Genomic DNA, 55,779 nt, shown 5'->3' on the forward strand with positions numbered 1-55,779 from the left:
AAGTCAGGCGACTCGCGCTGGCCATCTGCCCGCCGCGGCCACCAGGCCGGTCAACTGCCCGCCGGGGCCGAGGCTGGTCGATGGGGCGCCGGGCGAGCAGGCGCGGGGCCGCCGGGGCTGGTCGAGCCGGGCGAGCGGGCGCCACCGCCGGGGCTGGTCGCGCGTGAGCGCTCAGTCCAGGTCGTCGTGGCGCATGAGCTGGCGGGCCGCCTCGGTGATCGTGCCCGTCATGGACGGGTACACCGAGAACGAGCCCGCGAGGTCACCCACCGTGAGCTGGTTCCGCACCGCCACCGAGACCGGCAGGATCAGCTCGGAGGCCGTGGGCGCCACGACCACACCGCCGATCACCACGCCGGACGCCGGGCGGCAGAAGAGCTTGACGAAACCGCGGCGCAGGCTGCGCATCTTGGCGCGCGGGTTGCCGGCCAGCGGCATCACCTCGACGCGGGCCGGGACCTCGCCGCTCTCGATCTGCGCGTGCGAGATGCCGACCGTGGCGATCTCCGGGCGGGTGAACACGGCCGAGGCGACGGTCCGCAGCTTGATGGGGTTCACGCCCTCACCGAGCGCGTGGTACATCGCGATGCGCCCCTGCATGGCGGCCACCGAGGCCAGCGGGAACAGATCCGTGCAGTCGCCACCGGCGTAGATGCCCGGCGCGGTGGTGCGCGAGACGCGGTCGACCTTGATGTGGCCACTGGGCTGCAGCTCGACGCCGGCGTTCTCCAGGCCCAGGCCCTCGGTGTTGGGTACCGAACCCACGCAGATGAGGGCGTGCGAGCCCTTCACCGTGCGGCCGTCGCCGAGGCGCACGATGATGCCGTCCTCGAAATGCTCGACCGCGTCGGCACGCGCGTGCTTGACCAGCGACACGCCACGCTCGCTCAACGCCTCCTCCAGCACCAGGGCGGCGTCGGCGTCCTCGTGCGGCAGCACGCGGTCGCGGCTGGAGACCATGGTGACCTTGACGCCCATCTCGGTGAACGCCGAGACGAACTCAGCGCCCGTGACACCGGAACCGATGACGACCAGGTGGGTGGGCAGCTCGGTGAGGTCGTAGAGCTGACGCCAGTTGAGGATCCGCTCACCGTCGGGCTCGGCGCCCCGCAGCACCCGCGGGCTGGAGCCGGTGGCCATGAGCACCACGTCGGCGTCGAAGATCTTCTCCTGGCCGTTCTCGAAGGTCACGGCCACCCGGTGCGAGGCCATACCCGGCTGCGAATCGTGCAGGCGGGCCCACCCGGACAGCAGCCGCACGCCCTCGCGCTGCAGCTGCGCGCGGATGTCCGCCGACTGGGCACGAGCCAGCGACTTGACCCGCCCGTTGACCTGCCCCAGCTTGTACGCGGTGGGATCGAAGTGCGCCTGGACACCCATCTCCTCGGCGCGACGCATATCCGTCCGCACGCCCGTGGTGGCGATGAACGTCTTGGACGGCACACAGTCGCTGAGCACACAGTTGCCCCCGATGCCGTCCGAGTCGACGATCGTGACGTCCGCACCGTACTGGGCGGCGACCAGCGCCGCCTCGTAGCCGGCGGGTCCGCCGCCGATGATGATGATGCGTTGCGTCACATGTCCTCCACGGCTCACAGGGGTAAGGGCCGGGCGCCCCGGCCCGCTGTGGCGGACCGCGTCACGTCCGTCGTACACGGTAGTCGACCGGCCCGGTCGGGGCCGAGGACGTCGGGCCCGACACCGCCCCCAGGGACTAGGGTTGTGGCCGTGCCTCTCTATGCCGCGTACGGGACCAACATGCATCCCGATCAGATGAACACCCGCGCGCCGCACTCCCCCTTCGCCGGGACCGGGTGGGTGGACGGTTGGCGCCTGACCTTCGCCGGGGACGACCCCACCTGGGAGGGCGCCGTCGCCACGGTCGTGCCGGACCAGGGGTCGAGGGTGTTCGTGGTGCTCTACGACGTCCCCGAGGAGGACGTGCGCGCCCTGGACCGCTGGGAGGGCACCGACGAGATGCCCGCCCGCAAGATCCGGGTCCGCGTGACCCGCCGGCCCACCGTGCCCGACGGGCCCCCGGTGGACGCCCAGGAGTCCGAGTTCGCCGTGGACACCACCCCCACCGGCACCGACGACACCGTGCTGGCCTGGCTGTACGTCATGGACGCCTTCGAGGGCGGCCTGCCGTCGGCCCGGTACCTCGGCCTGCTCGCCGACGCGGCCGAGTGCGCGGGGGCCCCCGACCAGTACGTCCACGAGTTGCGGACCCGCGAATCGCGCAACGTCGGCCCGGGCGCCTGACCCGCCCATGGCCCCCCTGCTCTCCCCCACCCCCGACGCCCGCGACGCCGCCGCCCGGATCGCCGAGGCCAGCGGCCGCGACCACCACGACATCGCCCTCGTGCTGGGCTCGGGTTGGTCCGAGGTCGTCACCGGGCTCGCCGACCCGGGCACGGCGGTGACCCTGGCGGCCGCGGACCTGCCGGGTTTCGTCACCCCCACCGCCGCCGGCCACCGCGGGACCGTGACCAGCTGCCTGGTCGACGGTGTGCCGCTGCTGTCCGTCGCCGGCCGCACCCACCTCTACGAGGGGACGGCCCCCGACCCGGTCGTGCACCCCGCCCACGTCGCGGCCGCCACCGGGGCACGCGCCCTGGTGCTCACCAACGCCGCCGGCGGTCTGCGCGACGACATGGCCGTCGGGGACCTCGTGCTCCTCCGCGACCACCTCAACCTCACCGGGCGCTCACCCCTGACCGGGCCCCTGTTCGTGGACCTGGTGGACGCCTACTCCCCGCGCCTGCGCGCCGCGGCCGCCGACGCGGTCGCCGCCGCCGACGCGCGCCCCGCCGAGGGCGTCTACGCCGCCATGCCCGGCCCCCAGTACGAGACCCCCGCCGAGATCCACATGCTGCGCACCCTCGGCGCCGACCTCGTGGGCATGTCGACGGTGCCCGAGACCATCGCCGCCCGCGCCCTGGGGCTGGACGTGGTGGCCGTGTCCCTGGTGACCAACCTCGCCGCCGGCGTCACCGGCCAGCCGCTCGACCACGCCGAGGTCCTGGCCGCCGGCGCCGCCGGGTCCGCCCGCCTCACCGGGGCCCTGCGCACACTCGTGCCCGCCGTCGCCCGGTCCTGACCACCGCGCCCGGAGGCCCGGACGCCACCCACGAGAACAGCACGGGAGCACCGACGTGACCCTGACCTTCGGCACCGCCGGCGTCCGCGCGCCCCTCGGCCCCGGGCCCGACGAGATGAACGACCGGACCGTCGCCCTCGTCGCCACCGCCGTCGCCCGCCACCTGCGGGAACGTGAACCATCCCGGTCGCTGGTCATCGTGGGCGGGGACGCCCGGCACGGATCGGCCCGATTCGTCGACGTCGCGGCTGCGGTGCTGGCGGCGCACGACCTTGTCGTCGTCGTCCCCGGAGCCCCCGTGCCCACCCCGGTCATCGCCGCGGCGGTCCGCGCCCGCGACGCCGCCGCCGGGCTCATGGTCACCGCCTCCCACAACCCGGCGGGCGACAACGGCATCAAGGTCTACGGCCGCGGCGGCGCGCAGATCGTCCCGCCCACCGACACCGACATCGAGCGACACCTGCGCGCCGCGGCGCGCGACGGGGTCGACGCGTCCACGGCGGCCGGCGGCGAGGTGACGGTGGACCCCCGACTCGTCGACGACTACGTGGCCTCCGTCGTCGCGGCCCTGCCCCGGCCCGCCCGGCCGCCCCGCGTGGCCCTGACCCCCGTCCACGGGGTCGGCGGCGATCTCTGCGTCCGCGTCCTGGCCGGGATCGGCGTGACCGAGGTGACGATGGTCGCCGACCAGGCCGCCCCCGACCCCGACTTCCCCACCGTCGCCTCGCCGAACCCGGAGAAACCCGGGACCACCGCGCGCCTGCGGCACCTCGCGGCGCGGATCGACGCCGACGTGGCGATCGCCCTGGACCCCGACGCCGACCGCTGCGCCGTGGGCTGTGCGGACGCCGACGGGCGGTGGCGCATGCTCGACGGCGACGAGACCGGCGCGGTACTGGCCGAGCACCTGCTGCGCGACCCCCTCCCCGGCGCGCGCGGCGGCACGGGAGCGGAGGCCCCGCTCGTGGCGTCGACGATCGTGTCCTCGCGGCTGCCGTCCCTGCTCGTCCCCGCGCGCGGCGGTCGCCACGTGGAGACCCTCACCGGGTTCAAGTGGCTCGTCCGCGCCGGCGCCCCACTGCGCTACGCCTACGAGGAGGCCATCGGGCACTGTGTGCTGCCGGACGTCGTGGCCGACAAGGACGGGATCGCCGCGGCCGCCGCGTGGTGCGCGATGGTCGGCTCCGGCGGCGCCCCCGTCCCCGCGCGGCTCGACGCGCTCGCCGAGGAGTTCGGGGCGCACGTCCGCCGCAACGTCCCCCTGCCCCTGGCCGGCGGCACGGACCCGGCGGCCCTGCTGGACCGGGCGGCCTCGCTGCTCGCGCCGGTCGGAGAGGTCCGCGCGCTCGACGGCACCGCGGGCGTGCGCGTGGACGTCGACGGCGCCCGCGCGATCATCCGGCCGTCCGGCACCGAGCCCCTGCTCAAGACCTACACGGAGGCGTGGACCGGGCCCCGGCCCTCACCGGCCGACCGGCACGACGCCGACACCCGGCTCAGCGCGCTGGGCGAGGCGGTCGCCGACGCCGTCGCCCGGGCCGCGACCGACCCGTAGGGCGCGGTCAGCGAGGGCCGAAGAGGCGGTCGCCCGCGTCGCCCAGGCCGGGGACGATGAAGGCGTTCTCGTCCAGCCGCTCGTCGATCGTCGCGGTGACCAGCGTCGCCGCCAGGCCCGACTCGCGGACGGCCTCGATCCCCTCCGGCGCGCACAGGACGCACACCACGGTCAGGCCGGTCGCGCCGCGAGCCGTGAGCGTCTCCAGCGTCGAGACCAGGGACCCGCCGGTGGCGAGCATCGGGTCGAGCACCACGACGTGGCGTCCGGCGAGATCCTCGGGCAGCGAGCACAGGTACGACACCGGCTCGTGGCTCTCCTCGTCGCGGGCCAGGCCGATGAACCCGACCTGCGCCCCGGGCAGCAGCCGTGTGGCCGGGTCCAGCAGCCCCAGGCCCGCACGCAGGACCGGCACGATCAGCGGCACCCCGTCCACGGCCACGCCCGTCGTCTCGACGATGGGGGTGGTCACCGGGACCTGCGTCGTCGGGATCGAGCGGAACGCCTCGTAACAGAGCATGGTCCCGAGCGCGTCCATCGCGGCCCTGAACCCGGCCGTGTCGGTGGCGGAGTCACGAAGGGTCCGGAGTCGGTCCCCGACGAGCGGGTGGTCCACGACGATGATGTCCATGCCCGTCAGGATTCCACACCGGACAAATCGCGGATCGGGTGGAACCGGATCGCCTCCCCTGCGCGTCGAACCCTGTGACGGGACAGAAGTGAGGGATGAAGGGGGCGATGTCATGACGGACGGGGCGATCGACGTCGATGTCGACGGTCTGCGGGAGCTGGGCGCGGGTCTGACGACCCTCGCCGACACGCTGGGCGGCGCGCTGGAGGCGGTGGACGCGGTGCCGATCGACGCGGTCGCTCCCGTTGTGGGGCCGGTCGGCGCCGACTTCATGTCCGCACTGCTCGCCGCCACCTCGCGGCATCGCGAGGTCCTGGCCGGCCTCGTCCGGGTGACCGACGCCGCCGGCGAACTGGTGCTCTCCACCGGTCGACTGTTCGAGGGGGCCGACGCCGCGGGGGCGGACGCGATCGGCGCCGCGGGCTCCGGTGTGGCGGACGCGATCGGCGCCGCGGGCTCCGGCGGTGTGGCGGCGGCCCGGTCCGCGGGGCCCGACATGACCGAGAGGCGGGTGTGATCCGGTGATCGCCGACGCGTTGGCCTACGTGGGCCCCATCAGGCAGATCCTCGACCTGCTCTCGGCCGAGGAGTTCGTCCCCGACGAGGCCCGCGACCTCATGCGCCCGGTCAGCGACGGGCTGGAGGTGGCCCAGCAGATGGGCCCGCCCCTCGAGCGGCTGCTGTCGGAGTCGTGGAACTCGCTCGCCTCGCTCGGTGCTGCCCACTCGATCGCCGAGGTGGGGCGGACCATGGGCGCGCTGGGCGAGTCCGCCGCCGACATCGCCCGGGTCACGGCGGTCGCGGCGGACATCGTGGTCCGCGGCACCGTCGAGGTGATCGGCATCGTCCAGCAGTTCCTCGCGCGCGCCGCCGCCCTCGGGCCGGCGCTGGTGACCCCGGCCGGCCAGGCCGCCCTGCTCGGCCTGGCCGTGGAGCACCTCGGCCGCGGCATCCAGGTGGCCGAGCGGGTACAGAACGAACTCCGGGTGCCGACGGCCGAGATGCGGGCGATCGCCGCCGGGATCCCGCCGGCCCCGCGCATGCCCGGCGGCCTCACCGCCGACAGCAGTACCGGAGGGGCTGTCAGCGCCACGCCCATCGCGTACACGGGCGCCGGGCCGGCTGCGGGCGGCGCGGGCGGCGCGGGCGGCGCGGGCGGTGCCGGCGCGGTCGCCGCGTCGTACGGCGGGGGCGCCAGTGCCGGCGCGGTCGCCGCGTCGTACGGCGGGGGCGGTGACGCGGTCAGCGCGTCGTACGACGGCGGGTCGTCGGTGGCGTTCGGCGACGCGGGCTCCGGCGTGATCGGCGGCGGGACCGAGGTCACGCTCCCCGACGGCTCCGTGGTCACCGCGCCCAACGAGCACGCGGCCGGGGCGGTGCGCAACGCGCTCAGCCAGCAGGGCGTGCCGTACGTGTGGGGCGGCACCACCCCGGGCCAGGGCCTCGACTGCAGCGGTCTCACGCAGTGGGCCTATCGGGACGCCGGGGTGGAGATCCCCCGACTCGCCCAGGAGCAGGGGGTCGGCGTCCAGGTGTCGGCGCAGGACCTCATGCCCGGAGACCTGCTCGTGTGGGACGGCCACGTCGCCATGTACATCGGCAACGGCCAGATCGTGGAGGCCGGGGACCCCGTGGCGGTATCGGGCCTGCGCACCGACAATATGGGCATGTCCTTCCACGGTTTCTACCGCCCGACCGGCGGATGACCCGGATGCCCCGCGAGACCTGCCGTCGCACCGACCCCGGGACCGGAGTGGTCGCGGAGGTCGGCACCGACGGCGTGCCGGTGGGCCTCGCGCTGCCGACCGACCTTCTCGACCGCCCGTCCGCGGAGGTCGCGCGGGCGGTCCTGCGCGCCCTCACCGCCGCCGCGGGCGACGCGCGGGAACTGCTCGAACGCCTCGCCGACGAGGACGGGGACGGCACGGTCGGCGAGGACGCCGCGGGGGATCGGGAGTGGGACGACGACGAGGTGAGGGAGGGAGTCCGGTGAGCGCCGGCGGGCTGGACGTGGAGGCGTTCCTCGACCGGCTCCGCGGCATCGCGGCCGAATGGGAGTCCGCGCACGATCAGCTGGAGACGCTGCGTGTGGTCGCCACCAGCGGGGACCGGCTCGCCACCGCCACCGCGGACTCCGGGGGCGCCGTCGTGGACCTCGTCCTCGCGCCCGGCCTTCGCCGACACGGTTCGGACACCGTCTCGGCGTCGATCCTCGAGGCCACCGCGGGAGCCGTCGAGCAGGCCAACGCGCGCCGCGCGGAACTCGTCTCGGGCTCGGTGGCACTGGCGGTGAGCGGCCGCCGACGCGCCGCCGAGGAGGCGTCCCGCGCGCACCCTGACGCCACCGCGGCGGGCCGTGGCACCGGCTGACCGGGCGTGGATATGCTGACCAGCATGGCCAAGGACATCGTCCCGATCGAGCTCGGTCTCCCGGAGGGAGACGTCACGACCCTCTGGGCACCCAGTTGGCGGGAGGACAACGACGACTGGGAGGCGTTCCTCGGACTGGGCGAGGACCTCTACGCGTTCGACTCGACGGCCGAACTCCTGGCCCTGGTGCGCAGCGGCGCCGAACACGACCTGCAGGACCACCCGTCGTGGGACCGGTTCGAGAAGTCCGACGTCCTGGACTTCCGCGCCGCGGACGAGAACTGCTACGACCTGGTGGGCGTCCTCGAACTGCTCGGCGAGAACCCCACCGAGGCGTCGGTCGACGAGATCGACCAGTCCTTCGCGATCGCCCGCTCGATCGGCGAGGTGTGCGAGCTCGAGACCGTCACCAAGTTCTTCAACGGCAACCCGGTGCTGGCCTCCGTCACGCACGGGATGGACGAGTTCTACGGCCGCGACGGGCTCAAGCTGTGGAAGTCCATCCGTAAGACCGTCGCCAAGGGCTGGGACGACGTCCTCGACGCCATCCAGGACGTGATCGCCACGCCCGCGCTCGACCGTGACGAGGTCGAGCGGGCCCGCCGCGACCTCGAGACCGCCGAGGCCGCGCTGCCCGAGCCGGAACCCGAGCCCGAGCCCGCACCCACCGGCTACCCCGAGGGCTCGCTGTGGGAGAGCGTCGGCATCGACCCCATCAAGATCGTGTTCGCCGACCAGGAATTCCTCAGCCTGCGCTGCTACCTCGGTGACCGGCCGGTGTTCCTCGGCGACGGCGACCAGGTGTACGTGTTCACCAGCGCCCGGGGCCTGGGCCGCTTCCTCGCGGACAACGACGACGCCACGCTCAGCCGGGTCGCGACCTACGAGCGGGTCAAGATCGCCGCCACCGACGGCAGTCTGGACGTCCACGTCACCGACGACAACGCCTACGTGCTCGCGGGGCTCGACCGCGACATCGAGGTGGGCCCCGACATGGTCGACGCCGACCAGCTCGGCCTGGCCGTGGAGCTGGTCACCGATCTCGCCAACTACGTGGGCGACGCCGATCTCGAGGCGTCGGTCACGGGCCGCGGTTCGTCGCTCCGCCGCTTCCTGCACTACGTGCTCAACCCGGACGACACGAAGCTGCTCGAGCCCACCGCGCCGTTCGACGACGAGGCGACCGAATGGCGCGACCTCGTCGACGACGTCGAGAAGCTCGTCACCACGCCCGACCTCGCCTGACCGCGGCGCCGGGGCGGGGCGGCGCGGGGACGACGCGTGGGCGGCGCGGGGGCGGCCGCTCAGTCCGCGAGCCGCTCGAGCACGGCGCCCGCCGGGCCACGGCCCGTGACCGCCGGGCCGACCTCCAGCGCCGCCGCCAGCGTGGCGACCGCGCCGGGCAGTCGCCGCTCGTCGCCGGCGTGGACGGTGGCCACCACGTCTCCGGCGCGGACCTGCTCCCCCTCGACGCAACGGAGCAGTACTCCGGCCGCCGGATCGACCGCCTCGCCGGGGCGGGTGCGCCCCGCCCCGGACAGCCAGGACGCGCGACCCACCCCGAGCGCGTCCCACCGGAGCCGGCCCGACGCCGGGGCCCGCAGCTCCTCGACGTGGGCGGCGCGCGGCAGCGGGGCGGCCGGATCGCCGCCCTGCGCGGTGATCATCGCGCGGTACGCGTCCATCGCCCGGCCGTCCGACAGCCGGGCCCGCGGAACCGCGTCGACGATCCCGACGGCGGCCAGCGCCTCGCGCGCCAGCTCGCAGGTCAGGTCGATCATGTCCCCGGGGCCGCCGCCGGCGAGGATCTCCAGACACTCGGCCACCTCGAGGGCGTTGCCCACGGCGCGGCCGAGCGGGGTGTGGTTCGCGGTGATCAGCGCCCTCGTCCGCACTCCCGCCGCGGTCCCGATCCCCACCATCACCCGCGCCAGCTCGCGGGCGTCCGCCGGGTCCGGCAGGAACGCCCCCGACCCGTACTTGACGTCGAGCACCAGCGCGCTCGTGCCCTCGGCGATCTTCTTGCTCATGATCGACGCCGCGATCATGGGGATCGACGCCACGGTCCCGGTGACGTCGCGCAGGGCGTAGAGCGCGCGGTCGGCGGGCGCGAGGTCCGCTCCGGCGGCGCAGATCACGGCCCCCGTGCGGCCCAGGGTCTCCCGCATGGCGGCGGTGTCGAGGTCGGCCCGCCACCCGGGGATCGACTCGAGCTTGTCGAGGGTGCCGCCGGTGTGGCCGAGGCCGCGGCCGGACAGCTGCGGCACGGCGACGTCGAAGGTGGCGAGCAGCGGCGTGAGCACGAGGGTGATCGCGTCGCCGACCCCGCCGGTGGAGTGTTTGTCGACGGTCGGCACCACCGTGTCGCCGCGGGTCACGGTGGCCAGGTCCAGCCGGGACCCCGAGCGCACCATGGCGGAGGTCCAGCGGGAGATCTCGCGCTCTGTCATGCCGCGGAAGTAGATCGCCATCGCCAACGCGGACATCTGCTCCGGCGCCACGACCCCGCGGGTGAACCCGTCGACGACCCAGTCGATCTCGTCGTCGTCGAGCTCCCTCCCGTCCCTCTTGGCCTCGATGATCCGCACGGCGTCCACCCCCGCGCTCACGCCAGGTCCCCCGGGCCGAAGGCGTCGGGCAGGAGGTCGCCGAGCGGCACCGCGCCGCGCGCGGTGTGGACGACCAGGTCGGGGCCGCCGTGTTCGTGGAGGAGTTGTCGGCAGCGCCCGCACGGGGCGAGGGGGTCTCCCGTGTGGGTGACGACGACGAGCTCGAGCAGTCGCCCGCCCCCGGTTCGGTGGAGGTCGGAGACGAGCGAGCACTCGGCGCAGAGGGTCAGTCCGTAGGAGGCGTTCTCCACGTTGCACCCGACGACGACCCGGACCCGCCCGTCCGGGTGGCCGGCGGGTGCGCTGACCTCCTGCTCCGGGGTCCCGCTGCCGGCCCGCCGACCGTCCGGGGGCCCGGCCAGGGCGGCGGCCCCCACCCCCAGCCCGGAGTAGGGCCGGTAGGCACCCCGGGCGGCCGCCAGTGCCGCCTCGGTGAGGGTGTCGACAAGTGCGCGGCGTTGTGCTGCGGTTTCGTCATCCGTCACGTCGATCTACCCTTCGGTAACTTCGTTTAGGGTCCCCTAACTGGGAGAACCCGCCCGGACCACGGTACCCACCCTGGTTTTCGTCAGGCAGATCTCAGGTCTAAAGTCCTAGTAGGCGCCCGCTGTGCTCTCGGGCCGGAACGCGCGCCGATGGCATCAGGCCCAGACGATTCGGAGGCACGACAAGCCCATGAGTACTGCGCAGGCGCCGGCGCGTCCGGCCCCCTCAAAGAAGCTCAACCTCTACAAGGGTGACCCGGGGATGTGGTCATGGGTCGCCCACCGGATCTCCGGCGTCGCGATCTTCTTCTTCCTCTTCGTGCACGTCCTCGACACCGCGCTCGTGACGGTGAGCCCGGAGAGCTACAACGCGGTCATCGACACGTACAAGACGCCGATCGTCGGGCTGATGGAGATCGGCCTCGTGGCGCTCGTGCTGTTCCACGCGCTCAACGGCCTGCGCATCGTCCTGGTGGACTTCTGGTCGAAGGGCGCGAAGTACCAGCGCCAGATGCTGTGGACGATCCTCGCGATCTGGGTCGTGGTCTTCGCCGCCGCGACGGCCCGCCTCCTCTTCCTCCTCTTCGAGCACCTCTAAGGAGAACGATCACCATGGCAGACGCACCTGTTCTCCAGACGTCCTACGACCGGCCCGCCTCGCTGGCACAGCCCCGCTCGCCCCGCGTGCGCTCGCGGTTCAACTTCGAGCGCAGCGCGTGGATCTTCATGCGCTTCTCCGGTGTGGCGCTGGTCTTCCTCACGCTCGGCCACCTCACGGTCGGCCTCATGATCGACGAGGGTGTCCACCGCATCGACTGGGCCTACGTGGCCGATCGCTGGCAGAGCCCGTTCTGGGCCATCTGGGACATCCTCATGCTCTGGCTGGCGATGCTCCACGGTGCCAACGGTGTCCGCACCGTGATCGCCGACTACTCGCGCAAGGACTCGACCCGGTTCTGGCTCAACTCGATCCTCCTCGCCGCGACCGTCCTCACCCTGGTCCTGGGCACCTACGCCATCTTCGGCCTCGCCTACGACATCTGATCGCCGGCTGCGGACTCCCCATTCTTCGAAAGCGAGCACTGAGTAACCCATGACCGATCGTCAGGTCCACCAGCACCAGTACGACGTAGTGATCGTCGGGGCCGGCGGCGCAGGTATGCGCGCGGCCATCGAGGCGGGCCCGCGCACCCGTACCGCGGTCCTCACCAAGCTCTACCCCACCCGCTCCCACACCGGTGCCGCCCAGGGCGGCATGTGCGCCGCCCTCGCGAACGTCGAGGAGGACAACTGGGAGTGGCACACCTTCGACACGGTCAAGGGCGGCGACTACCTCGTCGACCAGGACGCCGCGGAGATCATGGCCAAGGAGGCCATCACCGCCGTCATCGACCTGGAGAACATGGGCCTGCCGTTCAACCGCACGCCCGAGGGCAAGATCGACCAGCGCCGCTTCGGTGGCCACACCCGTGACCACGGCAAGGCGCCCGTGCGCCGGGCCTGCTACGCGGCCGACCGCACCGGTCACATGATCCTGCAGACGCTCTACCAGAACTGCGTCAAGCACAAGGTCGAGTTCTTCAACGAGTTCTACGTCCTCGACCTGTGCCTCACGGAGACCCCGCAGGGCCCCGTCGCCACCGGCTGCGTCGCCTACGAGCTGGCGTCCGGCGACCTGCACGTCTTCCACTCCAAGGCCACCGTCTTCGCGACGGGCGGCTCGGGCCGCATGTACAAGACCACCTCCAACGCCCACACCCTCACCGGTGACGGCATGGCCGTGGTCTTCCGCAAGGGCCTGCCCCTGGAGGACATGGAGTTCCACCAATTCCACCCGACCGGCCTCGCCGGCCTGGGCATCCTCATCTCCGAGGCCGTCCGCGGTGAGGGCGGCATCCTGCGCAACGCCGACGGCGAGCGGTTCATGGAGCGCTACGCCCCCACCATCAAGGACCTCGCGCCCCGCGACATCGTGGCCCGCTCGATGGTCCTCGAGGTCCGCGAGGGTCGCGGCGCCGGCCCGGACAAGGACTACGTCTACATCGACGTGACCCACCTCGGTGAGGACGTCCTCGAGGAGAAGCTCCCCGACATCACCGAGTTCTCCCGCACCTACCTCGGTGTGGACCCGGTGACCGAGCTCGTGCCCGTGTTCCCGACGTGCCACTACGTCATGGGCGGCATCCCGACCAACGTCAAGGGCGAGGTGCTGCGCAACAACGACGACGTGGTCCCCGGCCTGTACGCCGCCGGCGAGTGCGCCTGCGTGTCGGTCCACGGCTCCAACCGCCTGGGCACCAACTCGCTGCTGGACATCAACGTCTTCGGCCGCCGCGCCGGCATCGCCGCCGCGGAGTACGCTGCAACCCATGACTTCGTCGAGCTCCCCGGGGAGCCGGAGAAGATGGTCAGCGAGTGGATGGAGCGCATGCTCGCCCCGCACGGCACCGAGAACGCGGCCGACATCCGCAGCGAGATGCAGGCGATGATGGACGACAAGGCGTCGGTGTTCCGCAACGAGCAGTCCCTCACCGAGGCCCGCGACGAGCTGCGGGCCCTGAAGAAGCGCTACGCCGACGTCACCGTGAGCGACAAGGGCAAGCGCTTCAACACCGAGCTCCTGGAGGCCGTCGAGCTCGGCTTCCTCCTCGAGCTCGCGGAGGTCACCGTCGTGGGTGCCCTCAACCGCAAGGAGTCCCGCGGCGGCCATTCCCGCGAGGACTTCCCCGAGCGCGACGACGCCGAGTACATGAAGCACACGATGGCCTACAAGGAGGACGGTCTCGACCTCCTCTCGGAGATCCGGCTGGACTGGAAGCCGGTTGTGCAGACCCGCTACGAGCCGATGGAGCGTAAGTACTGATGACCACCGCAGTCGACACCACCAGAGCCACGGACGGCAAGGATCCCGAGCGTCCGGTGCCGCCGGGCTCGACCATGGTCACGCTGAAGATCGCCCGGTTCAACCCGGAGGATCCGGACTCGGCGGGCTGGAAGGAGTACGAGGTCCCGGCCCTGCCGTCGGACCGTCTGCTCAACCTGCTGATGTACGTCAAGAACTACATCGACGGGTCGCTGGCCTTCCGCCGGTCGTGCGCGCACGGCATCTGCGGCTCCGACGCCATGCTCATCAACGGCGTCAACCGCCTGGCGTGCAAGGTCCTCATGAAGGACATGCTCCCCAAGGACGGCAAGTCCATCACCATCACGGTCGCCCCGCTGCGCGGGCTGCCGGTGGAGAAGGATCTGTACGTCGACATGGAGCCGTTCTTCAAGTCGTACCGCGACGTCATGCCGTACCTCATCACGTCCGGCAACCAGCCGACCGCCGAGCGCATCCAGTCGCAGACCGACCGCGCCCGCTTCGACGACACCACCAAGTGCATCCTCTGCGCCTGCTGCACGACCTCCTGCCCGGTGTTCTGGGCCGACGGGTCGTACTTCGGGCCGGCGGCGATCGTCAACGCGCACCGGTTCATCTTCGACTCCCGTGACGAGGGCGCCGCCGAGCGTCTGGAGATCCTCAACGACGCCGAGGGCGTGTGGCGCTGCCGCACCACCTTCAACTGCACCGACGCGTGCCCCCGCGGCATCCAGGTCACGCAGGCGATCCAGGAGGTCAAGCGCGCGCTGCTGTTCGCCCGCTGACCATCTCCACGCGGGGCGTCCCAGACGCCGCCGGGTGCCGGGGCCGCATCCTCCACGTCGGAGGGTGCGGCCCCACCGCTTTTCCGGTTGGCCCGCCCGCGGCTGAACCGCCCGCGGCTGGCCCTGCCTCCCGCGCCGCTGCGCAGCTGCCCCCGCCCGCGGCTGGCCCTGCCTCCCACGCCGCTGCCCCCGCCCGCGGCTGGCCCTGCCTCCCACAGCCGCCTCTGGCGATGGCGTCCGGCGCGTACCGCTGCGCGCGCGAGACGCCATGGCGAGAGGCGGCTGTCGCACGCTCGCGAGCGAGACGCCATCCCCGGGGGCGGCTGCGGGGCAGGTGCGTCCGCCTCACCGGCCCAGGGGCCCGACCCTCGGCGGGTCCGGCGCCCGGCCCTCGGCGGGTCCGGCGCCCGGCCCTCGGCGGGTCCGGCGCCCGGCCCTCGGCGGGTCCGGCGCCCGAACGTCCCGGCCGGTCATAGAATCCGGACCCGTGACCAGCACCCGACGACGGCCCGCGCACCGCGCCGCCGGCCTCGCGATCGCCGCCCTCGTCGCGCTGACGCCCCTCACCACCGCCGGTGCCGCGACAGCCGTCGAGCCCGAGCCGGACCTCCCGCTCACGGAGGCGCCGCCGGCGGCCGTGTTGCCGTCGACCACGTCGTCGTCGTACTTCGACACCCCACGCGACATCACCGGCTGCCCCCACCGCACCACCCCACCCGCACCGGTCGACGAGTCCGAGGTCCCGCTACCCGGGCAGACCGTGCCCGCCCCTCCCCCGGTTCCCGAGACCCCGCCCGGCGGGGACGCGCTCGCCGGCTGCGACGTGGTGGCCCCCGACGACTTCGCGACGCCCCGCGACATCACCGCGAGCGCGTGGATGATCTCCGACCTCGACACCGGCGAGATCGTGGCCGCCCGCGACCCACACGGCCGCTATCGCCCCGCCAGCCTCATCAAGACGCTGCTCGCGACCGTCGCGATCGACACGCTCGACCCGGATCGGATCGTCCACGTCACGGACGCGGACCTGCAGGGTGCCGAGGGCAGCCTCGTGGGCGTCGGCCCGGGCGGCGCGTACTCCGTCACACGACTGCTCAGCGGGCTGCTCATGTCGTCGGGCAACGACGCGGCCGTGGTGCTCGCGCACCAGATGGGCGGGATCGAGGCCACACTCGAGGCGATGAACACCCACGCCGCCCGGATCGGGGCGCGCAGCACCTACGCGGCCACCGTGAACGGACTCGACGGGCCCGGCATGATGTCGAGCGCCTACGACATGTCGCTGATCTTCCGCGACGCGATGACGCGGCCGGCCTTCGCCGACATCGTCGCCACGCAGTCCACCGGCTTCCCTGGTTACCCCGCGGGCGAGGGCGCGGGGCCGCCCGATCCCGCCGATGCGCCGCCGAACACCGGCCCGGTCATCCGCCCGGACGGGGTCACCGTCAACCCCGGGTTCGTGGTGGGCAACGACAACCTGCTCCTCTACAACTACCCGGGTGCCATCGGCGGCAAGACGGGGTTCACCGACGACGCCCGCCACACGTACATCGGCGCGGCCGAGCGGGACGGGCGGCGCCTGGCGGTGGTGCTCCTCGACGGCACCCGCGTGCCCGCGGCCCCGTGGCAGCAAGCGGCCGCACTGCTCGACGCGGCGTTCGCGACCGACGGGTCGGTGGGGGCGCTGGAATCCGGCGACCAGGACGCGGGTGACGACGCGACCGCCCGGCTCGCCGCAGGGCCGCTGGGTTCGGCCGACCGTCCGGACACCGGCGCCGTGGGCGGGTCGGTGCTCGGGCGCCACGGGCCGTGGCTGGCGCTCGGTGCGGCCGGCCTCGTGGTGCTGGCCGGAGCGGTCCTGGCGCGTCGATCGCGAGGCTGAGCGGTCGGCCCCGGCCGTGGTCGCTCGGGAGGTGCTCGGGACGTGCTCGGATCGGTCGTGATGACGCGGGAGGTGCTCGGGGCGGGCCCGGTCAGGAGACGGTAGCCCCGGCGAGGATGAGCCGCAGCCGCCGCGTGCACTCGTCGAGCGCGGTGCGTGCCGTGGTGCCGACGGAGACCTCCACGAGGAGTCGGAGGAGGACGACGACGACAAGGTCGGCCGCGACGTCCACCGCGGCGCCGTCCGCTCCGACGAGCGTCTCGAGCCTGCCCAGAGTGATCCCCAGCCGACGGCGGGCGGAATCGACGGCCGCCGTGAGAACGCGGTGATCGGGGTGGGCGGTGTCGACCAGACCGCGGGCGACCATCCCCCAGGTCTGCGGGTCCCGCGTCGCGACCTCGACCGCGAGCTCCGGCCAGTCGGTCGCCGGGTCCCCGGTCGGCGCCGCGACGAGGGCGTCGACGAACGCCCCGAGGGCGTCGGCCGCACCCGCGGCGAGCTCGGAGGCCAGGTCGTCGACGGACTCGAAGTGCCGGTAGAACGCGGTGGGGACGATGCCCGCCTCGCGGGCGAGTTCGCGGACCACCAGCCCGGTGAAGCCGCGGGACGCCACCGCGCGTCGACCCGCCTCGACGATGAGTGCACGGGTGTGCCGCTTCTGTTCCGCTCGTGTCCGTGGGGTCGTCACGGCCTCGATCCTATCGCCCGTCTGGGGCGATTGCGTCCCGGGCGCCGTTGACACCGCGTGGCTCGGGCCACACGGGCGGGGGCTTTTCATTTCGGAGAACGTCTGTACACTCAAATTCGTCCGGTGGTCGAACCGGGCGGACGCGCCCCCTGGACGCGACCGCACCCCACGAGGGCGCGAGGCGCGGGTACCGCACAGGGGCGGGCGCGCCCGACGGCGCACGACCACACCGACCCGCACCCTTGACGGAGGTCCCATGACCGCCCCGCCCATCCGCCGACTCTTCTCCCGGCGCCTCACCCGAACTCTGCTCACCCCGCACCCGGTCGAGCACTACGCCCGCTCGCTGGGCGTGGCCTGGTCCGATGACCCCACCGGCGCCACCGTGGTGGACGTCCACCGGCCCGTGGACGACGTCACCGTCCTCACCCTGCGGTTGCCCGCCGGTATCCCGAGGCCGGCCCCGGGTGCCGCGCTACAGATCGGAGTGGTGATCGACGGCGTCGTCCACCGCCGGCACTACTCCCCCGTCGACCCGGCGACCCGTGCCGACGGGCTTGCGACCATCGCCGTCCGCCGCCACCCCGGCGGTGCGGTCTCCGAGTACCTCTGGACCGAGGCCACCGCGGGGATGCGGCTGCTGCTCGGCGACCCCGCCGGCGAGATGGCGTTGCCCGAGGCCAGGCCGGCCGACGTGCTCCTGGTCAGCGGCGGCAGCGGCATCACGCCGATGCTGGCGATCGCCTCGACACTCGCCGCGGAGGGCCACTGCGGCGCTGGTGACAGCCCCGGCCGGGTGGCGTGGCTGCACTACGCCCGCCGCGTGCAGGACGTCCCCTTCCGCGACCGGCTCCGCGAGCTGTCCCGCGCGGGCGTCGAGGTCCGCGTGATCCCCACCGCCGGGGGCTCGAGGCCCGACGGGCTGGCCGGGCACCTCACCCACGAGCACCTCGAGGCCGCCGCCCCGTGGCACCGGGACGCGACCGTGTTCCTCTGCGGCCCCGACGCCCTGGCCACCGGCCTCGAGGACACGCTCGGAGCCGACCGGTTCCCCACCGTCCTGCGCGAGCGGTTCACCGCCTCGACGGGACCCGTACCCGACGGCGACGGCGGCACCGTCACCCACGTCCGCAGCGGCGTCACCGCCCGGAACGAGGGCACCACCCTCCTGGAGGGCGCCGAGGCCGCGGGGCTCAGCCCCCAGCACGGGTGCCGTATGGGCATCTGCCACACCTGCACCGCGGTGCGCCTCTCGGGAGCCACCCGTGACCTGCGCACCGGCGAGGTCGACGCCACGCCCGACTGCCACGTCCAGATCTGCGTCAACGCCCCCGTCGGCGACGTCGAGATCGACCTGTAGACATCACCGAGCCGGACCCGACACCGGAAAGGACCCACATCATGGCACTCCTGCAGCTGCCCACTCTGCGACCCAAGAAGGTCGCAGCGCCCGAGAAGGCCACGAACCCGAAGAAGGCCACCGACGAGGCCGCCGCTCCCGCGCCGGAGCCGATCGTCCTGTCCGCCGAGTCGGTCGAGATCATCGGCCGCGAGCTCGACGCGATCCGTGACCGGGTCGTCGCCGACCTCGGCACCGCCGACCGCGACTACATCCTGCGCGTGGTCCGTACACAGCGTCGGCTCGAGCTGGCGGGCCGCGGCCTGATGTTCCTGGGCTTCCTGCCCCCCGCGTGGCTGGCCGGGGTCGCGGCGCTGAGCGCGTCCAAGATCCTCGACAACATGGAGATCGGCCACAACGTCATGCACGGCCAGTACGACTGGATGCGTGACGACATGCTCCACTCGTCCAGCTTCGAGTGGGACAACGTGTGCCCGTCCGACCAGTGGCGCCACTCGCACAACTACATGCACCACACCTACACCAACATCCTCGACCTGGATCGTGACATCGGCTACGGCCTGCTGCGGATGGAGTACGAGCAGAAGTGGAACCCGCTGCGCCTGGGCAACCCGGTGTACGCGTTCGCGCTGATGATGCTGTTCGAGTGGGGCGTGATGCTCCACGACCTGGAGTACGACAACGTGCTCAAGGGCAAGCGGAAGTGGTCGGACGTCAAGGGCCTCGTCGCGGGGTGGTGGCGCAAGATGCGCGGCCAGGTCGCCAAGGACTACCTCGTGCACCCGGCGCTCACCGGCCCGCTGTTCCCGCTGACGTTCGCGGGCAACCTCACGGCCAACCTGGTGCGCAACGTGTGGGCGTTCTCGGTGATCTTCTGCGGGCACTTCCCGTCCGGGGCACAGGTGTTCACGCAGGAGGAGACCGCCGAGGAGACGCGCGGCGAGTGGTACGTCCGCCAGATGCTGGGCTCGGCCAACATCTCCGGCAGCGCCTTCATGCACCTGGCCACGGGCAACCTGTCGCACCAGATCGAGCACCACCTGTTCCCCGACCTGCCTGCGCACCGCTACCCGGAGATCGCGGACGAGGTCCGCAGGATCTGCACGGAGCACGGCCTGCCGTACACGACGGGACCACTGTGGAAGCAGGTCGCGTCGGTGTGGGGGAAGATGTTCCGGCTGGCGCTGCCGCTGCCGCCGAAGCCCGAGGACGCCCCCGCCGTGATCATCGAGCGCAGGAAAGTTCCCGCCGCCGCCTGAACCGCGGGTACCGTCTGAAGGTCAGCACTGACGAAGGGAGCGGCCCGTGAGCGACTTCGAACGCAACAAGGACCAGGTCCAGGCGGGCGTGCAGGCCGGGGCGTCGCTGGTGGGTCGGATCGCCGTCATCATCACCGACGCGATCGGGGCGATCGCCAAGGAGGTCGGCGACTTCGTCACCGAGGGCATCGAGATGCGCGAGGCGGCCCGGATCTCCCGGCGCGAGGAGCGGCAGCGGGCCGCGGATGAGCCGATGATCGATCTGGACGGCATCGAGGACGGCGACCTGCAGGGCTGACCGCCGGCCGGTCGCCCCTCGGCCGCCCGCGGCTCACACGGGGTCCGGTCGCCCCGCGTCGCTCTGCCGTGGCCGGTGCGATGTGGCGCCGGCCACGGTGGCAGGATCCCTTGTCGTGACGATCATCGCCGCCGCGGACGGCTCCGCTCTCGGGAACCCCGGCCCCGCCGGCTGGGCCTGGTACATCGACGACTCGACCTGGCGCTGCGGCGGCTGGGCGCGCGGCACCAACAACCAGGGCGAACTCACCGCCGTCCTGGACCTGCTGCGCCAGACCGCGCACTCGGACGAGCCGCTGCACATCCTGTGCGACTCGCAGTACGTCATCAACTCGGTCACCAAGTGGATGAAGGGCTGGAAGCGCAAGGGCTGGAAGAAGGCCGACGGCAAGCCCGTGCTCAACGTCGAGGTGATGAAGGCCCTCGACGAGGCCATGCAGGGCCGCGAGGTGACGTTCGAATGGGTCAAGGGCCATGCCGGCCACGAGCTCAACGAGAAGGCCGACGCCCTGGCCAACGGCGCCGCGAAGGCGCACTCCTCCCGCCGGGAGCCCGAGCCGGGGCCCGGGTTCCCGGGTGCGCGGGACGTCGGAGCGGGTGAGGACCCGGCCGCGCCCCCCGCCGCGGGTGGCACCGCCCGGCGGTCGGGGTCCGCGGGAGGATCGGGGACGAGCGGGGCGACGACGACGAGGCGTGCCGACGAGTCCGAGCCCGACCTGTTCTCGCTCGACGCGAACACCTCCGCAGGTTCCGCCGACCCGGCAGGGGGGTCGTCGTCCGCCGGCCCCGCGGTCGAGGACCTCGTCGTCGACCTCGAACGCTCACTCCTCACCGATGCCGTCCGCCGGGATCGCCGGAAGCTGACGCGCCTGCTCGACGTGCGGTGGCGGCAGGTCGACGCCGCGGGCCGCACCCGGACCCGACGCCAACTGGGGGACGCGGACGAGTCCGTGGAGGGAGTGGACCTCGAGGTGACCGAGACCCGTCGTCTCGGGGACGACGTGGTCCTGGTGCTGTGGCGCGCGACCACCGGCAGCGGGACGACGCTGGGCAGCTCGGTCTGGCAGCGGTCCGGTGACGACTGGAAGCAGGTCTACCAGCAGGCCACCCGCGAGGCCTGACGCGACGGCGGCGCGCGCGTCGGCCGCACCCGGACGCCGCGGCGCCCCTCACCGCGTCCGGTGAGGGGCGCCGCCGCATGACGGTGGTGCGGTGGTCAGAGGCCACCCAGCAGCAGATGGAGGAGATCGCCGACGATTCCGATGAGACCGGCAACTAGACCCATGATGTGACTCCTTCTCAGGTGGTGTTCTCGAACCGACCCGCCGGGCCTCTATTCCCCGACGAGCTGGAGCCGACTCTATGGACGTAGTGTGTCACCGGTGTTTCGGTTGCCGATCGACGCCGTGAACTCCCGCGGCGCGCGGCCCTCGCCCCTTCAGCCCCGCCGCGGCGCCGTGAACCCGACCGCCTGGTACACCTGCGAGAGTACCGGCCCGGCGACCGCGCGGGCCTTCTCGGCGCCGTCCGCGAGGATCCGCTCGAGCTCGGCGCGGTCGGCCATGAACTCGTCGAACCGGTCCCGCAGCGGCGTCACGAACGCCTCGAGGGCGTCGGCCGTGTCGGTCTTGAGCGCACCGTAGCCCGCGCCCGCCGCCTGGTAGTCGGCGACGATGTCGGCGATCGGTCGCCCGGTGAAGGCGGACTGGATCGCCAGCAGGTTGGCCACGCCGGGCTTCATCTCGCGGTCGAAGCGGATGTCACCGTCGGAGTCGGTCACCGCGCTGCGGATGCGCTTGGCCGAGACCTTGGGGTCGTCGAGCAGGTTGACGATGCCCTTGGGGTTGTCGCCGGACTTGCTCATCTTGGCCGTGGGGTCCTGCAGGTCGTAGATCTTGGCGGAGCCCTCGAGGATCTTGCCCTCCGGCACCACGAAGGTCTTCTTGTAGCGGGAGTTGAACCGCATCGCCAGGTCACGCGTGAGTTCGAGGTGCTGGCGCTGGTCCTCCCCCACCGGCACCAGGTGCGGGCGGTAGAGCAGGATGTCGGCGGCCATGAGCACGGGGTAGGTGAACAGACCCACGGTGGTGCCGTCGGTGCCCTGCTTGGCGGCCTTGTCCTTGAACTGCGTCATCCGGGCGGCCTCGCCGTAGCCGGTGATACAGCTGAGGACCCACGAGAGCTCGGCGTGCTCGGGCACGTGGGACTGGACGAACAGCACCGACCGCTCGGGATCGATCCCCAGCGCGAGCAGCTGCGCGCAGCCGCGGAAGACGCGCTCGCGCAGCTCCTTGGGATCCTGGCGGACCGTGATCGCGTGCAGGTCCGGGATGAAGTAGAAGGCGTCGTAGTCGTCCTGCAGGTCCACCCACTGCCGCACCGCACCCAGGTAGTTGCCGAGGTGGTACGAGTCGGCGGTGGGCTGGATGCCGGACAGGACGCGCTGGCGCTTGGCGGGAGCTGCGGAGGAGGACGGCTCAGACATGGCCATCATCATCCCACGCTGCCCCGATCAGCCTTCCGCGGGCGGTGCCATCTCCGGCGGGAAGCCGCCGGTCGCGATGGGACCCCAGTCGTCGATCGTCACCCGGATGAGGCACTTGCCCTGGCGCACCATCGCGGCGCGGTACTCGTCCCAGTCGTCGTGCTCGCCGGCGACGCTCCGGAAGTAGTCGACCAGCGGCTCCACCGCCTCGGGGAGGTCGATGACCTCCCCGCGGCCGTCGAGGTGGACGTACGGGCCGTTGAACTCGTCGGAGAGCACGCAGACGCTCACCGCGGGGTCGCGGCGGATGTTGGCCACCTTCGCCCGCTGCGGATAGGTGGCCACGGTGAGCCGCCCCTCGGCGTCCACGCCGCACGTCACCGGCGAGGACTGCAGGCCCCCCGACGACCTGCGGGTGATGAGGACGGCGCGGTGCCGCGGGCGCAGGAACTCCTCGAGTCCGGCCCGATCAGGGTGCTCGGCGGTCGCATATTTGGGCATGGTGCCGAGGCTACGTACCGGCCCGACGCGCGGCATCCGCGACCGCGAGTCGGACCGGTGCGGACGCCCTCGTCGTCGTCGTCATCCCCGTCGCCCCGGCGCCGTCACTCGTAGACGACGGTCACCGGCGCATGGTCGGACCACCGCATGTCGTAGGCCTCGGCGCGATCCACCCAGTCCTTCACCGCGCGGTCCACGAGGCCGTCGGAGACCACCTGGTAGTCGATGCGCCAGCCCGCGTCGTTGTCGAAGGCCTTGCCGCGCTGGCTCCACCAGGAGTACGGCCCGATCTCGTCGGGACGGCGGTGGCGCACGATGTCCGTCCAGCCGCTGCCGTCCGCGAAGACGTCAGACATCCACTCCCGCTCGTGCGGCAGGAAGCCCGAGCTCTTGTGGTTGCCCTTGTGGTTCTTCAGGTCCTCCTCGCGGTGGGCGATGTTCCAGTCGCCGCAGATGATCATCTCGTGCCCGTCGCGGCTCTTCAGCTCGGCGGCGCGCTCGGCGAGGAACTCGCGGAAGGTCTTCAGGAACCGGTCCTTCTCGTCCTGCTTGGGCGTGTTGGCCGAGCCCGAGGGCAGGTACAGGCTGGCCACGGTGACGGTCTCCCCGTCGACCGCGCCGGGGTAGACGGCCTCGATGTAGCGGCCGGACTCGGCGAACTCCGGATCGCCGTAGCCGACGCACACCTCCGTCGGCTCCTGACGCGACAGCAGCGCGACCCCGGCCCGGCCCTTCATCGACGACGCCGATCCGATGAGGTGCCACCCCGCCTCGAGCGCGGGGGCGAGCGCCTTGCGGGTCTGGTCCTCGTCCGCGCGCACCTCCTGCAGGGCGACGACGTCCGCCCCGCTGCTCTCCAACCAGGGCAGGAACCCGAGGTTGGTCTCCGAGCGCTGCTTGACGGCGGCGCGGATGCCGTTGACGTTGACGGTAGACACGGTGAGACTCACGGCCGCCATCGTAGCGATCCCGTCCGACATCCCGTCCCCGCCGCGAGGCGTGCACTGAGCACGCACGGGCGGTCGTGGTCCGGTGCTCAGGCCCACGACGGCGCGGTGTGGGCCTACGCCCCTCCGGATACCAACGGAAGGCCTCTCCTCGCAGGCCCGCCGTCAGTGGGGCCCGGGCCCCGGCCCGAAGGCCCTCCGGTTGGCCTGGCAACAGTGAGTAGCTGCCCAAAGGTCAGAGTGTTGATGTCCTCGGGCGACAAGCCGGTGGCGGCAGAGAGTTCCGACACTATCGACGGACCCAAGATCTCCCGGGCCGCGTCGAAGACCCTTGATCGCGGCCATGGCACCGACGAGTCCGGCTCCGACCTCCGGTAGCCCCGCGCAGAAAGCTGGCGGAACATCGAGGTCGCCGAGGCCTCCCCCACCACCCCGGCCCGCCGGAGACCCGAGACGTACGCCATCGCGGAGACGCCCCACCTGCGCTTGCCATCGATGATCGTGTCCAGTCCGGCTGCGATCGCCCCCTCACTTCTCAGCGTCGCCGCCGGGAGGAGGAATTCGGACGCGAACGCATCGGCCTGCTGCTCGGACTCGACCGTCGGATACGGCTCATGGGGGTGGAGAACGAGGTGACCGAGCTCGTGAGCGAGATCGAAACGTGACCGTTCTGGTGTCTTGAGACGCGAGAGGAAGACATACGGGAGTCCGTCTCGCCACAGGCTGAAGGCGTCCACGTCTGATAACCGCCCCTCCAGGCCCATCACCCGCACCCCGTGCGCCTCCGCGAGCTGGACGAGGTTCGGAAGCGGCCCCGGCCCCAGCGTCCATGCCGACCGAAGAATCCGCGCGGCCTCTTGGGGCTCGACCGCGGCGGAACGCGTCGGAAGGTCGACCGATGGTAGAGCCAGCCTCGCTGCGAGAGCGCGATAGAACTCGATTCCCACCGTCCCGTCGCCTGCCGCAGCTGCCCGCGAGGATGCCGACGCCGTCCGTCGCGACCGGAAGTGGACCTCGGCCTGATCGACCGCGTCCGGCACATCCCGTTCGAGGAACATCCGCGACACCCCTGTAGCGGCCGCGAGGGCGTCCAACCGCCACACCGGGACGTCTCCTGCCTCCCACGTCCGAACCGTCGAGGCCGCGACACCCACCGCATCCGCCAGTTCTCGCCGGGTCAGTCCTGCTCGCACCCGCGCGAGGGCCAGCCTGGATCCCTCAGCCTTCTCCTGCGGCACGGATCTCGAACTCGACGCCGTCGAACGCAGAGACATCGGTCGTCCTTCCTGCCTCAGCCGGGAACAGCTCGGGGATCTCGATGATGGCACGCTCGCCCCACTGGGTCACCTTCCACCCGCGATCTCCAGCGGGAGGGACACTTCTGCGAAACTCGCCTGCTCCGCGACGTCATGCCGGTACAGCAGAACCCACGTCTGGCAGTCTCCGGTCGCCTTCCGGTTGGAGTCCACGTCGATGTCGAAGGCGAGTTGGATCTGCTGCCCTCGACCGGGCGTGTTGGACCGGACGTGTTCCCCCACCGCACGGCCCTTGGGGTTGGACGTGGAGGGAGTCGACGCGAGTTGACCGGTACCCGAGTCGCCACTCGCCACGATCAGGCGCACCCGCCCGTTCGGAGACATGATGGTGGGCAGATTCTGCTTGTCCGCCTGCGTCCACCCATTGGAAGCCAAGCTGGACCGGAGCGACGCGACCGTCCCGGTCCACGCGTAGAAAACTGGGGCGATCTTCGGCGCGGCCGCATCGAGGCGGAGCCCCTCGGTGAGTCCGTCTCTCACTGCGTCGACCACATCGCGTTCCGAGATCCCCAGGGTGGCGAGAATGCCATCCGTCGATTCCCGCTTCGGCGCGGTATCGGTCGGATTCTCCATGGTCAGCCTCCCCAAGAAGTGACGGAAGCCGATCTCCTCCGCCGGGTGGCCACACCTTGTCAGACGACTACGACATCTCAGGGCGCCGCGGTCTCTCCCTTGCGCACCGACCGCACCGCCGCCACCAGGATCGCCAGGCCGATCGCGGCCAGGGCGGCACCGGCGAGGGCGGGCGAGGTGTAGCCCCACCCGAACGCGATCACCACCCCGCCGAGCCAGGCGCCGAGCGCGTTGGCGGCGTTGAGCGCCGAGTGGTTGAGCGCGGCGGCCAGCGTCTGCCCGCGTCCGGCGTGCCGCATGAGCCGCGACTGCAGCCCCGGCACGAGCGCCGACCCGGTGGTGCCCACGAGGAACAGGCCGATCACCGCGGTCACCGGGTGGTGTGCGGCGAGCGAGAACCCGGCCAGTACCACGGTCATCACGGCGGCGATGCCGACCAGACCGCGGTCGAGATCGCGGTCGGCGACGATCCCGCCGACGATGTTGCCGGCGACCATGCCGAGCCCGTAGACGGCGAGGACGGCGGGCATCCACGCACGGTCGATCCCGGCGACGTCGACCATCGTCCACTGGATGTACGTGTAGACCGCGAACATCCCACCGAAACCCACGCAGCCCACGGCGAGCGTGGCGAGGATCTGCGGCCTCGCCAGGGCGGCGAGCTCCTCGCGTGCGCGCACGACGACCGTGCCGGTGGGTTCGGGGACGACGACGAGGATGGCCGCCACGGTCAGCGCGCCGATCACCCCGACCGCGAGGAAGGCGGACTGCCACCCGATCGACTCCCCCAGCCAGGTCGCCGCGGGGACACCGATCACGTTCGCGACCGACAGACCCAGCAGCACCTGGGACACCGCCCGCGCCTGCCTGCCCGGGCCGGCGAGCGACGCGGCGACCAGCGAGGCGACACCGAAGTACGCGCCGTGCGGGATGCCGGCGACGAAGCGGGCGCCCACGAGGGTCTCGGCCGTCGGCGCGAAGGCCGCGGCCACGTTGCCCACGGTGAACAGCGCCATGAGCGCCAGCAGCAGGGTCCGTCGGCGCCACCGGGACGTCCACACGGTGAGCAGGGGCGCGCCCACGACCACGCCGAGCGCGTACGCGGTGATGACGTTGCCGGCCTGCGGCTCGGTGAGCCCGAACCCGTCCGCGATCGAGCGCAGCAGGCCCATCGCGGCGAACTCGGTGACGCCGATGCCGAACCCGCCCAGCGCGAGCGCGAGGATCGCCGCCGCCACCCGTCGGCGGGTCGGCGCCGGGGACGACGGGGCTGGCACGGGTTCGGGGGTCGTGGTCACCGGAGCAGGTTACGCCCGGCCGCGGCGCTCGCCCGTCGCCCCACCGATCCGGGGGCCGTGATCCGCGTGCGGGGCGGTGACCCGCCTCCGTTCAGGGCGCGGTGCGCATGAGTCGCCGGCCGCCGTAGACGATGACGAACGAGGTGACGTACATGACGATGCTGTAGACCGCGGCGGCGAGACCGACCTCTTCGTCACCGATCACGGTGAAGGCGATGAGCATCGTCAGCGTGGTGTTCTTGATGCCGAACTCGACCGCGATCGCGATCTGCTCCGCCCGCCTCAGCCTGCACACCCAGGCGAGCAGCCCGCCGAGGACGATGAACGCGATGTTGAGGACGATCACCGCCGGGCCGACGGTAGCCACCAACTGGACGATCCGGTCGCGCTCCCCCAGCACGATCCCCACGATGAGGACCACCAGCACCACCAGGCCCACCACGCCGACGAAACGCTCGATACGCGCGGCCAGCGACGGCGTCCTGGCCCGCAGCACCATGCCGAGCGCCACCGGGATGAGGATCACGCCCAGCAACAGGCCGAAGGTCTGGCCCAGGGGGACGCTGACCTCCGAGCCCGCCGCGCCCGGGATGATCCGGACGCCCAGATCGAACCACAGGGGCAGCGTGAGGATGACCGCCACGGACGTGATCGCCGTGAGGATCACCGACAGGGCGACGTTCCCGCGCGCCAGATAGGTGATGAGGTTGGATGTCGCGCCACCCGGGGTGGCCGCCACCAGCACCACTCCGAGCGCGAGCATCGGCGACAGACCGAAGAGCAGCGCGACCCCGACGCCCACGAGGGGCACCAGGACGAGCTGACCGACGAGGCCGACGATCGTGGCCCACGGTGACCGGGCCTGGACCGCGAAGTCATCCCGGGTCAGACTCAGACCGATGCCGACCATGATGACGGCGAGGGCGACGGGGAGCCCGATGTCGATCAGGGGACTCTGGTCCACGGGAGCTCCTGGGGCGGTCGGGCGAGGCGGCCACACCTGTGATGTGGACCACTGACCTGAACAACCTAGCCCATCCCTCTCACGGCGGCGGCCCCCGTGCCGCCTCCGGCGCGGGGGCCACGTACCGCGACTCTGGTCAGAACCCGAAGTTCGCCGAACCCGTCGCGTAGCCGTTGACGACGAGCGCGGGGATCCGCAGGATCCCGTCGATGACAGGGTTGTTCTGGTAGAAGCCGGCGACGGCCTCCACGAGCTGGGCGGTCACGCCGGACAGCGGGCCGGAGACGGGGCCGTGGTAGATCGGGAACTGCATGGGACGTACCTCCTGTCAGCCCCGGACGGCGGGGCTCCCGGGGCGCGGGTGACCGCGGCCCGGTCAGACCCTAACGGGACGGCGCACGGCGGAGGGGCACCTCCGTGCGGGCCCGCCGCAGGCCCACCTCCGGGTGGCCCCGTCGCGAGCCCGCCCCCCCCCTCACGCCCCGGCGCGGGCCCGCTCGAGATTGCTTTTCAGCGCCGCGAGGAAGTCCTCGGTCGTGAGGTGCTCCTGATCGTCGCCCACGAGGAGGGCGAGGTCCTTCGTCATATGACCGTTCTCGACGGTGTTGATGACGACGTCCTCCAGCTGGTGGGCGAACTCGATCACCTCGGGCGTGTCGTCCAGCTTGCCCCGGTGCTCGAGCCCGCGGGTCCACGCGAAGATCGAGGCGATCGGGTTGGTGGAGGTGGGTTCGCCCTGCTGGTGCCGCCGGAAGTGGCGGGTGACGGTGCCGTGGGCCGCCTCCGCCTCGCAGGTCTTCCCGTCCGGGGTGAGCAGGACCGAGGTCATCAGGCCGAGCGAGCCGAAGCCCTGCGCGACGGTGTCGGACTGGACGTCGCCGTCGTAGTTCTTACATGCCCACACGTACCCGCCCTCCCACTTGAGCGCGGAGGCCACCATGTCGTCGATCAGGCGGTGCTCGTAGGTCAGGCCGGCCTCGTCGAACCGGTCCTTGAACTCGCGGTCGAAGACGTCCTGGAAGATGTCCTTGAAGGCGCCGTCGTATGCCTTGAGGATGGTGTTCTTTGTCGACAGGTAGACCGGGTAGCCGCGATCCAGACCGTAGTTGAACGACGCGCGGGCGAAGTCCTCGATCGACTTGGTGAAGTTGTACATCCCCATCACCACGCCGCCCTCCTCCGGCAGGCGCACGACCTCGTGCTCGATCGGTTCGGACCCGTCCTCCGGCGTGAAGGTCAGGGTGACGGTGCCGGCGCCCGGGACCTTGAAATCGGTGGCGCGGTACTGGTCCCCGAAGGCGTGGCGTCCCACGATGATCGGTTTGGTCCAGCCCGGGACGAGGCGCGGGACGTTGGAGATGATGATCGGGGCACGGAAGATCGTGCCGCCGAGGATGTTGCGGATCGTCCCGTTCGGGGAGCGGTACATGCGCTTGAGGCCGAACTCCTCCATGCGCGCCTCGTCCGGGGTGATGGTCGCGCACTTGACCCCGACGCCGTGCTTCTTGATGGCGTTCGCCGCGTCGACCGTGATCTGGTCGTCGGTCGCGTCACGGCTCTCGATTCCGAGGTCGTAGTACTCGAGGTCCACGTCGAGGTAGGGATGGATGAGCTCGTCCTTGATGAACTTCCAGATGATGCGCGTCATCTCGTCGCCGTCGAGTTCGACGACCGTCCCCTCGACCCTGATCTTCGACATCGGATTCTCTTTCCCCGCGCGGACCTCGTGAGTCCGGCGTTGTCGGTGGACATCGTGACGTACGTCTCATGCTACTGACCCGGGGTCGTGCGGGGCCACGGAGACGAGGTGCCCCTCCGTTGCAGCCACTGAACGGCTTAGGCTAGCCTGACCCCAGGTCATGAGTTCCAGCGGAAAGCCCCGGCTCGCTGGACGGCAACCCTCCACCGCGGTGGGGTGCCCCGGGAGACGACCTGGCCACCACCCGACCGGGTGACAAGGCAAGCGCGGGTCCGCTGTCTCGAGAAGCGGCCGGACCCTTCTGAGGAAAGGAGGGGCTCCGCCCCTATGACCTACGACAACAGCAACCCCGACTGGGCGTTCGAGACCCGCCAGATCCACGCCGGGCAGCCCGTCGACTCCGACACCGGTGCGCGGAACCTGCCGATCTACCAGACGACCTCGTACGTCTTCGCCGACGCCAAGCAGGCGGCCGACCGGTTCGCGCTCGCGGAGATGGGCCCCATCTACACCCGTATCACCAACCCGACGGTGGCGGCGGTCGAGGACCGCATCGCCTCGCTCGAGGGCGGCGTGGCGGGCCTGCTGTTCGCGTCGGGTCAGGCCGCCGAGACGGCCGCGATCCAGGCGATCGCCCAGGCCGGCGGGCACGTCGTGTCCTCGCCGCGCCTCTACGGTGGCACGGACACCCTGCTGCGCCACACGCTTCCCAAGTACGGCATCGAGACCACCTTCGTCGAGAACCCGGACGACCCGGCCTCGTGGCAGGCGGCAGTCCGCCCCAACACCAAGCTGTTCTTCGCGGAGTCCATCTCCAACCCGCTCAACGACATCCTCGACATCCCGGCGATCGCCGAGGTGGCGCACAACAACCAGGTGCCGCTCGTCATCGACAACACGGTGGCCACCCCGTACCTCATCCGCCCCCTCGAGTTGGGCGCCGACGTCGTGGTGGCCTCGGCGACCAAGTACCTCGGTGGCCACGGTTCGTCGCTGGGCGGCGTCCTCGTGGACGGCGGCAAGTTCGACTGGCGTGTGCAGCGCGACGGCGAGGACGTCTTCCCGGCGTTCACCAATCCCGACCCGGCGTACCACGGCCTGGTCTACGCCGATCTCGGTGCACCCGCGCTCGCGCTCAAGGCGCGCGTCACTCTCCTCCGCGACACCGGTGCGGCGGCGTCCCCGTTCAACGCGTGGACCCTCGCCCAGGGCATCGACACGCTGAGCCTGCGGATCGAGCGCCACGTGTCAAACGCCCAGCGGATCGCCGAGTGGCTCGAGGCACGTGAGGACGTCGCCAAGGTGCAGTACGCCGGCCTCGCCTCCTCGCCGTACAACGAGCTGCAGAAGAAGATCTCGCCGAAGGGCGCGGGCGCGATCGTCACGTTCGACATCGCCGTTCCCGAGGGCACGTCCGACGAGGACACCAAGCAGCGGGCGTGGAAGTTCATCGACGCTCTCAAGCTGCACTCGTGCCTCGTGAACATCGGTGACGTGCGGTCCCTCGTGTCCCACCCCGCCACCACGACCCATTCGCAGGGCACCCCCGAGGCCAACGCGATCGCGGGCGTCACGTGGGCGACCGTCCGCCTCTCGGTGGGCATCGAGGCCGTCGAGGACCTCATCGCCGACCTCGAACTCGGTTTCGCCGCGATCTCCTGATCGATCCCATGGTCCGCTCCTCCGATCCGCTCGCACTGCTGCCCCCGGGCGACGGCACCCTCGGCCACGTCGCCATCGGCGACATCACGCTGGTCACCGGTGTCGTCCTCCCGGGAGTGACGCTCGCCGTCCAGCGGTGGGGGCGGATCGCGGAGGACCGGTCGAACGTCGTGCTGGTCGAGCACGCGCTCACCGGTGACTCGCACGTCGTGGGGCCGGTCGACTCCCTGCACCCCACCCCGGGGTGGTGGAACGGGCTCGTCGGGCCCGGTCTGCCGCTGGACACCGATCGCTACTGCGTGCTGTCGGTCAACGTCCTGGGCGGCTGCCGGGGGTCGACCGGCCCCAGTTCTCTGCATCCCGACGGCCATTACTGGGGTGCCCGGTTCCCCGCCATCTCGGTTCGCGACATGGTCGAGTCCGAGCGGGTCCTCGCCGACCTGCTGGGAATCGCACGCTGGGCCGCCGTCATCGGCGGATCGATGGGCGGTGCCCGCACCCTGGAATGGATGGTCTCGTATCCGGACCGCGTCCGCGCGGCGTGCGTTCTCGCGGTCGGCGCCCGGGCGTCGGCGGACCAGATCGGTATCCAGACCGCACAGATCATGGCCGTGACCTCGGATCCCCACTGGCAGCAGGGCGGATACCACGGCACCGGCCGCACCCCCGTGACCGGCCTGGGCATCGCCCGCCGCATCGCCCACCTGTCCTACCGGGGCGAGGTGGAGCTGGACGAGCGTTTCGCCAACCGTCCCCAGCCCGGGGAGGACCCCCGCGGCGAGGATCTGTCCATGTCGGGCCGCTTCGCCGTCCAGTCGTACCTCGATCACCAGGCCGGCAAGCTCGTCTCCCGGTTCGACGCCTGTACCTACGTGTTGCTCACCGATGCGCTGAACCGTCACGACGTGGGCCTCGACCGCGGCGGCGTGGAGGCTGCGCTGCGCTCGTGTCCGGTGCCGTGCGTCATCGGCGGTGTCACCACCGACCGCCTGTACCCGCTGCGTCAGCAGGAGGAACTCGCGGCACTGCTGCCCGGGGCGGACCCGCTCGTCGTGATCGACAGCCCCGCCGGTCACGACGGCTTCCTCACCGAGGCGGACGTGGTCGGGCCGATGCTGGAGCGCACCATGGCGCTCTCCGAACAGGACACCACCGAGCGCACCAGAGGTCTGGCGTGACGATGCCCGAGTTCCCTCAGGACGACACCGCCCGCCCCGTTCCGGATCGCACTCCCCGTCCCGCCGCGATGCTGCTGACCGGGCTGGCGGCCGCCCTCGGGATCATCGGCGTGGCCATCGGGTTCGCCACCGTGCTCGGCCTGGCCGCCACCGCGAGCGGGGGCGGCGGCACCGCCGGATTCGGGCCCCTGGTCGTCTCGGCCGTCTCCTCGCTGGTCCTGGGGCTGTTGCTCCTCGTCGGCGCGGTCCTGTTGTGGCGGGCGCACCGCGCGTCGCTCGTGGTGATCAGCGCGGGGGTGGGCCTGCTGACGCTCAGCTCGCTCGTCCGGACGGTGCTGGACAGTCTCACGTTCATCTCGGTCGTCGGCACGGTGTTCTCGTTGCTGGCCCTGGTCGCGATGGGATATCTCATCGCGTCGGACGGGGTGCGCGAACACGTTCGCGAGGGCGTCCCGCTCCGGCTCCGTTGACCGACTCCCCCGCATCGACGTGCCGTCGTGCGAGATCGTCCATCCGTGACCTGCGCGCGGCACGATGGGTGCTGCTCAGCCCGGGAAACTCAGCGCGCGTACTCGTCCGTCCGCAGCCCCGGCGTTCTCCACAGGCGGGCCGCTCAAAGCGGTGGTCAACCGATCTCCCACGGGCCCGGCCCAGATCACCGGGCCCATGAACACACCAGATGACCTGATCACCCTGCTGGTCACCTCCGATCAGCTACTCGCCGGTTCGATAGGTGTCGCCGACGTCAGCGGGCGGCCGAGCGCCTTCGGCAGGCGCGGCTACCCGGCCGGGACCGGCACCCCCGCCGTGCACTACCCAGGAGATTCAGCCGGTCCCGAGCGAGTCGACGGACGTCGCCAGCCACAGGATGACCGCCCCGATCCCGACGTAGAACGACACGTCGAAGCCCTTGCTGCGCACCCCGAGGAGCCGCGCCCGCTCGTCCGGCACCACGACCCTCAGGCCCGCCGCGGCGAACGCGGCCAGCCCCAGGAGGAACGCGCCGCGTCGCCACCGCTCGAGGACCACGAACCCCAGGGCCACCACGACCCCCGCGAGCACCAGCGCGAGGGGCCACTGCGCCCGCACCTGCGCCCACGTCAGGCGCGCGGGGCGGGTCCGGCGGGGCCGGGCGTCGGCGGCCCGGTGCCGGGGGCGGTCGGGGGCGGGGTGGGTCATCGCGTCCGTCAGTTGCCGGCGTCGAGCCGCTCGCAGCGCTCGACCACGTTGCTCAGCAGGAACGCGCGGGTGAGCGGGCCGACGCCGCCCGGGTTCGGCGAGATCGCGCCCGCGACCTCCCACACGTCCGGGTGCACGTCGCCGGCGAGCTTGCCGTCCAGCCGGGACACGCCGACGTCCAGCACGGCGGCTCCGGGCTTGACCATGTCCGGGGTGAGCATGTGGGCCACGCCCGCGGCGGCGACGATGACGTCGGCGCGCCGGGTCTCCGCCGCGAGGTCGCGGGTGCCGGTGTGGCACAGGGTCACGGTGGAGTTCTCGCTGCGGCGCGTGAGCATGAGGCCGATCGGGCGGCCGACGGTCACGCCGCGGCCGATCACCACGACGTGCGCACCGTCGAGTTCCACGTCGAACCGTCGCAGCAGGTGGATGCACCCGTTGGGGGTGCAGGGCAGCGGCGCGGGCTCGTTGAGCACGAGCTTGCCGAGGTTGACCGGGTGCAGGCCGTCCGCGTCCTTGGCCGGGTCGATGCGCTCGAGGATCGCGTTCTCGTCGAGGTGGCGCGGCAACGGCAACTGGACGATGTACCCGGTGCAGGCGGGGTCGTCGTTGAGCTCGTCGATCACGGCCTCGAGCTCGGCCTGGGAGGTGTCGGCCGGCAGATCGCGGCGGATGGAGGCGATGCCGACCTGCTCGCAATCACGGTGCTTCATCTTGACGTAGGAGTGGCTGCCGGGGTCGTCCCCCACCAGGACCGTGCCGAGCCCCGGGGTGATGCCCCGTTCGCGCAGCGCGGCCACGCGCCGTGTGAGGTCGGCGACGATCTCGTCGCGGGTGAGTTTGCCGTCCAGCTTGATCGCGGTCACGCGGACCAGTATCCCACTCCGGGGCGCGCCCGTCGTCGTCGCGCTGCGAGAATGGCCCCCATGACCGGTGTGGGTGTGCGTGTGTTGTTCGACCGTCCGTGTATCCCGCCCAACACCGGCAACGCGATCAGGATGTCCGCGGGTGCGGGCTGCGAACTGCACCTGGCGGGCCCCCTCGGCTTCGATCTGTCGGAGCCGCACCTGCGCCGGGCGGGACTGGATTATCACGACCTCGCGCACGTCGAGGTACACGAGAACCTCGAGGCGGCGTACGCGCGTCTCCTGCCGGCGCGGGTGTGGGCGTTCACCGCCCGGGCCGATCTCGCGCTCCCGCAGGTCCGGTTCGAACCCGGGGACGTGCTGCTCTTCGGCCCGGAACCCACCGGGTTGGCCGACGACGTCCTGGCCGACCACCGGGTAACCGGCCGGGTGCGGATCCCGATGTTGCCCGGGCGCCGGTCGATGAACCTGTCGAACGCGGCCGCGGTCGCGGTCTACGAGGCCTGGCGGCAGCGGGGATACACGGGCGGTATGGAATTTCCCGCCGAATGATTTAAAGTTTCGGTATGCCGAAACTTCAGGCGACGGCCTACCGTCACCGTCGTGTCCCGGGCGGGCGAACTCCCGCCCCGGGAGCCAGGCGTGCCGCCGCGCCGCTCGCCGCGGCTCTCGTGGCCGCGCTCGCACTGACGTCCGGGTGCTCTGTCGGCCCGGCGGGCACGAGGGACCTCGACGACCGGCCCGGCGCCGGGCAGGCGGAGGACCAGCTCGTCGTGGCCACGACGTTCACGATCCTGGCGGACATGGTCGCCCGCGTCGGCGGCGACCGTGTTCGGGTCGAGTCCGTCACCACGCCCGGGGCCGACGTCCACCAGTACGAACCGACGGTGGAGGACCTCAAGCGGGTCGCGGACGCCGACCTCGTGGTGAGCAACGGCCTCGGGATGGACGACTGGCTGCTGCGGTTCATCGACGGCACTGACGCCGCCCACCTCGTCACCTCGGACGGGATCGAGCCCCTGCCCATCCGGGCCGGCAACTACACCGGCAGGCCCAACCCCCACGCGTGGATGTCGCCGGTCGAGGGTGCCCGCTACGTCCGCTCGATCGCCTCCGCGCTCACCGAGCTCGACCCGGACGGAGCGGCGGGGTACACGGCCCGTGCCGATGAGTACGTCGCCGACCTCCGGGACATGGCGACGCGCGCGCGGGAAGCCGTGGCCACCGTGCCCGCGGACCGCCGGGTGCTCGTCACCTGCGAGGGTGCCTTCTCCTATCTCGCGCGCGACCTCGGGCTCGAGGAGCTGTACCTGTGGCCGGTCAACAGCGAGAACCAGGGCCTGCCGCGCCAGGTCACCGCGTTGATCGACCGGATCCGCGAGCGGGAGATCCCCGCCGTCTTCTGCGAGTCGACGGTCTCCGACGCCGCCATGGGACAGGTCGCCGCCGAGACCGGCACCCGCCTGGCGGGCCTGCTGTACGTCGACTCGCTCTCCGGTCCCACGGGGCCGGTGCCCACTTACCTCGACCTGCTCGACCACGATCTCGAGACCATCACCCGGGAGCTGACCTCATGACGGACCGGCCACTGCCCTTCTCCCCGGACGCCGGCCCGCCCGCCGTCGTCGTCTCCGACCTCACGGTCGACCGGGGCCAGAACCGTGCGCTCGACGCGGTGTCCCTCTCCGTGCCGAGCGGGGAGGTCACGGTCCTGCTCGGCCCCAACGGGTCCGGGAAGTCCACGCTCCTGCAGGCGCTGCTCGGCCTGGTCACGCCCACCGCCGGAACGGTCCGGGTGCTCGGCACCTCCGTCCGCGAGGCCCTGCGCGGCGGCCGCGTGGCCGCGGTGCCCCAGGCCGACGGTGTCGACGAACTCTTCCCCGTCACCGCCGCGGAGGTCGTCATGCAGGGCCGCCGCCACTTCACCGGCCTGTGGCGGCGCCCGTCGGCCACGGACAGGGCCGCCGTCGCCGAGGCCCTCGACAGGGTGGGCCTGTCCGGGCTGGCGTCGCGCCGCATCGGGGAGCTCTCGGGCGGCCAGCGCCGCCGGGTCATGCTGGCGCGGTGCCTCGCCCAGGAGGCCGACCTGCTCCTGCTCGACGAGCCGTTCAACGGGATGGACGCCGGCAGCGAGGAGGTCTACATCGACGTGCTGCGGGAACTCACCGCCGGCGGGCGCACCGCGCTGATCTCGACCCACCATCTGGGCACCCTCGAGCGCCTCGCCGACTCGGTGGCGCTGCTCAACGGTCGCCTCGTGGCCCACGGCCCGGTGGCCGAGACCACGACGCCCGACATCCTGTCCACCCTGCTCGGCGCCCGACTGCCCGGGGCGACCGACACCATCCGGACCGCCGACGCGCTGTCCGCCGCCGAGAGGGCCATGTCGTGATCGAGCTGCTCACCGAACCGATGTCCTACGAGTTCATGCGCCGGGCGCTGCTCGTGGTGACCGCCTCCGGGGTCGCCGGCGCGTTGCTGAGCTGCTGGCTGGTCCACATGGGCTGGTCGCTCATGGGCGACGCCGTGTCGCACGCCGTGCTGCCCGGGGTGGTGATCGCGGCGCTGACCGGCATCCCCTTCGCCGTCGGTGCACTCCTGGCCGCGCTCGTGGCCGTGTGGTTGATCGGGGCGGTCCGCGAGAGCGGGACCGTGCGGCCGGACGCCGCGATGGGCATCGTGTTCACGGCCCTGTTCTCGTTCGGCCTGGTGCTCATCGCCCGGTTCCCCACCCAGCAGGACCTGCACTCGATCCTCTTCGGGTCGGTGCTCGGCGTCCGGGACTCCGATCTCGTCCAGGTGCTGGTGGTCTCGGCGTTCACGGTGATCGTGCTGCTGACGTTCCGGCGGGACCTGATCCTGCTGGCGTTCGACCGGCTCCACGCCCACACGCTGGGGCTGCGCACCCGGGCACTCACGGCCCTGCTGCTCGCGACCCTGGCCACGGCCACCGTCGCCGGCGTGCAGTCCGTGGGGGTGATCCTGGTCGTGGCGACGCTCATCATCCCGGGTGCGACCGCCCAGTTGGTGGCGGACACCATGCGGGGGACGATGATCCTCGCCGTCGTCGTCGCCCTGATCGGCGGTGTCACCGGCCTGTACCTCGGCTACTACGCTGACCTGCCCCCGGGCCCGGTCGTCGTCCTCACCCAGGCCGTGATCTTCGTGGTGGCGCAGTTGTTCGCGCCCCGGCGCGGGGTGATCCCGCGGGCGGCGGCGGGCGCCCGGGCACGACGATCGGGGATGATGGCCACATGACCGTCGACCCGCCGAGAGCCCTCGCCGACCTCACCCCGACGATCCAGGCCTACCTCATGGCCGTGCACGCGCTCGGCGCCGGCGGCGACCCGGTGTCCTCGAGCGCGTTGGCGGAGCGTCTCGGCGCGTCCCCGTCGTCGGTGAGCGAGGGTGTCCGCAAGCTCGTGACGATGGGGCTGGCCGAGCACCGGCCGTACGCGCCGGTGGTGCTCACGGAGGCGGGCCGGTCGTTCGCGGTGGCGATGGTGCGGCGGCACCGGATCATCGAGACGTTCCTCGCCCGGTGTCTGGACTACCCGTGGGATGCGGTGCACGCGGAGGCCGACGCGCTGGAGCACGTGGTCTCGGACCGGTTCGTCGACGCGCTCGACGTGTTCCTCGACCATCCGCGCCGCGATCCCCACGGTGACCCGATCCCCACCCGGGACGGTCACCTCGACCCGCTCGGCGACACCCCGCTGGACCACGTCGAGGAGGGGTCCACGGGTGTCGTGACCCGGGTGTCGGACCGCGACAACGCCGTCCTGCGGCACCTCGCCGAGATCGGCCTGCGCCCCGATTCGCCCGTCGAGGTGGTCTCGCGCCAGGTCGAGCTGGGCATCATCTCCGTGTCGCTGGGGGGCCGGGTGGTGCAGGTCGGCACGCCGGTGGCGGCGGCGGTGCGGGTCCGCGTCGACGGCTGACGCCCGCGCCCGGGGTCGACGACGACGAGGTCCGCTCCCACCGCGCTCCCCCGCGGTCGCTCAGGCGGCGTGGGGGACGGTGGCCGGTGTGCGGACCCCCGTCGGGCCCGCGGCCTCCGCGCGATCAGGTCGGGCCGCCCGCGCGGCCGGCCACCGCAGGCCGAGGGCGATCAGGGTCGCCACGGCGATCGCCCCGTCGACCGCGGCCGCGGCGGGGGCTCCCGTCACGTCGTGACGCAGCAGGAGCACGGCGGTCATGGTCATGGACGCCTTGTGGAAGATCACGACCAGCCACAGCACGGCCGCGCCCGGTGGGGTCGCGCCGAGGTAGGCGGACAGGGCCGCGAACACGAGGAGCCCGTAGGCGCGCCAGTAGCCGGTGAGCTGGTGTTCGGGCGTGATGGTGGGCGCGTCGAGACCGGCGGCGACGCCGAGCCCGAGCGCGACCGCCGCGGTTCCGAGCAGCAGGGACCGGTAGAGCAGCAGGCTGAGTCGGTCGGTGGCCATGACAGGGATGGTCGTCGGCCGGGCGCGGTCGCGCATCGGGGAGATCCCCGGGATCGGGCCTGATTCGGGCTCGGGGGCCGCTACCCCGGGGTCGCGGGGCCCCGGTGGCCGGCAGCCGACTGCCGGCTGCCGGCTGCCGGCGCTAGAGCATGGTGCCGGGGTTGAGGATCCCCTGCGGGTCGAGCGCGTTCTTGATGCGCCGGGTGAGGTCCATGACGTCGTCCCCCAGCTGGGCGGGCAGCCACGGCGCCTTGAGCCGGCCGACGCCGTGCTCGCCCGTGATGGTGCCGCCCATGCCGATCGCCAGGTCCATCACCTCGCCGAACGCGAGGCGGGCCCGTTCGGCGCGGCCCGGGTCGTCGTCGGTGAGGACGATGATGGGGTGGGTGTTGCCGTCTCCGGCGTGGGCGACGAGGGCGATCGGGACGTCCCGGCGCGCGGAGATCTCCTCGATCCCCGCGACGAGCCGGGGCAGCGAGGGCAGTGGTACGCCGACGTCCTCGAGCAGCAGCGTGCCGACCTTACCGAGGCTCGTGAACGCGGCGCGCCGCGCCATGGTGAACTGTTCGCCCTCGTCGGGGTCGTCGGTGGCGAAGACCTCGGTCGCCCCGTGGGTGCGGAAGGCCTCGGCCATGAACTCGGTCTCGGCCGCGCGGTCCGGTCCGGTGAGGTCGGACTGGGCGATCAGCATGGCCCCGGCGGTGGTGTCCAGGCCCATCCGCAGGTCGGCCTCGACCGCGCGGATGCTGACGGTGTCCATGAACTCGAGCATCGCCGGGCGGATCCGGCGGGTGATCGCCAGGACGGCCTCGCTGCACGCCACGACGTCGGGGAAGATCCCCACCACCGTCGACCGTGGCGGCTGGGCGGGGATGAGCCGCAGGACGATCTCGGTGACGATGCCGAGGGTCCCCTCGCTGCCCACGAACAGTTTCGTCAGGCTCAGGCCTGCGGTGTCCTTGAGTCGCGGTCCGCCGAGGCGGACGGTGGTGCCGTCGGCCAGCACGACCGTCATGCCGAGGACGTAGTCGGTAGTGACGCCGTATTTCACGCAGCACAGGCCGCCGGCGTTGGTGGCGATGTTGCCGCCGATCGAGCAGATCTCGTACGAGGACGGGTCCGGCGGGTACCAGAGGCCGTGTGCTGCGACGGCCTGTTTGAGCTCGGCGTTGTACAGGCCGGGTTGGACGGTGGCCGTGCGGGTGACGGGGTCGACGTCGATGTCCCGCATGAGTTCGGTGGACAGCACGATCCCGCCGTCGACGGCGGTGGCCCCGCCGGACAGTCCCGACCCGGCGCCGCGCGGGACGACGGGCACGGCGTGGGCGTTAGCCCAGCGCATCGTCTCGCTGACGTCCTCGGTGGTGCGTGCGCGGACCACGGCGAGCGGCATCCCGGGGTCGGGCGCCTTGGCCCAGTCCTGCCGGTAGCCCTGCAGGACGTCGGGGTCGGTGAGCAGGCGCGCGGGGTCGAGGCGTGCACGGAGGTCGTCGAGTGCGGCGGCGGAGGGGACGCTCATGCACCCGAAGGTACGGCCTCGTCGGGCCCGCCGCCGGGGTATGCGGGCATGGTCCGCGGCCCGCCCCCGGGTGCCCGGGCCGGGGTGCGCCGGGGGCATAGTGTCCTGGTGACCACCACCCCCGGAGCAGGACACGGTCCTGCCGCGCCCGCCGTTCCCGGCCCGGGGCCCGCGTGGTTCGGCGCGGTGATGGGCACCGGCGGTCTGGCGACGTTGCTGCAGATCCACTCGGTGCGGGTCCCCGGTTTCGCGCCGGCCGCCGTGGTGATGCTCGTCCTGGGCTGGATCCTGTTGGTGGGGCTGGGCGCGGGTTTCGCCCGGTCGGTGGCGCGTGATCCGGACACGTGGACCTCCACCGTGCGGGACGCGGCGATGCTGCCGTTGTGGGGCATGGTCTCGATGGGCCTGCTGGCGGTGGGCTCGGCCACGTTCGTCGTGGTGGAGGCGCACGCGCCACCGTTGGCGGGGATGGCGTTCGGGGTGGACGTGGCGTTGTGGGGCGCGGGCACGGTGCTCGGGTTGGCCACGGCGGTGGGGTTCGCCGTGTGGCTGGTGTCCACGCGACCCGACCATCCTCTTCCCACGTGGGCGTTGCCGATGGTGCCGCCGATGGTCTCGGCGACGGCCGGTGGTCTGATCTCCCGGCAGTTCGAGTCGGAGGTGGCGAGGGGCGCGCTGTGGGCGGCGTGCGTGTTCTGCTTCGTGCTGGCGTTGATCCTGGGCGGCGTGGTGATCGTGATGGCCTATCACCACGCGTGGTTCCGCACGCCCGTGCCGGTGGCGTTGTCGACCTCGACGTGGATCCCGCTGGGGATCGTGGGGCAGTCCACGGCGGCCGCGCAGGTGCTCGCGGGTCCGGCGCTGGCGGGTCTCGCCCGGGTGTACGGGGCGACCGTGTTGGTCGCGGGCGCGGGTCTGGGCGCGTTCGCGGTGGCGACGACGCTGCGGGGGTTCCTGGCGCGGATGCCGTTCTCCCCGGGGTGGTGGGCCATGACCTATCCGTTGTCTACGTGCGGCCTCGGGGCCCACTATCTCGGGTGGGACGCGGCGAGTGTGCTGACGGTGGCGGTGCTGATCGTCATCTGGGTGCTGTGCGCGGTCGCGAGCGTCCGCGCGATCGGGGCGGTGCGGTCCGGCTGAGCGCGACGCGGTGGCCGTGGTCATCGGAAGTCCCGGCTGCGGCCGATGGCCATGCCCAGGTGGAGCCGTTCGATCTTGTCCGCCACCACGCTGACCGCGCCCGAGCGGTTCTCCACCGTGCCGCGGACGAGGAGCGCGGGGGCGGAGGAGACGATCGGCCGGTAGCGGGCCCACAGTCCGACCGAGCAGACGATGTTGGTCATGCCGGTCTCGTCCTCGAGGCTGAGGAAGGTCACGCCCTCCGCGGTGGCGGGCCGTTGTCGGTGGGTGACCGCCCCCGCGACCTGGATGCGACTGCCGTCGGGGACGTGCGCGAGCCCGGCGGTGGTACACACCCCGCGTGAGTCGAGCCAGGGCCGGGCGTGGACGGTCGGGTACTCCTCCGGGCTGATGCCGGTGGCGGCGAGGTCCGCGGAGGTGAGTTCGAGGACGCTCATCCCGGGCAGGGCCGGCGCCTCGACCTGGCTGAGCCCGGGCAGCATTCCGGGCTTCTCCCGGGCCGCGGTGGCCGCCGACCACAGGGCGGCGCGACGCCCTCCCGCGCCGAGCGAGTCGAGGGCCCCGGCGGTGGCGAGTGCCTCCATCTGCCGGACGGACAGCCCGGTTCGTCCGGCGAGGTCGGCCGCCGAGGTGTAGGGACCGTGGGTGTCGCGCTCGTCGGCGATCGCGGTGGCCAGGTCCTCGCCGATCGCCCGCACGGACTCCAGGCCGAGGCGGACCTCGGTGCCCTCGTTCTCACACGTGGCGCCGCCGAGTGAACGGTTGACGCAGGGCCGGTGCACGGTGACGCCGTGCCTGCGGGCGTCTGCGACCAGCGATTGCGGGGAGTAGAAGCCCATGGGTTGGCTGCGCAGCAGGGCGGCGCAGAAGATCGCCGGGTGGTGACACTTGAACCACGCGGAGTAGTAGACGATCGCGGCGAAGGACTGGGAGTGACTCTCGGGGAATCCGTAGTTGGCGAAGGCGCACATCTTCTCCCAGATCCGCTCCCCCACCTCCGGTCCGGTGTACGGGGTCCCCGGCGGGCTGGTCCCGATGCCGTGCAGCTCGCGCATGCCGGCGAAGAACCGTTCCTTCAACCGCGCCATCCGCTCGGGTGAGCGCTTGGCCCCCATGGCGCGTCGCAGTTGGTCCGCCTCCGCGCCGGTGAAACCGGCGATGACCGTGGCGATCTGCATGAGCTGCTCCTGGAACAGGGGGATCCCCAGCGTCCGCCCGAGGACGGATTCGAGCGCCGGGTGGTCGAACACCACCTTCTCCAGGCCGTTGCGCCGCCGGATGTAGGGGTGCACGGAGCCGCCCTGGATGGGGCCGGGACGGATGAGGGCGACCTCCACGACGAGGTCGTAGAACGTCCGCGGTCGCAGCCGGGGCAGCGTGGCCATCTGGGCGCGGGACTCCACCTGGAACACGCCCACGGAGTCGCCGCGGCACAGCATCTCGTAGACCTGCGGATCCGCGAGGTCGAGCTGGGCCAGGTCCACCTCGAGGTCCTTGTGCTCGGCGGCCAGGTCGATGGCGTGGTGCAGGGCGGTGAGCATGCCCAGGCCCAGCATGTCGAACTTCACCAGGCCGACCGCCGCGCAGTCGTCCTTGTCCCACTGCAGCACCGTCCGCCCCGGCATCCGCGCCCATTCCACGGGCACCACGTCGGCCACCGGGCGGTCGCAGATCACCATGCCGCCGGAGTGGATGCCCAGGTGTCGGGGCAGGCCGACGAGTTGCCGTGCCAGGGCGAGCACGTCGGGCGGGACGGTGTGCTCGGTGGCCTCCCGCTCGTGGTTCTTCAGCCCTGACCACCGGTCGACGCTCTTGGACCAGGCGTCCTGCTGGCCCACGGAGTAGCCGAGCGCCCGGGCCACGTCCCGCACCGCCGAGCGGCCGCGGTAGGTGATGACGTTGGCCACCTGGGCGGCGTAGTCCCGGCCGTACCGCGAGTAGACGTACTGGATGGCCTCCTCCCTCCGACCGGACTCGATGTCCACGTCGATGTCGGGCGGGCCGTCACGTTCCGGTGCCAGGAACCGCTCGAACAGGAGTTGCGCGCGCACCGGGTCGACGTTGGTGATGCCCAGGGAGTAGCAGACCGCGGAGTTGGCGGCCGAGCCCCGGCCCTGGCAGAGGATGCCCTCCCGGCGGCAGAACTCGACGATGTCGTGGACCACGAGGAAGTAGCCGGGGAACCCCAGCTCGGCGATCACCGTCAGCTCGCGGTCGATCTGCGCGTACGCCTCCGGCGCCTCCTCGCGGCTGCCGTAGCGTCGGGCGGCGCCGGCGTAGGCGAGTTCGGCGAGCATCGTGTTCTCGGTGTGGCCCTCGGGGACGTCGAACGGCGGCAACTGCGGCGCGATGAGCCGCAGGTCGAACGCGCACTCCCGCCCGAGCCTGTCGGCCCCGGCGACGGCGTCGGGCCAGCGGTCGAACAGCTCGGCCATCTCTTCGCCCGAGCGCAGGTGGGCTCCGCCCGCCGCGGGCAGGTGTGCGGCGTGGGTCTCGAGCGGGTCGCGCGCGCCGAGGGCCGCCATGACCGAGGCCAGGCGTGCGTCCTCGGGCCCGGCGCAGTGGGCGGCGGTCGTGGCGACGACGGGCAGGCCCGCCCCGGCCGCGAGCCCGGCCAGGGCATCGCACCGCTCGGTGTCCTCGGGCACGCCGTGGCAGGTGAGTTCCACGACCACCCGGTCGCGCCCGAACAGCTCGACCAGCTGGTCCAGAGCCGTGCGGGCGGCGGCGATGTCGAAATCCGGGGCGCCGGCGCCGCGTTCCAGGGCGCGGCGGACCCGACCGCGTCGGCAGCCGGTGAGGACGTACCAGTGCCCCCCGGCCGCCTCCGCGAGTTCGGTGATCTCGTACCGCGGCTCCCCCTTGGCCCCGCCCCGCAGGTGGGCGCGGGCGATCGCCCGCGACAGTCGGCGGTAGCCCTCCTGCCCCCGGGCCAGGACCAGCAGGTGCTCCCCACCCGGCAGGGACAGCTCCGCCCCGAACACCGTGGCCAGCCCCAGCTCCGAGGCCGCCTCGGCGAAACGCACGACTCCGTACAGGCCGTCGTGGTCGGTGATCGCGAGGGCCGTGAGCCCCAGATCCGCCGCGGCCTCCGCCATGGCCTCGGGCGAGGAGGCGCCGTCGAGGAAGCTGAACGCGGTGTGGGCGTGCAGTTCCGCGTACGGCACCCGCCCCTGCACTCGCGGCCGCTGCGGGGCCGTGTACTCGCCCCGGGTGCGCGACCACGCGGGGGCGTCGCTGCCGTCACCGGGGTGCGGGTTCTCGGGACCGCGCGGGTTCGGTCGCCCGGACAGGACCCGTTCGAGCTCTCCCCAGTTCCGGGGCCCGTGATACCAGTTCACCGGGGCTCACCCGCCCCGCGCCGCAGTGGACGGTCAGAGTCGGGTGAGCGACTCCACGACCCACGCGGAGGCCTTGCCCGGTGGCTTGCGGCAGCTCTGCGCGCGGGGCGGGAGCGGCCGGGTGCCGGTCCGGATGCGCCAGGCGCGACCGTCGGTGTGCTGGACGACGGCCACATGTGGGTCGTCCGGGTCGATGTCGACGACGAGGTCGTCGATCCCCGCCTCCACCCCGGAGTCACGCACCGCCACCTCCGCGACCTGCCCGGCCGGCGGCCAGGTACTGCGTCCCCGCAGGTGTTCGGTGACGACCCGACCGTCCAGTTCGGTCTCGACGATGCGGACCGCCAGGTCCGGCTCCGCGGGCCCGTAGGTGTACCCGGATCCGGGTAGCAGCAGGACGGGGGCGAAGCGGTGTCCGCCGGTGTGGGAGCACTCCCACACCGCGGCGTCCGGATCGAGCGCGGACAGCCTCGCCCCGAGCCGGGACTCGAGAGCGGCCGCGACCGGGCGGCCCCGGACTGCGCAGCACTGGTCGCGCTTGGCGTGGGTGCACACGAGCGGCACCGGCCCCCTGACCTCGCGGGTGCCGTCCACGTGCGCCCCGGGCGAGAGATCGAGGTCGAGCATGTCCGCGGGACGGTCGACCCGGCCGACCCTGATGCTCCGCCGTCCGGGCCGCGTGTCACAGAGGTAGAAACGGTGGCGGTCGAGGACCTGTCCCTCGCGGCCGGGCCGACGGATGAACAGCATGCGGGATCCGCAGGCGGATACGTGCTCCTTGAGGCGTTCGGAGAGTTCGTCGCCCAGCGCCTCGCCGTCGAAGATGTCGCGGCCCCAGCGAGCGGGGACCTCGAGCAGCACCCACGACTCCTCGTGGGCGGCGGTGCCGGCCGGTGGTTCGTCGGCCGACTGGAGCGAACACCAGGCGGGGACTGGGGCGGGATCGTTGACTGACACGCCACCATGGTGCCCCACCTCGCGAAGTGGTGTAACTGTAGCCACCTTGTGGGACAAAAGTGATTAGAGGGATTTAGGGTGGGGCCATGCGTACCGGACATCGCCGCTTCGCCGCGGCCACCGCCCTGACCGCCGCCGTGTCTCTGGCCCTGGTGGGATGTGGGAGCGACACCTCGACCGAGGCCCCCGCCTCGAGTCAGACGACCACCGCCGGCTCCTCCCCGGCCGCTCTGGCGCAGACACTCTCGCCCGAGGAGACCGAGGCCGCCGACCCGACGGCCGGCCGGGCGGACTCCGCGCCCAAGCGCGAGACCCCGGCGACCACCTCCGAGCGGCCCGAACTGGTCGTGTCCGAGATCCGGATGGGGGACTACCAGGGCAAGGACCGCGTCGTGTTCGAACTCGACGGCCGGGGCGTGCCGAGCTACTCGGTGGACTACGTGGACGCCCCCGCCCAGCAGGGCAGCGGTTTCCCGGTGGAGGTCCCGGGCGACTCGTTCCTGCAGGTGATGATCGGTGGTCAGGTCCTGCCCACCGAGACGGACATGCAGGAGGTCCCCGTGGGCACGGTCAACGGTGACGAGGCCACGGGTGTGGCCGGGGTGGCGTTCGCCGGCCAGTTCGAGGGCCAGGCGCAGGCCGTGATCGGCCTGGAGGGCGCCGACCGGGCCTTCTCCGCCTTCCTGCTGCAGAACCCGACCCGCCTGGTGGTGGACATCGAGCGCTGATCGCGGTCCGGCCCCGGACACCGGCGATCGGCGTGTGAGCAACCGGATCATTCGTAGACCCCCTCGACCGTCCAGTTCCCGGCACCGTCCCCGAGCACCCCGCAGAGCAACAACGCGGCCGCGCGCTCGGGGACGACCTGCATGCGGGCCCTGGGCCGACGGGGCCGCCCGTCGGGCGTGGGCTCCCACCACGCCTCGTCGATCGGCCACGGCCGCGACCACCCGAGCAGCGCGCAGCGGCGGCCACCCAGTTCGATGGCGGCGGGCCGTGCGCTGAGCAGGCCGCGCGGGGTCACCCCGACAGCCGCCCCCTCCGCGCTGCGCAACACGACTCCCCCGGCGAGCGGGACCCGCGCCGCGACGGCCGCCCCCGGGTCCCCGTTCTCGCGGATCTCCAACCGGTAGCCCGGCCCGGGCCACACCACCGACGGCGAGGGCGCGGGGAGCGCACCCGGCCACGGGCCGCGGGCCGCGGGTTCGGCCGGGGCGTCCCCGTACGGCAGGGAACGCACCCGGTCGGCCGGACCGCGGCCGCCCACCTCCACCGGCACCCGGACGGACTCGGGCCCGAGCAGTCCCTGGACGCGCACGAGCGCCCGGTGTACGCGGGCTTCCGCGAGCCCGGCCTCACCCCACAGGCCCTCCTGGACGCGGCCGGCGGGGACGACCTCCACCGGCTCCAGGACGAGCGCGGTGACCGCTCCCCCGGCCCCGCCGGCGATCGCGGTGCCGGTGAGCCAGCCCTCGAGCTGCCACCGCAGCCGGTCGGCGGTGCCCTCCGGGGTGAGCGGCGACGAGCACCGCCACACCCGGTTGACCTCCGCACCGCCCTCGACCCGGGCGGTGATGGACAGCCGCAGACACGAGACCCCGGCCGCGGCGAGCACGGCGTGCAGCTCCCCCGCGAGCCGCCGACCGAGGAACGCGGCCTCGTCGACCCGCTCCAGGGGCGGGTCGCACCGGTGCTCGACCGCCGACCCCGTGGGCACGGCGGTCACCGACGGCGGGCGCCACGGGACGGCCCGGGCGATCCGGTGCGCCACCGACCCGGCCTCACCGAAACGGGTGGCGACATCCCGCGGCGGGAGCGCGGCGAAGTCGCCCAACGTCCGCACGCCGAGACGGTGCAGGAGACCGACCAGCTCCGAGAGCACCTCGGGATCCCCCAGCGCGGGCTCCACCACGAGGGCGTCCACGGGCAACCCCGCCAGGTAGCCGGCGTCCCCGCCCGGTTCCAGCAGCGCCGAACCACGAGCACCGAGCACGGCCGTGGGCAGTTCGTCGGCGAGCCCCACCTGACACTCCACCCCGGCCGCGGCCACCGCGTCGACCACACGCGTGACGACCTGCTCGACCCCGCCGTGGAAACGCAACGCCCCGGCCGCGGAGAACACGAACAGACCGGGCCGGAGCACCTCGATCCCCGGCACGACGGCGTCGAGCGCCTGCACCACGGGCTCGAACCACGCGGCGTCCCGCGCCGGATCCGCGGCGACCACCACGAGCTCCGGGCAGCGGAACTGGGCCTCGCGCCGACGCAGCCCCCGCCGCACCCCGACCGCACGGGCGACCGCGTTGCACGCCAACACCCCGCGGGGCCCGACGACCGCCAACGGCAGGTGGAGCCCGTGCCCCTCGGCCCGGGCAGCGGCGACCGCCGGCCAGTCCGGGCACCACACGGCCATGACCCGGGCGCTCATCCCGCCGCCACCCATTCCGCGGTCCGGACGGGGGCCGCCCGGCCGGAAGACCGCACCAGAGTGGAGACGGAGGCCAGCCGGCCCGCGCCCGCACCCAGACCGCCGTAGCGGCAGGGCCGACCCGCCAGCGTCAGTTCCGCGCCGGGCCAGCCCGGCCCCACGAGCAGCACCGCGCCCGCGGCCCGCACGCGACCGGCGATCACCCGCGCCCGCGACGGGGCGACGGCCGCGACCCCGGGGCCGAGCAGGACCAGGTCCAGCCCGTCGAGCAGGACGGAGACCACCGCCGCGGGATCCGGGCCGGGGTCGGGCACGAGCGCCAGGCAGTCCAGCCGGCCCCCCTGCTCCGCCACGGCCGCCACCCCGAGCTCGGGCCAGCCCACGACCGCACACCGGGCGCCGGACGCGGTGGCCGCGGCCAACAACCCGACCCGTAGGGTGGCGCTTCCGGAGACCGCCGTGACGCGCCCCGCGGGCAGCACGCCACCCGGCACCAGATGCGCCACGGACTCCGGCACGGCCACACCGGGCACCGCCGCGGCGGGCCCCGCGGTCGGGCGGGCGACGGGAGCGGAGGCGGCGACGCCGGTGGGGGCGGCGGGGGCGGACGCCACAGGGGCGGGACCTGCGACGACGGGCGCGACGTCCCCGGGGCCCTCCGGATGCACGGGTGCCGCGGGCGGGGCCGTCGAGCGCGGCGGCGCGGCGGGAGCCGACGGGCGCGGGGCCGCGGGCGCGGTCGACCGCGCGGCCGCGGGCGGACCGCCGCCCGGCATCGCGGCCAGGCGACGCCGCAGCTCCGCGACCCGGTCGGCCGAGTCGAGGTCGGCCAGATCGGCAACAGCAGCAGCGTCCACTACCATCATCAGAACCTCCCGTCACGCGCGACACGCCGTCGAGCACGTAATCGAACTATTTTTCGATCACGAGAACAGTGAACACCACGGGTACGACACCGCGCAAGAACACCTGTTCGAGACGGGTTCTCCTCGTCGTCGTCGCCCCGGTCATCCACCCCGACGCCACCCGCCCTGTCGTACCCGGGGTCTACCCTCGGTGACCATGAAGGCCTCCATCGGGAACCGCATCGTGCTCATCGGCGCCGGCGACGTCGGCATCGCCTACGCGTACGCGCTGGTCAACCAGGGTCTGGCCGACCACCTGGCCGTCATCGACATCGACCGCGACAAACTCGTGGGCGAGGTCATGGACCTCAACCACGGCGTCGTGTGGGCGCCCTCCCCCACCCTCGTCACCGAGGGCACCTACGCCGACTGCACCGACGCCACGATGGTCGTGATCTGCGCCGGGGCCGCGCAGAAGCCCGGCGAGACCCGACTCGACCTGGTCGGCAAGAACATGACGCTGTTCGAGCGGATCGTGGGCGACGTCATGGCGACCGGATTCGACGGCATCCTGCTGGTGGCCACCAACCCCGTCGACATCCTCGCCCAGGCCACCTGGCGCTACTCCGGGCTCCCGTCAGCCCAGGTCATCGGGTCCGGGACGATCCTCGACTCCGCACGATTCCGGTTCATGTTGGGCGAGTACTACGACGTCGCCCCGATGAGCGTGCACGCCTCGATCATCGGCGAACACGGCGACACCGAACTGCCGGTCTTCTCCTCCGCCAACGTCTCCGGCGTGCCGCTGCGCCGCGACCTGGAGGGTGACCCCGCCACGCGGGAACGGCTCACGCGGATCTTCGACGAGACCCGGGACGCCGCCTACCGGATCATCGACTCCAAGGGCTCCACCAGCTACGGCATCGGCATGGGCCTGGCCCGCATCACGCGCGCCGTCCTGCGCAACGAGCAGGTCTCACTCCCGGTCTCCACCCTGCTGCGGGGCGAGTACGGCGAGGACGGGATCTTCATCGGGGTCCCCGCCGTGATCGGGCGGACCGGCGTGCGCCGGGTGGTGGAGCTGGAGCTCGACACCACCGAGCGCGAACAATTCGCCCGCAGCGCGAGCGCGCTGCGGGCGGTGTCCGAACAGTTCGAGATCCTGAGATGAGCTCAGGGAGCCCCGGGGGGATCGCTGGCCGGGAAGGACTCGTCGCCCCACTCGTCGGCGAGGTCGTCCTTCGAATCCGGACGGTTGTCCCTCTCGTCCTTCTCGTCGGACTTGTCGTCGTTGTGGTCAGAGTTCTGCGGGTTGGACATGCAACAATCTCCTCCCGCCGTACCGGGCGTACGGCGAGACTCACGTTACCGGACACCACGTCCGGCACGACCGCACAGCACCGCCCGGCACCGGATGCCGGCGCGCCGAGGGCCGGAGGCTCGCCATGCACACCACCCACTACACCGACACCCTCATCCTGCCCGCCCCCGACACCAGGGCGGAGTCCGCGCTCGCCCCGCCCCCGGGAAAGGGCACCGTGGCCGAACTGCAGTACGCGCGCCTCGCCGGGAACGACTACACGTGGACGAGCGATGACCTGATCTTCGACGTGCACTGCCAACGCAAGGACATCCCTGAAACCGACCGCGCCGCCGAACGCGAACGGTTCTTCAGCAAGGGCCAGCCGTGCCTGCGCACCTCACCCCTGGCCAAGACCTACGGATGGGCACTGCACTTCGACTCCCACGGGCGGATCGCGCTCCTGCCCATGGGCTCGCAGCGCGTGGCCGAGCTCGAGGCCGACCCGGGCGTCACGGTCAGGCACGCGATGAAGAGCTCCCGCTAGCGCCCCGGCACCATCTCCACGAACCCGGAGCGACTAGTAACCCGGTTCCGCGTCGGGCAGCGCGCCCAGCCACGCGAGCACCGGGCCCGCGATGACGTCCCCGAACTGCTCGTAGCCGCCGGGGCCGGGATGCGCCCCGTCGCCGGCGGCGACCTCCCGCATCCACGCCCCACCCGCCCACAGCGCGTCGAACGTCGGCACGAACGGCACGCCGGCCTCCTCGCACACCGCGGCCATCGCCTCGGCGCGGGCGGCGATACGCTCGTTGACCTCGTCCCACACCACCGGCGGCGGACCCACCACGAGGAACCTCCCCTCGGGAGCGCGGTCGATCATCCCGCGCAGCGCCGCGACCGTGCCCGCCTCGTCGACGCGCATCTCGCCCCCGACCTCCATGACGTCGTTGACCCCGAACTCCGCGATCACCGCGGTGGTGGGGAACGCCGCCCTCCGACGGTCCACCTCGTCCCACCGGGCCAGGATCATCTCCGAGGTGTCCCCGCCGATCCCGGCGACGGTGGCGTGCAGGTCCAGTCCCTCACGGGCTCCCGCCTCCACCAGGTGGGCGGTCCACCCGCGTCCGGTCCGGTCGCCGTACCCGGCGACGAACGAATCTCCGATGACGCACAGGGGCAGGTCGCGCGGTCCGCTCATGCCGTCACCGTATCGGGCTGCCCCGGCCGGCGGCGGTGATCCCGGGCGGGACGGCGTGGGGTCGGCGGGGCCGGCCGCTCAGTCCAGGTGCCGCGACTGGGCCCAGCGGGTCAGCGCGTGGCGGTTGGACTGCTGGGTCTTGCGCAGCACGTTCGAGGCGTGGGTCTCGACGGTCTTGACCGAGATGAACAGCTCCTCGGCGATCTCCCGGTAGGTGTACCCGCGTGCCAGCAGCCGCAGGACCTCCTTCTCGCGCGGGGTGAGCGAGTCGACCTCGGGGTCGTGGACGGGTTCGCCGCGCTCCTCGGGGCCGGGAGCGGCACGCGCGAACGCGTCCAGCACGAACCCGGCCAGGCGCGGGGAGAACACGGCGTCCCCGTCGGCGACCCGGCGCACGGCGTCGGCGAGGTCGTCGCCGGTGATGGTCTTGGTGACGTAGCCGCGGGCGCCGGCGCGGATCACGGCGATCACGTCCTCGGCGGCGTCGGAGACGCTCAGCGCGAGAAAGGTCGGCTCCGGGGCGCGGGCGGGATCGGCGACCCCACCCGGATCCGAGCCCAACACCGACCGCAGGACGGCCACGCCGCCGCCGTCGGGCATGTGGACGTCGAGCAGGACCACGTCGGGGCGCACGCGCGCGATCCCCGCGATGGCCTCGGCCACGGACCCGGCCTCGCCGACGACCTCGATCGACGACTGGCCTGCGAGCTCGGCGCGCACGCCGCTGCGGAACACCGCGTGGTCGTCCACGAGGAAGACCCGGCTCACCCCGGTCGCGGTCCCCGACCCGTCCGTCATTCGCCCTCCAGTGGCATCTCGATCCCGATCTCGGTCCCGCGTCCGAGAGTACTGCGCACCCGCACGGTTCCCCCACGGCTCTCCACGCGGTGGCGGATGGACTGCGCGAGACCGTGGCGGTCGCCGTCGACGGCGTCGGGGTCGAAGCCGTGTCCGCGGTCGCGCACGAACGCGCTGAGGGTGTGCCCGTCGTTCTCCACGAACACGTCGGCGGTGTCGACGCCGGCGTGCTTGGCGACGTTGACCAGTGCTTCGCGGACGGCGCCCAGCACGGCCTCCTCGGCGTCGCCGACGGATCCGTCCCCGCCCACCACGACCTGGTCGACGCGCAGACCGTACACGTCCTCGACGTCGCCGACCATCACCTCGACCGCCCCGGCCACGGTGGCGGCGCCGGAGGACATGCGGGAGCCGGCGCCGAACAGCCACTGCCGCAGTTCGCGTTCCTGCCGGCGGGCGAGGCGGGCGACCTGAGCGGGGTCGTCGGAGCGCTTCTGGATGAGCGCCAGCGTCTGGAGGACAGAGTCGTGCAGGTGGGAGGCGATGTCGCTGCGTTCGGCCTCCCGGATCCGCGCGGCGCGTTCCTCCTCGAGCGACCGCCAGAGCCGCAGTCCGACGGGGACGCTGAGCAGACCGACGCCGACGAGGGTCGCCACGACGGCGAGGAGGGACGACCGCAGGGCGGCGAGCTCGACCTGTCCGAGGACGACGACGGCGAGTCCGACGACGACGAGGGTGGCCCCGGCGGTGACCCTGGCCCAGTCGAAGACGGAGCGTGGAGACCCTCTTCCACCACCGTCGTACTGCTGCCAGACCAGCCCGGCACCCAGGGCCACGATGACGACGGGCACGATCACGTGCAGTCCCGTCGCGGTGGTCACCATGAACGACAGCACCGACCCCACGACGCCCAGGACGGCCAGCGCCACACCGCGTCGCCGCTCACGCGGGTCCGGGGTCGACGTCCCCGGGGCCGCGGCGGTCGAGGTGAACGCCCACAGCGCCGCGTACAGGGCCACCCCGGCCCCCGAGAGGGTGGCGAGCAGGACCATCACCAGCCGGACGTGCACGACCCGCACGCCCAGGTGTCCGGCCAGGCCCGTGCAGACACCGGACACGACGGACCCGTCCGCGACGCGGGTCAGGCGGGGGTACCACCGGAAGCCGGCCGGCTGCGCGGCGGGCGGACGCGGCGCCGGGCCGGGGCCCGGCGCGGGGCCCGGGCCGATCGCACGGGCGGATGCCGGGCCGAGCGCGGGGCCCGCTACGGGACCCGCTGCGGGACCGGACGCGGGACCGGGCGCGTGGCCGGTCGCGTTCTCACTCATATCCGCCATCGTCACAGATCCGACCCGGGGTCGCATCGGGGTCTGACCCCGAGATCCCGGGGGTCCGGATCTCAGGGTCGGTCCCCGATGTGCCGGGCCCGTCGACCGAGCACGATGGGGGCATGTCCAGCACCAGCACCCACGACGTCCCGTCAGAACTGCGTTCCCTGTGGCGCACACGGCCCGTCCGGACCCCGGACGACTCGCGGATCGCCGGCGTCTGCGGAGGCTTCGGCCGGCGCTACGGCGTGGACCCCGTCCTGTTCCGCGCCGCCTTCGTCATCGCGGCACTCTGGGGCGGGGCGGGAGTGTTCCTCTACGCCCTCATGTGGCTCCTGCTGCGGGCCGCCGGCGACGAGGTGTCCAAGGGGGAGGCGCTCCTGGGGAAGGGCCGGGCGTCGGGCTCCAAGGCCACCGCGGTCCTCCTCGTCGTCGTCGCCCTCATCAGCGCCCCCACCTTCGGCGGTTCCGGCGGCGGCTTCGTCGTGGGGGCCGGGTTCCTCATGGTGGCCGCGATGCTCGCCGGGTGGTACGGCCTGCACCGCCGCACCCCCACCCCACCCGCGGGGTGGGCCGAGGTCTCCGCCGTGCGACCCGCCGCCCACCACCCCGGCGGCGCGGCGACCCGACCCGGCCCGTGGCAGGCACCCGGGGCACCCCGGGGGCCCGCCGCCGGCGCCGGCACGGGCGCCCCGTACGGCCCACCCACCCACGGCCCCGGCCCCGGCCCCCACGACCAACCCGTCTACGGCCCGCCCGTACCGCCCGCGTGGGACCCCCTCGGCGCCGCCCCCTTCGCCTGGGACCTGCCCGACCCCGCCGACGCGCCCCGCCCGGACCCCGAACCGGCGGCGCCGCGCTCCCGCCTGACCAAGGTCACCCTCGGGCTCGCGCTCATCGCCACGGCCGTCGCCGTCGGCCTGTCCACCCTGGGCGGGATCACCTGGCTCGACTCCACCCGGATCGCCGCGATCGCCCTCGCGGTGGTGGCGGGCGGACTGCTCGTGGGCGCGGTCACCCGCCGCGGCCACGGACTGCTCGTGGTGGCCGGCCCGCTCGTCGGGTTCGTGCTGCTGGCCTCCCTCGTCCAGCCCGGCCTGCCCGACGGCGCCTGGGAGGGCACCGGTGACCTGCGCGTCGACATCACCGAACCCGCGCAGCTCGACGCCCCCGTCGTCCACGACCTGGGCTCCGTGACCGTCGACCTGCGACGACTGGACCTCGACCGGGACCGCGACTTCAGCGTGCGCAACGACCTCGGTTCAGTGCGTGTCCTGCTGCCGGAGGACCTGGCCGTGGACCTGAGCTGCCACGCCGACCTCGGCTCCGTCGACTGCCCCGACTCCGCGCCCGCCACGATGCCGGGCCCCGTCCTCACCCTGGACGTGGCCACCGAGGCCGGCTCGATCACGGTGACGCGATGACCGATCGACCCGGCGCCGACCCAGCGCCGACCCCCCGTCCGCATCCCGACAGGAGAACCGACATGACGACCCCAGGGCCCGACACCGGCTTCCGCACCGACCAGCCCCTGCACGACCCCCTCCCCTACGGCACGGGGTTCACCACGCCCGAGCCCCTCGGCTTCGGAGTCGCGCCCGAACCGGCCCCGGCCCCGGTCGATCCGGAGACCGCGGAGCGGCGGAGGGGCGGCTCGCCGGTCCTCGCGGTCGCCGGGCTGGCCTCACTGGGGGTCGCGGGGTGGGCGATCCTCGGGGCGCCGGTCATCACGCCGACCGTGCTGTTGGCCGCCGGGCTCGTCCTGGCCGTTCTCGTGGGACTGATGATGGTCCTGCGCCGCTGACCTCGACGCCCGCGGCGCCCGCGCCCGCCGCCCGGCCGCCCTCCAGCGCCCGCCGCCCGGCCGCTCTCGTTCTCCGGGGGCGGCCGGGCGTCGTAGTCGGTTGTTACGGTCGGGGCAT

Annotated in this window: 58 protein-coding genes and 1 riboswitch (1 of these 59 only partly in view); of the genes, 32 read left to right on the forward strand and 26 right to left on the reverse strand. The window is 72.6% G+C overall.

Translation table 11 applies throughout. From position 1 onward, the window contains the following. Positions 1 to 171 precede the first annotated feature (171 nt). Entirely contained in the window at positions 172 to 1,578 is a 1,407-nt protein-coding gene (locus RWK90_RS15110) for an NAD(P)H-quinone dehydrogenase (protein WP_314038445.1), read from the reverse strand. 150 nt (positions 1,579 to 1,728) lie between these two features. Between RWK90_RS15110 and RWK90_RS15115 the strand changes: the two genes are divergently transcribed. From RWK90_RS15115 to RWK90_RS15125, 3 genes are read left to right on the forward strand one after another with little or no spacing between them, the layout of a single operon-like run. After that, positions 1,729 to 2,262, forward strand: a complete 534-nt coding sequence (locus RWK90_RS15115) for a gamma-glutamylcyclotransferase family protein (RefSeq protein WP_314038446.1) — start codon at positions 1,729 to 1,731, stop codon at positions 2,260 to 2,262. A 7-nt stretch (positions 2,263 to 2,269) separates the two neighbouring features. Further along, the gene (locus tag RWK90_RS15120; protein ID WP_314038447.1) at positions 2,270 to 3,100 is read left to right on the forward strand and encodes a purine-nucleoside phosphorylase; all 831 of its coding nucleotides are present in this window, start codon (positions 2,270 to 2,272) and stop codon (positions 3,098 to 3,100) included. 55 nt (positions 3,101 to 3,155) lie between these two features. Further along, positions 3,156 to 4,655, forward strand: coding sequence for a phospho-sugar mutase (locus RWK90_RS15125; RefSeq protein ID WP_314038448.1), 1,500 nt, complete (start codon positions 3,156 to 3,158; stop codon positions 4,653 to 4,655). Between the two features lie 7 nt (positions 4,656 to 4,662). Here the strand turns inward: RWK90_RS15125 and upp are convergent, their stop codons facing one another. Beyond that, on the reverse strand, positions 4,663 to 5,286 hold the full coding sequence (gene upp / locus RWK90_RS15130) for a uracil phosphoribosyltransferase (RefSeq protein ID WP_314038449.1): 624 nt from the start codon (positions 5,284 to 5,286) through the stop codon (positions 4,663 to 4,665). 112 nt (positions 5,287 to 5,398) lie between these two features. Here upp and RWK90_RS15135 point away from each other — a divergent pair, with 112 nt between their 5' ends. From RWK90_RS15135 to RWK90_RS15155, 5 genes are read left to right on the forward strand one after another with little or no spacing between them, the layout of a single operon-like run. Continuing rightward, a complete protein-coding gene (locus RWK90_RS15135; protein WP_314038450.1) occupies positions 5,399 to 5,803 on the forward strand; it encodes a type VII secretion target in 405 nt (134 codons plus the stop codon). 4 nt (positions 5,804 to 5,807) lie between these two features. After that, the gene (locus RWK90_RS15140) at positions 5,808 to 6,992 is read left to right on the forward strand and encodes a C40 family peptidase (RefSeq protein ID WP_314038451.1); all 1,185 of its coding nucleotides are present in this window, start codon (positions 5,808 to 5,810) and stop codon (positions 6,990 to 6,992) included. Positions 6,993 to 6,997: 5 nt separating this feature from the next. After that, positions 6,998 to 7,279 (forward strand): hypothetical protein, encoded by a 282-nt coding sequence (locus RWK90_RS15145; RefSeq protein WP_314038452.1) that lies wholly within the window; start codon positions 6,998 to 7,000, stop codon positions 7,277 to 7,279. Beyond that, positions 7,276 to 7,656: a YbaB/EbfC family nucleoid-associated protein gene (locus tag RWK90_RS15150; RefSeq protein ID WP_314038453.1), complete on the forward strand. Its 381-nt coding sequence runs from the start codon at positions 7,276 to 7,278 to the stop codon at positions 7,654 to 7,656. The genes RWK90_RS15145 and RWK90_RS15150 overlap by 4 nt, the downstream gene beginning before the upstream one ends. Positions 7,657 to 7,680: 24 nt before the next feature. Beyond that, positions 7,681 to 8,901: a primosomal protein gene (locus RWK90_RS15155; RefSeq protein WP_314038454.1), complete on the forward strand. Its 1,221-nt coding sequence runs from the start codon at positions 7,681 to 7,683 to the stop codon at positions 8,899 to 8,901. Positions 8,902 to 8,960: 59 nt separating this feature from the next. On the opposite strand, the gene RWK90_RS15160 is transcribed toward RWK90_RS15155, so the two are convergent. Further along, on the reverse strand, positions 8,961 to 10,265 hold the full coding sequence (locus RWK90_RS15160) for a thymidine phosphorylase (RefSeq protein WP_314038455.1): 1,305 nt from the start codon (positions 10,263 to 10,265) through the stop codon (positions 8,961 to 8,963). Beyond that, positions 10,262 to 10,750, reverse strand: coding sequence for a cytidine deaminase (locus RWK90_RS15165; protein WP_314038456.1), 489 nt, complete (start codon positions 10,748 to 10,750; stop codon positions 10,262 to 10,264). Before RWK90_RS15165 ends, RWK90_RS15160 begins: the two co-directional genes overlap by 4 nt. 190 nt (positions 10,751 to 10,940) lie before the next feature. On the opposite strand from RWK90_RS15165, the gene sdhC reads away from it, so the two are divergent. The 5 genes from sdhC (at position 10,941) to RWK90_RS15190 (ending at position 16,280) form a co-directional block, all read left to right on the forward strand. Next, entirely contained in the window at positions 10,941 to 11,348 is a 408-nt protein-coding gene (gene sdhC, locus RWK90_RS15170; RefSeq protein WP_314038457.1) for a succinate dehydrogenase, cytochrome b556 subunit, read from the forward strand. Positions 11,349 to 11,362: 14 nt separating this feature from the next. Then, on the forward strand, positions 11,363 to 11,794 hold the full coding sequence (locus tag RWK90_RS15175) for a succinate dehydrogenase hydrophobic membrane anchor subunit (protein ID WP_314038458.1): 432 nt from the start codon (positions 11,363 to 11,365) through the stop codon (positions 11,792 to 11,794). Between the two features lie 49 nt (positions 11,795 to 11,843). Beyond that, positions 11,844 to 13,613 carry a succinate dehydrogenase flavoprotein subunit gene (sdhA, locus tag RWK90_RS15180; protein ID WP_314038459.1) on the forward strand — a complete coding sequence of 590 codons (1,770 nt, stop codon included), beginning with the start codon at positions 11,844 to 11,846 and terminating at the stop codon, positions 13,611 to 13,613. Further along, the gene (locus RWK90_RS15185) at positions 13,613 to 14,398 is read left to right on the forward strand and encodes a succinate dehydrogenase iron-sulfur subunit (protein WP_314038460.1); all 786 of its coding nucleotides are present in this window, start codon (positions 13,613 to 13,615) and stop codon (positions 14,396 to 14,398) included. Before sdhA ends, RWK90_RS15185 begins: the two co-directional genes overlap by 1 nt. A gap of 487 nt (positions 14,399 to 14,885) precedes the next feature. Next, a complete protein-coding gene (locus RWK90_RS15190) occupies positions 14,886 to 16,280 on the forward strand; it encodes a serine hydrolase (RefSeq protein WP_314038461.1) in 1,395 nt (464 codons plus the stop codon). Between the two features lie 91 nt (positions 16,281 to 16,371). Here RWK90_RS15190 and RWK90_RS15195 read toward each other — a convergent pair whose 3' ends face one another. Further along, positions 16,372 to 16,968 (reverse strand): TetR/AcrR family transcriptional regulator, encoded by a 597-nt coding sequence (locus RWK90_RS15195; protein WP_314038462.1) that lies wholly within the window; start codon positions 16,966 to 16,968, stop codon positions 16,372 to 16,374. Positions 16,969 to 17,224: 256 nt separating this feature from the next. Between RWK90_RS15195 and RWK90_RS15200 the strand changes: the two genes are divergently transcribed. The 4 genes from RWK90_RS15200 (at position 17,225) to RWK90_RS15215 (ending at position 21,005) form a co-directional block, all read left to right on the forward strand. Next, the gene (locus tag RWK90_RS15200; RefSeq protein ID WP_314038463.1) at positions 17,225 to 18,328 is read left to right on the forward strand and encodes a 2Fe-2S iron-sulfur cluster-binding protein; all 1,104 of its coding nucleotides are present in this window, start codon (positions 17,225 to 17,227) and stop codon (positions 18,326 to 18,328) included. 41 nt (positions 18,329 to 18,369) lie between these two features. Continuing rightward, complete coding sequence (locus RWK90_RS15205; protein ID WP_314038464.1) at positions 18,370 to 19,587, forward strand: acyl-CoA desaturase; 1,218 nt, start codon at positions 18,370 to 18,372, stop codon at positions 19,585 to 19,587. A 46-nt stretch (positions 19,588 to 19,633) separates the two neighbouring features. Further along, positions 19,634 to 19,885, forward strand: a complete 252-nt coding sequence (locus RWK90_RS15210) for a hypothetical protein (protein ID WP_314038465.1) — start codon at positions 19,634 to 19,636, stop codon at positions 19,883 to 19,885. 115 nt (positions 19,886 to 20,000) lie between these two features. Next, a complete protein-coding gene (locus RWK90_RS15215) occupies positions 20,001 to 21,005 on the forward strand; it encodes an RNase H family protein (protein ID WP_314038466.1) in 1,005 nt (334 codons plus the stop codon). 317 nt (positions 21,006 to 21,322) lie between these two features. Here the strand turns inward: RWK90_RS15215 and trpS are convergent, their stop codons facing one another. From trpS to RWK90_RS15260, 9 genes are all read right to left on the reverse strand, one after another. After that, positions 21,323 to 22,369, reverse strand: coding sequence for a tryptophan--tRNA ligase (gene trpS / locus RWK90_RS15220; RefSeq protein WP_314038467.1), 1,047 nt, complete (start codon positions 22,367 to 22,369; stop codon positions 21,323 to 21,325). Between the two features lie 27 nt (positions 22,370 to 22,396). Beyond that, positions 22,397 to 22,870, reverse strand: a complete 474-nt coding sequence (locus RWK90_RS15225; protein ID WP_314038468.1) for a PPOX class F420-dependent oxidoreductase — start codon at positions 22,868 to 22,870, stop codon at positions 22,397 to 22,399. Between the two features lie 104 nt (positions 22,871 to 22,974). Continuing rightward, the gene (locus RWK90_RS15230) at positions 22,975 to 23,829 is read right to left on the reverse strand and encodes an exodeoxyribonuclease III (RefSeq protein ID WP_314038469.1); all 855 of its coding nucleotides are present in this window, start codon (positions 23,827 to 23,829) and stop codon (positions 22,975 to 22,977) included. Between the two features lie 104 nt (positions 23,830 to 23,933). Then, positions 23,934 to 25,091, reverse strand: a complete 1,158-nt coding sequence (locus tag RWK90_RS15235; RefSeq protein WP_314038470.1) for an XRE family transcriptional regulator — start codon at positions 25,089 to 25,091, stop codon at positions 23,934 to 23,936. A 69-nt stretch (positions 25,092 to 25,160) separates the two neighbouring features. After that, on the reverse strand, positions 25,161 to 25,706 hold the full coding sequence (locus RWK90_RS15240; protein WP_314038471.1) for a hypothetical protein: 546 nt from the start codon (positions 25,704 to 25,706) through the stop codon (positions 25,161 to 25,163). Between the two features lie 77 nt (positions 25,707 to 25,783). Next, positions 25,784 to 27,004, reverse strand: a complete 1,221-nt coding sequence (locus RWK90_RS15245; RefSeq protein ID WP_396230349.1) for an MFS transporter — start codon at positions 27,002 to 27,004, stop codon at positions 25,784 to 25,786. A gap of 91 nt (positions 27,005 to 27,095) precedes the next feature. Further along, positions 27,096 to 27,968 carry a bile acid:sodium symporter gene (locus RWK90_RS15250; protein WP_314038472.1) on the reverse strand — a complete coding sequence of 291 codons (873 nt, stop codon included), beginning with the start codon at positions 27,966 to 27,968 and terminating at the stop codon, positions 27,096 to 27,098. 136 nt (positions 27,969 to 28,104) lie between these two features. After that, complete coding sequence (locus tag RWK90_RS15255) at positions 28,105 to 28,281, reverse strand: hypothetical protein (protein ID WP_314038473.1); 177 nt, start codon at positions 28,279 to 28,281, stop codon at positions 28,105 to 28,107. 162 nt (positions 28,282 to 28,443) lie between these two features. After that, positions 28,444 to 29,667: an NADP-dependent isocitrate dehydrogenase gene (locus RWK90_RS15260; RefSeq protein ID WP_314038474.1), complete on the reverse strand. Its 1,224-nt coding sequence runs from the start codon at positions 29,665 to 29,667 to the stop codon at positions 28,444 to 28,446. 156 nt (positions 29,668 to 29,823) lie between these two features. Beyond that, a riboswitch (SAM riboswitch) is annotated at positions 29,824 to 29,940 on the forward strand. A 54-nt stretch (positions 29,941 to 29,994) separates the two neighbouring features. Here RWK90_RS15260 and RWK90_RS15265 point away from each other — a divergent pair. The 3 genes from RWK90_RS15265 to RWK90_RS15275 are packed head-to-tail and all read left to right on the forward strand — an operon-like array spanning position 29,995 to position 32,977. Beyond that, positions 29,995 to 31,329, forward strand: a complete 1,335-nt coding sequence (locus RWK90_RS15265; protein WP_314038475.1) for an aminotransferase class V-fold PLP-dependent enzyme — start codon at positions 29,995 to 29,997, stop codon at positions 31,327 to 31,329. Positions 31,330 to 31,337: 8 nt separating this feature from the next. Continuing rightward, complete coding sequence (locus tag RWK90_RS15270; RefSeq protein WP_314038476.1) at positions 31,338 to 32,507, forward strand: homoserine O-acetyltransferase; 1,170 nt, start codon at positions 31,338 to 31,340, stop codon at positions 32,505 to 32,507. 2 nt (positions 32,508 to 32,509) lie between these two features. Further along, a complete protein-coding gene (locus tag RWK90_RS15275; protein WP_314038477.1) occupies positions 32,510 to 32,977 on the forward strand; it encodes a hypothetical protein in 468 nt (155 codons plus the stop codon). Between the two features lie 355 nt (positions 32,978 to 33,332). Here the strand turns inward: RWK90_RS15275 and RWK90_RS15280 are convergent, their stop codons facing one another. Continuing rightward, a complete protein-coding gene (locus tag RWK90_RS15280; protein WP_314038478.1) occupies positions 33,333 to 33,686 on the reverse strand; it encodes a DUF3017 domain-containing protein in 354 nt (117 codons plus the stop codon). An 8-nt stretch (positions 33,687 to 33,694) separates the two neighbouring features. Further along, the gene (locus RWK90_RS15285) at positions 33,695 to 34,552 is read right to left on the reverse strand and encodes a bifunctional methylenetetrahydrofolate dehydrogenase/methenyltetrahydrofolate cyclohydrolase (protein WP_314038479.1); all 858 of its coding nucleotides are present in this window, start codon (positions 34,550 to 34,552) and stop codon (positions 33,695 to 33,697) included. A 60-nt stretch (positions 34,553 to 34,612) separates the two neighbouring features. Here RWK90_RS15285 and RWK90_RS15290 point away from each other — a divergent pair, with 60 nt between their 5' ends. Genes RWK90_RS15290 through RWK90_RS15310 form a run of 5 tightly spaced genes read left to right on the forward strand, consistent with a single transcriptional unit; the run spans position 34,613 to position 38,493 of the window. Next, entirely contained in the window at positions 34,613 to 35,104 is a 492-nt protein-coding gene (locus RWK90_RS15290) for a tRNA (cytidine(34)-2'-O)-methyltransferase (protein ID WP_314038480.1), read from the forward strand. A 14-nt stretch (positions 35,105 to 35,118) separates the two neighbouring features. Next, the gene (locus RWK90_RS15295; RefSeq protein ID WP_314038481.1) at positions 35,119 to 36,129 is read left to right on the forward strand and encodes a metal ABC transporter substrate-binding protein; all 1,011 of its coding nucleotides are present in this window, start codon (positions 35,119 to 35,121) and stop codon (positions 36,127 to 36,129) included. Further along, positions 36,126 to 36,944 (forward strand): metal ABC transporter ATP-binding protein, encoded by an 819-nt coding sequence (locus tag RWK90_RS15300; protein WP_314038482.1) that lies wholly within the window; start codon positions 36,126 to 36,128, stop codon positions 36,942 to 36,944. Before RWK90_RS15295 ends, RWK90_RS15300 begins: the two co-directional genes overlap by 4 nt. Next, complete coding sequence (locus RWK90_RS15305) at positions 36,941 to 37,810, forward strand: metal ABC transporter permease (RefSeq protein WP_314038483.1); 870 nt, start codon at positions 36,941 to 36,943, stop codon at positions 37,808 to 37,810. Before RWK90_RS15300 ends, RWK90_RS15305 begins: the two co-directional genes overlap by 4 nt. Then, positions 37,807 to 38,493, forward strand: coding sequence for a metal-dependent transcriptional regulator (locus RWK90_RS15310; RefSeq protein WP_314038484.1), 687 nt, complete (start codon positions 37,807 to 37,809; stop codon positions 38,491 to 38,493). Before RWK90_RS15305 ends, RWK90_RS15310 begins: the two co-directional genes overlap by 4 nt. Before the next feature lie 60 nt (positions 38,494 to 38,553). Here RWK90_RS15310 and RWK90_RS15315 read toward each other — a convergent pair whose 3' ends face one another. After that, complete coding sequence (locus RWK90_RS15315) at positions 38,554 to 39,000, reverse strand: hypothetical protein (RefSeq protein WP_314038485.1); 447 nt, start codon at positions 38,998 to 39,000, stop codon at positions 38,554 to 38,556. A 142-nt stretch (positions 39,001 to 39,142) separates the two neighbouring features. Further along, complete coding sequence (locus tag RWK90_RS15320) at positions 39,143 to 40,519, reverse strand: FAD-linked oxidase C-terminal domain-containing protein (RefSeq protein WP_314038486.1); 1,377 nt, start codon at positions 40,517 to 40,519, stop codon at positions 39,143 to 39,145. A gap of 108 nt (positions 40,520 to 40,627) precedes the next feature. Between RWK90_RS15320 and RWK90_RS15325 the strand changes: the two genes are divergently transcribed. Further along, the gene (locus RWK90_RS15325; protein ID WP_314038487.1) at positions 40,628 to 41,659 is read left to right on the forward strand and encodes a C4-dicarboxylate ABC transporter; all 1,032 of its coding nucleotides are present in this window, start codon (positions 40,628 to 40,630) and stop codon (positions 41,657 to 41,659) included. A 20-nt stretch (positions 41,660 to 41,679) separates the two neighbouring features. On the opposite strand, the gene RWK90_RS15330 is transcribed toward RWK90_RS15325, so the two are convergent. After that, positions 41,680 to 45,000 (reverse strand): error-prone DNA polymerase, encoded by a 3,321-nt coding sequence (locus tag RWK90_RS15330; RefSeq protein ID WP_314038488.1) that lies wholly within the window; start codon positions 44,998 to 45,000, stop codon positions 41,680 to 41,682. A 33-nt stretch (positions 45,001 to 45,033) separates the two neighbouring features. Next, the gene (locus RWK90_RS15335; RefSeq protein ID WP_314038489.1) at positions 45,034 to 45,957 is read right to left on the reverse strand and encodes a sucrase ferredoxin; all 924 of its coding nucleotides are present in this window, start codon (positions 45,955 to 45,957) and stop codon (positions 45,034 to 45,036) included. Positions 45,958 to 46,043: 86 nt separating this feature from the next. Between RWK90_RS15335 and RWK90_RS15340 the strand changes: the two genes are divergently transcribed. Then, positions 46,044 to 46,685: a hypothetical protein gene (locus RWK90_RS15340; protein ID WP_314038490.1), complete on the forward strand. Its 642-nt coding sequence runs from the start codon at positions 46,044 to 46,046 to the stop codon at positions 46,683 to 46,685. Positions 46,686 to 46,732: 47 nt separating this feature from the next. Here the strand turns inward: RWK90_RS15340 and RWK90_RS15345 are convergent, their stop codons facing one another. After that, on the reverse strand, positions 46,733 to 48,385 hold the full coding sequence (locus RWK90_RS15345) for a DNA polymerase Y family protein (RefSeq protein WP_314038491.1): 1,653 nt from the start codon (positions 48,383 to 48,385) through the stop codon (positions 46,733 to 46,735). Then, entirely contained in the window at positions 48,382 to 49,251 is an 870-nt protein-coding gene (locus RWK90_RS15350; protein WP_314038492.1) for a hypothetical protein, read from the reverse strand. Before RWK90_RS15350 ends, RWK90_RS15345 begins: the two co-directional genes overlap by 4 nt. A gap of 196 nt (positions 49,252 to 49,447) precedes the next feature. On the opposite strand from RWK90_RS15350, the gene RWK90_RS15355 reads away from it, so the two are divergent. Continuing rightward, positions 49,448 to 50,401, forward strand: coding sequence for an L-lactate dehydrogenase (locus RWK90_RS15355; RefSeq protein ID WP_314038493.1), 954 nt, complete (start codon positions 49,448 to 49,450; stop codon positions 50,399 to 50,401). Between the two features lie 2 nt (positions 50,402 to 50,403). On the opposite strand, the gene RWK90_RS15360 is transcribed toward RWK90_RS15355, so the two are convergent. Continuing rightward, positions 50,404 to 50,550 carry a hypothetical protein gene (locus RWK90_RS15360; RefSeq protein WP_007630246.1) on the reverse strand — a complete coding sequence of 49 codons (147 nt, stop codon included), beginning with the start codon at positions 50,548 to 50,550 and terminating at the stop codon, positions 50,404 to 50,406. Positions 50,551 to 50,675: 125 nt separating this feature from the next. Here RWK90_RS15360 and RWK90_RS15365 point away from each other — a divergent pair, with 125 nt between their 5' ends. Then, the gene (locus RWK90_RS15365) at positions 50,676 to 51,077 is read left to right on the forward strand and encodes a DUF6157 family protein (protein WP_314038494.1); all 402 of its coding nucleotides are present in this window, start codon (positions 50,676 to 50,678) and stop codon (positions 51,075 to 51,077) included. A 33-nt stretch (positions 51,078 to 51,110) separates the two neighbouring features. Here the strand turns inward: RWK90_RS15365 and RWK90_RS15370 are convergent, their stop codons facing one another. The 3 genes from RWK90_RS15370 to RWK90_RS15380 form a co-directional block, all read right to left on the reverse strand. Further along, positions 51,111 to 51,731: a GDSL-type esterase/lipase family protein gene (locus tag RWK90_RS15370; protein WP_314038495.1), complete on the reverse strand. Its 621-nt coding sequence runs from the start codon at positions 51,729 to 51,731 to the stop codon at positions 51,111 to 51,113. 78 nt (positions 51,732 to 51,809) lie between these two features. Further along, entirely contained in the window at positions 51,810 to 52,529 is a 720-nt protein-coding gene (locus RWK90_RS15375; protein ID WP_311201253.1) for a response regulator transcription factor, read from the reverse strand. Then, entirely contained in the window at positions 52,526 to 53,857 is a 1,332-nt protein-coding gene (locus RWK90_RS15380; protein ID WP_314038496.1) for a PspC domain-containing protein, read from the reverse strand. The genes RWK90_RS15375 and RWK90_RS15380 overlap by 4 nt, the downstream gene beginning before the upstream one ends. Before the next feature lie 122 nt (positions 53,858 to 53,979). Between RWK90_RS15380 and RWK90_RS15385 the strand changes: the two genes are divergently transcribed. From RWK90_RS15385 to RWK90_RS15395, 3 genes are all read left to right on the forward strand, one after another. Next, on the forward strand, positions 53,980 to 55,281 hold the full coding sequence (locus RWK90_RS15385) for a PspC domain-containing protein (protein ID WP_314038497.1): 1,302 nt from the start codon (positions 53,980 to 53,982) through the stop codon (positions 55,279 to 55,281). Positions 55,282 to 55,343: 62 nt separating this feature from the next. Then, positions 55,344 to 55,661, forward strand: a complete 318-nt coding sequence (locus tag RWK90_RS15390; RefSeq protein ID WP_314038498.1) for a hypothetical protein — start codon at positions 55,344 to 55,346, stop codon at positions 55,659 to 55,661. 116 nt (positions 55,662 to 55,777) lie between these two features. Next, on the forward strand, positions 55,778 to 55,779 hold a 2-nt sliver of the coding sequence (locus RWK90_RS15395) for a hypothetical protein (protein ID WP_314038499.1). It continues 748 nt past the right edge of the window; just 2 of its 750 coding nucleotides fall inside the window; only part of the start codon is in view: it crosses the right edge, with 2 bases visible at positions 55,778 to 55,779; its stop codon lies off the right edge, out of view.

The sequence above is a fragment of the Dietzia sp. CH92 genome (assembly GCF_032248695.1).
Lineage (GTDB): Bacteria > Actinomycetota > Actinomycetes > Mycobacteriales > Mycobacteriaceae > Dietzia.

Coding starts and splice junctions, on each gene's coding strand:
- RWK90_RS15120 (WP_314038447.1), top strand. CDS start 2,270: ATGGCCCCCCTGCTCTCCCCCACCCCCGACGCCCGCGACGCCGCCGCC.
- upp (WP_314038449.1), bottom strand. CDS start 5,286: ATGGACATCATCGTCGTGGACCACCCGCTCGTCGGGGACCGACTCCGG.
- RWK90_RS15135 (WP_314038450.1), top strand. CDS start 5,399: ATGACGGACGGGGCGATCGACGTCGATGTCGACGGTCTGCGGGAGCTG.
- RWK90_RS15145 (WP_314038452.1), top strand. CDS start 6,998: ATGCCCCGCGAGACCTGCCGTCGCACCGACCCCGGGACCGGAGTGGTC.
- RWK90_RS15155 (WP_314038454.1), top strand. CDS start 7,681: ATGGCCAAGGACATCGTCCCGATCGAGCTCGGTCTCCCGGAGGGAGAC.
- sdhC (WP_314038457.1), top strand. CDS start 10,941: ATGAGTACTGCGCAGGCGCCGGCGCGTCCGGCCCCCTCAAAGAAGCTC.
- RWK90_RS15175 (WP_314038458.1), top strand. CDS start 11,363: ATGGCAGACGCACCTGTTCTCCAGACGTCCTACGACCGGCCCGCCTCG.
- sdhA (WP_314038459.1), top strand. CDS start 11,844: ATGACCGATCGTCAGGTCCACCAGCACCAGTACGACGTAGTGATCGTC.
- RWK90_RS15185 (WP_314038460.1), top strand. CDS start 13,613: ATGACCACCGCAGTCGACACCACCAGAGCCACGGACGGCAAGGATCCC.
- RWK90_RS15200 (WP_314038463.1), top strand. CDS start 17,225: ATGACCGCCCCGCCCATCCGCCGACTCTTCTCCCGGCGCCTCACCCGA.
- RWK90_RS15205 (WP_314038464.1), top strand. CDS start 18,370: ATGGCACTCCTGCAGCTGCCCACTCTGCGACCCAAGAAGGTCGCAGCG.
- trpS (WP_314038467.1), bottom strand. CDS start 22,369: ATGTCTGAGCCGTCCTCCTCCGCAGCTCCCGCCAAGCGCCAGCGCGTC.
- RWK90_RS15225 (WP_314038468.1), bottom strand. CDS start 22,870: ATGCCCAAATATGCGACCGCCGAGCACCCTGATCGGGCCGGACTCGAG.
- RWK90_RS15230 (WP_314038469.1), bottom strand. CDS start 23,829: ATGGCGGCCGTGAGTCTCACCGTGTCTACCGTCAACGTCAACGGCATC.
- RWK90_RS15235 (WP_314038470.1), bottom strand. CDS start 25,091: ATGTCTCTGCGTTCGACGGCGTCGAGTTCGAGATCCGTGCCGCAGGAG.
- RWK90_RS15240 (WP_314038471.1), bottom strand. CDS start 25,706: ATGGAGAATCCGACCGATACCGCGCCGAAGCGGGAATCGACGGATGGC.
- RWK90_RS15255 (WP_314038473.1), bottom strand. CDS start 28,281: ATGCAGTTCCCGATCTACCACGGCCCCGTCTCCGGCCCGCTGTCCGGC.
- RWK90_RS15260 (WP_314038474.1), bottom strand. CDS start 29,667: ATGTCGAAGATCAGGGTCGAGGGGACGGTCGTCGAACTCGACGGCGAC.
- RWK90_RS15265 (WP_314038475.1), top strand. CDS start 29,995: ATGACCTACGACAACAGCAACCCCGACTGGGCGTTCGAGACCCGCCAG.
- RWK90_RS15270 (WP_314038476.1), top strand. CDS start 31,338: ATGGTCCGCTCCTCCGATCCGCTCGCACTGCTGCCCCCGGGCGACGGC.
- RWK90_RS15275 (WP_314038477.1), top strand. CDS start 32,510: ATGCCCGAGTTCCCTCAGGACGACACCGCCCGCCCCGTTCCGGATCGC.
- RWK90_RS15280 (WP_314038478.1), bottom strand. CDS start 33,686: ATGACCCACCCCGCCCCCGACCGCCCCCGGCACCGGGCCGCCGACGCC.
- RWK90_RS15290 (WP_314038480.1), top strand. CDS start 34,613: ATGACCGGTGTGGGTGTGCGTGTGTTGTTCGACCGTCCGTGTATCCCG.
- RWK90_RS15295 (WP_314038481.1), top strand. CDS start 35,119: ATGCCGAAACTTCAGGCGACGGCCTACCGTCACCGTCGTGTCCCGGGC.
- RWK90_RS15300 (WP_314038482.1), top strand. CDS start 36,126: ATGACGGACCGGCCACTGCCCTTCTCCCCGGACGCCGGCCCGCCCGCC.
- RWK90_RS15310 (WP_314038484.1), top strand. CDS start 37,807: ATGACCGTCGACCCGCCGAGAGCCCTCGCCGACCTCACCCCGACGATC.
- RWK90_RS15315 (WP_314038485.1), bottom strand. CDS start 39,000: ATGGCCACCGACCGACTCAGCCTGCTGCTCTACCGGTCCCTGCTGCTC.
- RWK90_RS15320 (WP_314038486.1), bottom strand. CDS start 40,519: ATGAGCGTCCCCTCCGCCGCCGCACTCGACGACCTCCGTGCACGCCTC.
- RWK90_RS15340 (WP_314038490.1), top strand. CDS start 46,044: ATGCGTACCGGACATCGCCGCTTCGCCGCGGCCACCGCCCTGACCGCC.
- RWK90_RS15345 (WP_314038491.1), bottom strand. CDS start 48,385: ATGAGCGCCCGGGTCATGGCCGTGTGGTGCCCGGACTGGCCGGCGGTC.
- RWK90_RS15350 (WP_314038492.1), bottom strand. CDS start 49,251: ATGATGGTAGTGGACGCTGCTGCTGTTGCCGATCTGGCCGACCTCGAC.
- RWK90_RS15355 (WP_314038493.1), top strand. CDS start 49,448: ATGAAGGCCTCCATCGGGAACCGCATCGTGCTCATCGGCGCCGGCGAC.
- RWK90_RS15360 (WP_007630246.1), bottom strand. CDS start 50,550: ATGTCCAACCCGCAGAACTCTGACCACAACGACGACAAGTCCGACGAG.
- RWK90_RS15365 (WP_314038494.1), top strand. CDS start 50,676: ATGCACACCACCCACTACACCGACACCCTCATCCTGCCCGCCCCCGAC.
- RWK90_RS15370 (WP_314038495.1), bottom strand. CDS start 51,731: ATGAGCGGACCGCGCGACCTGCCCCTGTGCGTCATCGGAGATTCGTTC.
- RWK90_RS15375 (WP_311201253.1), bottom strand. CDS start 52,529: ATGACGGACGGGTCGGGGACCGCGACCGGGGTGAGCCGGGTCTTCCTC.
- RWK90_RS15380 (WP_314038496.1), bottom strand. CDS start 53,857: ATGAGTGAGAACGCGACCGGCCACGCGCCCGGTCCCGCGTCCGGTCCC.
- RWK90_RS15385 (WP_314038497.1), top strand. CDS start 53,980: ATGTCCAGCACCAGCACCCACGACGTCCCGTCAGAACTGCGTTCCCTG.
- RWK90_RS15390 (WP_314038498.1), top strand. CDS start 55,344: ATGACGACCCCAGGGCCCGACACCGGCTTCCGCACCGACCAGCCCCTG.